General features: G+C 52.9%; 32 protein-coding genes, 3 tRNA genes and 1 pseudogene. 12 read left to right on the top strand and 24 right to left on the bottom strand.

The features are described from left to right. Window positions 1-339 precede the first annotated feature (339 nt). A complete protein-coding gene (locus ACPGUT_RS09785) occupies window positions 340-1,116 on the top strand; it encodes a class I SAM-dependent methyltransferase (protein WP_423990833.1) in 777 nt (258 codons plus the stop codon). On the opposite strand, the gene ACPGUT_RS09780 is transcribed toward ACPGUT_RS09785, so the two are convergent. The 5 genes from ACPGUT_RS09780 to ACPGUT_RS09760 all read right to left on the bottom strand — a co-directional run bounded on the left by ACPGUT_RS09780 (window position 1,113) and on the right by ACPGUT_RS09760 (window position 4,585). Beyond that, a complete protein-coding gene (locus ACPGUT_RS09780; RefSeq protein WP_423990831.1) occupies window positions 1,113-1,412 on the bottom strand; it encodes a hypothetical protein in 300 nt (99 codons plus the stop codon). The two genes, ACPGUT_RS09785 and ACPGUT_RS09780, sit on opposite strands and share 4 nt — an antisense overlap. Window positions 1,413-1,809: 397 nt before the next feature. Continuing rightward, on the bottom strand, window positions 1,810-2,313 hold the full coding sequence (gene nusB, locus ACPGUT_RS09775) for a transcription antitermination factor NusB (RefSeq protein WP_423990829.1): 504 nt from the start codon (window positions 2,311-2,313) through the stop codon (window positions 1,810-1,812). Next, on the bottom strand, window positions 2,310-2,864 hold the full coding sequence (locus tag ACPGUT_RS09770) for a 6,7-dimethyl-8-ribityllumazine synthase (RefSeq protein ID WP_423990827.1): 555 nt from the start codon (window positions 2,862-2,864) through the stop codon (window positions 2,310-2,312). The genes nusB and ACPGUT_RS09770 overlap by 4 nt, the downstream gene beginning before the upstream one ends. A gap of 2 nt (window positions 2,865-2,866) precedes the next feature. Then, window positions 2,867-3,985, bottom strand: coding sequence for a 3,4-dihydroxy-2-butanone-4-phosphate synthase (gene ribB, locus ACPGUT_RS09765; RefSeq protein ID WP_423990825.1), 1,119 nt, complete (start codon window positions 3,983-3,985; stop codon window positions 2,867-2,869). Between the two features lie 171 nt (window positions 3,986-4,156). Further along, window positions 4,157-4,585 (bottom strand): zf-TFIIB domain-containing protein, encoded by a 429-nt coding sequence (locus ACPGUT_RS09760; RefSeq protein WP_423990823.1) that lies wholly within the window; start codon window positions 4,583-4,585, stop codon window positions 4,157-4,159. A gap of 139 nt (window positions 4,586-4,724) precedes the next feature. On the opposite strand from ACPGUT_RS09760, the gene ACPGUT_RS09755 reads away from it, so the two are divergent. Beyond that, complete coding sequence (locus ACPGUT_RS09755) at window positions 4,725-5,111, top strand: hypothetical protein (protein ID WP_423990822.1); 387 nt, start codon at window positions 4,725-4,727, stop codon at window positions 5,109-5,111. Window positions 5,112-5,126: 15 nt separating this feature from the next. Here ACPGUT_RS09755 and ACPGUT_RS09750 read toward each other — a convergent pair whose 3' ends face one another. Further along, window positions 5,127-5,471 carry an antibiotic biosynthesis monooxygenase family protein gene (locus ACPGUT_RS09750; RefSeq protein WP_423990820.1) on the bottom strand — a complete coding sequence of 115 codons (345 nt, stop codon included), beginning with the start codon at window positions 5,469-5,471 and terminating at the stop codon, window positions 5,127-5,129. A gap of 157 nt (window positions 5,472-5,628) precedes the next feature. Beyond that, a complete protein-coding gene (locus ACPGUT_RS09745) occupies window positions 5,629-7,917 on the bottom strand; it encodes a glycosyl hydrolase family 28-related protein (protein ID WP_423990818.1) in 2,289 nt (762 codons plus the stop codon). 161 nt (window positions 7,918-8,078) lie between these two features. On the opposite strand from ACPGUT_RS09745, the gene ACPGUT_RS09740 reads away from it, so the two are divergent. Continuing rightward, window positions 8,079-8,717, top strand: coding sequence for a 2-hydroxychromene-2-carboxylate isomerase (locus ACPGUT_RS09740; RefSeq protein ID WP_423990816.1), 639 nt, complete (start codon window positions 8,079-8,081; stop codon window positions 8,715-8,717). Window positions 8,718-8,770: 53 nt separating this feature from the next. Here the strand turns inward: ACPGUT_RS09740 and ACPGUT_RS09735 are convergent, their stop codons facing one another. Then, window positions 8,771-10,420, bottom strand: a complete 1,650-nt coding sequence (locus ACPGUT_RS09735; RefSeq protein WP_423990814.1) for a lysine--tRNA ligase — start codon at window positions 10,418-10,420, stop codon at window positions 8,771-8,773. A 429-nt stretch (window positions 10,421-10,849) separates the two neighbouring features. On the opposite strand from ACPGUT_RS09735, the gene ACPGUT_RS09730 reads away from it, so the two are divergent. Next, window positions 10,850-11,290, top strand: coding sequence for a tellurite resistance TerB family protein (locus tag ACPGUT_RS09730; protein ID WP_423990812.1), 441 nt, complete (start codon window positions 10,850-10,852; stop codon window positions 11,288-11,290). Between the two features lie 123 nt (window positions 11,291-11,413). Here ACPGUT_RS09730 and ACPGUT_RS09725 read toward each other — a convergent pair whose 3' ends face one another. Beyond that, window positions 11,414-11,602: a DUF6324 family protein gene (locus tag ACPGUT_RS09725; RefSeq protein ID WP_423990810.1), complete on the bottom strand. Its 189-nt coding sequence runs from the start codon at window positions 11,600-11,602 to the stop codon at window positions 11,414-11,416. Between the two features lie 155 nt (window positions 11,603-11,757). Here ACPGUT_RS09725 and ACPGUT_RS09720 point away from each other — a divergent pair. Both ACPGUT_RS09720 and ACPGUT_RS09715 read left to right on the top strand, forming a co-directional pair. After that, a tRNA-His gene (locus ACPGUT_RS09720) sits at window positions 11,758-11,834 on the top strand. 153 nt (window positions 11,835-11,987) lie between these two features. Next, window positions 11,988-12,074, top strand: a tRNA-Leu gene (locus ACPGUT_RS09715). Window positions 12,075-12,178: 104 nt separating this feature from the next. Here the strand turns inward: ACPGUT_RS09715 and ACPGUT_RS09710 are convergent. Both ACPGUT_RS09710 and ACPGUT_RS09705 read right to left on the bottom strand, forming a co-directional pair. Further along, window positions 12,179-12,448 (bottom strand): hypothetical protein, encoded by a 270-nt coding sequence (locus ACPGUT_RS09710; RefSeq protein WP_423990808.1) that lies wholly within the window; start codon window positions 12,446-12,448, stop codon window positions 12,179-12,181. Window positions 12,449-12,510: 62 nt separating this feature from the next. Beyond that, window positions 12,511-12,681, bottom strand: coding sequence for a hypothetical protein (locus ACPGUT_RS09705; protein WP_423990806.1), 171 nt, complete (start codon window positions 12,679-12,681; stop codon window positions 12,511-12,513). Window positions 12,682-13,383: 702 nt separating this feature from the next. Here ACPGUT_RS09705 and ACPGUT_RS09700 point away from each other — a divergent pair. The 3 genes from ACPGUT_RS09700 to ACPGUT_RS09690 are packed head-to-tail and all read left to right on the top strand — an operon-like array spanning window position 13,384 to window position 16,501. Next, window positions 13,384-14,718, top strand: coding sequence for a DUF4123 domain-containing protein (locus tag ACPGUT_RS09700; RefSeq protein ID WP_423990804.1), 1,335 nt, complete (start codon window positions 13,384-13,386; stop codon window positions 14,716-14,718). 3 nt (window positions 14,719-14,721) lie between these two features. Then, on the top strand, window positions 14,722-15,351 hold the full coding sequence (locus tag ACPGUT_RS09695; RefSeq protein WP_423990802.1) for a hypothetical protein: 630 nt from the start codon (window positions 14,722-14,724) through the stop codon (window positions 15,349-15,351). Between the two features lies 1 nt (window position 15,352). Further along, a complete protein-coding gene (locus ACPGUT_RS09690; RefSeq protein ID WP_423990800.1) occupies window positions 15,353-16,501 on the top strand; it encodes a T6SS phospholipase effector Tle1-like catalytic domain-containing protein in 1,149 nt (382 codons plus the stop codon). On the opposite strand, the gene ACPGUT_RS09685 is transcribed toward ACPGUT_RS09690, so the two are convergent. From ACPGUT_RS09685 to ACPGUT_RS09675, 3 genes and pseudogenes are all read right to left on the bottom strand, one after another. Next, window positions 16,491-16,943 carry a hypothetical protein gene (locus tag ACPGUT_RS09685; RefSeq protein ID WP_423990798.1) on the bottom strand — a complete coding sequence of 151 codons (453 nt, stop codon included), beginning with the start codon at window positions 16,941-16,943 and terminating at the stop codon, window positions 16,491-16,493. The two genes, ACPGUT_RS09690 and ACPGUT_RS09685, sit on opposite strands and share 11 nt — an antisense overlap. 208 nt (window positions 16,944-17,151) lie before the next feature. Then, window positions 17,152-18,282 (bottom strand): annotated as a pseudogene (locus ACPGUT_RS09680) (YfjI family protein). A gap of 157 nt (window positions 18,283-18,439) precedes the next feature. Further along, complete coding sequence (locus ACPGUT_RS09675) at window positions 18,440-20,923, bottom strand: ATP-dependent helicase (RefSeq protein ID WP_423990834.1); 2,484 nt, start codon at window positions 20,921-20,923, stop codon at window positions 18,440-18,442. Between the two features lie 223 nt (window positions 20,924-21,146). Here ACPGUT_RS09675 and ACPGUT_RS09670 point away from each other — a divergent pair, with 223 nt between their 5' ends. After that, window positions 21,147-24,587: a pyruvate carboxylase gene (locus tag ACPGUT_RS09670; RefSeq protein ID WP_423990796.1), complete on the top strand. Its 3,441-nt coding sequence runs from the start codon at window positions 21,147-21,149 to the stop codon at window positions 24,585-24,587. A 225-nt stretch (window positions 24,588-24,812) separates the two neighbouring features. Here the strand turns inward: ACPGUT_RS09670 and ACPGUT_RS09665 are convergent, their stop codons facing one another. The 5 genes from ACPGUT_RS09665 to ACPGUT_RS09645 form a co-directional block, all read right to left on the bottom strand. Continuing rightward, entirely contained in the window at window positions 24,813-26,219 is a 1,407-nt protein-coding gene (locus tag ACPGUT_RS09665; RefSeq protein WP_423990794.1) for a TRAP transporter large permease, read from the bottom strand. 3 nt (window positions 26,220-26,222) lie between these two features. Beyond that, window positions 26,223-26,858, bottom strand: a complete 636-nt coding sequence (locus ACPGUT_RS09660) for a TRAP transporter small permease subunit (protein ID WP_423990792.1) — start codon at window positions 26,856-26,858, stop codon at window positions 26,223-26,225. A gap of 58 nt (window positions 26,859-26,916) precedes the next feature. Then, window positions 26,917-27,924, bottom strand: a complete 1,008-nt coding sequence (locus ACPGUT_RS09655; RefSeq protein ID WP_423990790.1) for a C4-dicarboxylate TRAP transporter substrate-binding protein — start codon at window positions 27,922-27,924, stop codon at window positions 26,917-26,919. 449 nt (window positions 27,925-28,373) lie between these two features. Next, window positions 28,374-30,404, bottom strand: a complete 2,031-nt coding sequence (locus tag ACPGUT_RS09650) for an AsmA family protein (protein WP_423990788.1) — start codon at window positions 30,402-30,404, stop codon at window positions 28,374-28,376. A gap of 97 nt (window positions 30,405-30,501) precedes the next feature. Beyond that, a complete protein-coding gene (locus ACPGUT_RS09645; RefSeq protein WP_423990786.1) occupies window positions 30,502-32,505 on the bottom strand; it encodes a hydantoinase/oxoprolinase N-terminal domain-containing protein in 2,004 nt (667 codons plus the stop codon). 921 nt (window positions 32,506-33,426) lie between these two features. Between ACPGUT_RS09645 and ACPGUT_RS09640 the strand changes: the two genes are divergently transcribed. After that, a tRNA-Cys gene (locus ACPGUT_RS09640) sits at window positions 33,427-33,500 on the top strand. A 226-nt stretch (window positions 33,501-33,726) separates the two neighbouring features. Here the strand turns inward: ACPGUT_RS09640 and ACPGUT_RS09635 are convergent. The 5 genes from ACPGUT_RS09635 to ACPGUT_RS09615 all read right to left on the bottom strand — a co-directional run bounded on the left by ACPGUT_RS09635 (window position 33,727) and on the right by ACPGUT_RS09615 (window position 41,426). After that, on the bottom strand, window positions 33,727-36,864 hold the full coding sequence (locus tag ACPGUT_RS09635) for a type I restriction endonuclease subunit R (RefSeq protein WP_423990784.1): 3,138 nt from the start codon (window positions 36,862-36,864) through the stop codon (window positions 33,727-33,729). 128 nt (window positions 36,865-36,992) lie between these two features. Continuing rightward, a complete protein-coding gene (locus tag ACPGUT_RS09630; protein ID WP_423990782.1) occupies window positions 36,993-37,475 on the bottom strand; it encodes a hypothetical protein in 483 nt (160 codons plus the stop codon). Further along, window positions 37,462-38,187 (bottom strand): DUF3800 domain-containing protein, encoded by a 726-nt coding sequence (locus ACPGUT_RS09625; RefSeq protein ID WP_423990780.1) that lies wholly within the window; start codon window positions 38,185-38,187, stop codon window positions 37,462-37,464. The genes ACPGUT_RS09630 and ACPGUT_RS09625 overlap by 14 nt, the downstream gene beginning before the upstream one ends. A gap of 49 nt (window positions 38,188-38,236) precedes the next feature. After that, entirely contained in the window at window positions 38,237-40,180 is a 1,944-nt protein-coding gene (locus ACPGUT_RS09620) for a restriction endonuclease subunit S (RefSeq protein WP_423990778.1), read from the bottom strand. Beyond that, window positions 40,173-41,426 carry an SAM-dependent methyltransferase gene (locus ACPGUT_RS09615; protein ID WP_423990776.1) on the bottom strand — a complete coding sequence of 418 codons (1,254 nt, stop codon included), beginning with the start codon at window positions 41,424-41,426 and terminating at the stop codon, window positions 40,173-40,175. The genes ACPGUT_RS09620 and ACPGUT_RS09615 overlap by 8 nt, the downstream gene beginning before the upstream one ends. A 130-nt stretch (window positions 41,427-41,556) precedes the next feature. Between ACPGUT_RS09615 and ACPGUT_RS09610 the strand changes: the two genes are divergently transcribed. Then, window positions 41,557-41,956: transposase (locus ACPGUT_RS09610; protein ID WP_423990774.1), on the top strand; the 400-nt coding region annotated here is incomplete at its 3' end.

Raw genomic sequence — 41,956 nt, 5'->3', positions numbered from 1 at the left:
GTTTTCCGGTTTTCCGGTTTTCCGGTTTTCCGGTTTTCCGGTTTTCCGGTGAAAAATGAATTGCATTCAAATTCCGTCAACCCTTGTTACCCCACACCTCACACCCTATATTGATCCACGGCGGGTTCTGCCCTTCTCGTTGATGGGTTCAATTCCAGTGGCCTTAAGCATTTTCGAGGGAGCTGGCTCTGTGCGGACCCTGGTCCACTTACCTGGCGCCCACCTGTACATACAGGTCCTCGGGAATTAAAACACCCAAACGGCTGCGTTTGCGGGCCCGCCACTTTCTCTTGCTTTCGTGTACTGACACAGTCAACCTGCCCGCAGGGAGGATTTATCATGGCAGGCACGGGCATTCAGTATCCAGATCATTTCATAACACGGTTGCAGGCGGTCTGGGGGCGTGGGTTTCTATCGCCAGGAGGGGCGGAAGAGGTGCTGCGCATTGTCGAGGGATTAGATCTTAGTGGAAAAGATCTGCTGGATATCGGCTTTGGCACCGGAGGACCTGCTGCGGTTTTGGCGGGGGTTGGGGCACAAGTGATCGGCACCGATATTGAAGCACAGCTTTTGCCACATGCAGAAGCAACACGACAAGCGTCTGATCACGCAGATCAAATCACTTTGGTTCTGACCAATCCAGGCCCCCTGCCATTCAATGATGCGTCTTTTGACGTGGTGTTTTCCAAAGACAGCCTAATCCATGTGCCAGATAAAGGCGCAATGTTTACCGAAATTTTGCGCGTTCTGAAACCTGGTGGCACCTTTGCCGCCAGTGACTGGTTGATGGGCGAAGGTGACAGTCCTGCACAGGTGATGGCTGACTTTAATGCCCGTGGATATCTAGATTTCCGCATGGCAACCGCCAGGCAGACTGCGGATCTTTTGCGCGATTGCGGATTTCAGTCGATACAGACCCAGGATCGGAACGCTTGGTATGCCGATCTAGCAGCGCAGGAAGTGAAGAAAGTAGAAGACGAACTTTACGATGATCTGGTTACCGAAATCGGTGAAGAAATTATGCAGGAGTGGCTGCAAATCCGCCGCCATCTGGCGGAGGCCGCACGTCTTGGCGGGTTATGCCCGACACATCTGCGGGCGAAAAAACCGGCTTAGTGTTTCGCAACAACTCTCACAGGCGCCGGGTCACGGAAAAGGCGTTGTCTCTTGCCGCCCGACGGAGGCACATCCGCATCCCCCAGACGCATGATCGCAATTGCGGCCTGGACCCCGGCAAACACGATGCCGTTGAAAACAAACAGCATTGTCACCGCAATAATGCCCATGTCTGAGCTTGAAATCAGATGCCACAGGTTCGCCACGTTAAACCACAGAAGCGCTGCAACGAAGGCCGCTGACAGCGCGAAACCAACCAACACGTTAAAAATATAAAGGCGGATCAGAGGGGGCATTTCACTCTCCTATTATTCGAATATTATGACAGCGCTACACTAGGAAACCATCAGGCAGATAGTCGCAGCGTTTGCCAGATTGCCGCTCCAGTCCAGTCCGGTTGACACTGTTGGTGCCCCCAGAAACCTTTCTGTTCAAAGTGGCGACGTCGCTTATACGGAGAAAGTGGTGACGGGTGAAGATCCCGGTGAGACAGCTAGGTGATTGGCAAAGAAGCCGAAAGGGCATCAAGAGTGACAGATGGAAGCCTAGGCTGCTGAATGAAGGGGGCCAGCCCCCATCCCTGCGGGATTCCCCCGGAGTATTTGTGGCAAGATGAAGCCTGTGACGTCAATTTTAAGCTGACAATTAAGCAAAACGAAAACAGCGCCCGAAAAGCGCTGTTTTTAATTGGCTTTAGAAGGCTTCTGGTTTGACTTCGCGGGCCATATGATCAAGCACCGCATTGACAAATTTGGGTTCGCGACCATCCGGATGGAAGGCTTTTGCAACGTCTACAAATTCGGTGATCACAACCTTTGGCGGGGCTTTACCGAACACAAGTTCCGCTGCAGCCGCACGAAACAACGCACGCAATGTTGTGTCGATCCGACCCAATGGCCATTTTTCCACCAGTGCGCGGTCAGTCAACTGGTCGACCTGCGCCTGGTTATCAACCGCATCCGCGATCAATTTGCGAAACAGACCTGTGTCACCTTCCGCCATATCATATTCACCGAAATCTTCACCAAAACGGTGTTCTTCAAATTCACGGCGTACAGATTCAACGTTCTGGTCAGACACTTCCATCTGATACAATGCTTGCACCGCGAAAAAACGCGAAGCAGAACGCATTTTGCGCAGCTGATTTCCTGATGGCTCAGGTTTCTTTTCCGGGGTTTCAGAAGGCGTATCGGTCATGCTTTTGCGGGTCCATTGTCTGTGCTGCCAGACGCAACGCGGAATTCTTCCGAGGCTGGTTTAAAACCGATGCCTTTGGTCTGAGCGCCCCATTTGCGCGAAAGCGCGATCAAATGCAAGGCCGCAGCGGCAGCGCCACCGCCTTTATTTTGATCATTGGGGTCAGCACGCACTTCAGCTTGGGGCCTATTTTCCACGGTCAGGATGCCATTGCCAATGCAAGCGCCCTGAAGCCCCAGCATCTGAATAGCCCGAGATGAGTCATTACAGACGGTTTCGTAATGTGTGGTTTCGCCGCGTACAACACAGCCCAGCGCCACATAGCCATCGAAATTCGCCTGACGTTCTGCGATCGAAATAGCCGTAGGAATTTCCAGCGCGCCGGGCACTTCGATCAGCTCATACGTGCCACCAGACGCTTCTATTTCTGCGACGGCACCAGCAACCATATTATCTGCAATGTCTTTGTAATAAGGCGAAACCACGATCAGGAGTTTCACCGGTTTGTCGAACTCTGCGCGGGGCATGATGTAATGGGATGGGCCAGCCATGATTAAGCCTCCTCAGAGATTGGGCGGGTACCTGTGATTTCCAGATCATAGGCATCCAGGCCCAGATAGGTTGTGTCAGGTGAATTTGTCAGCAGTTCCAACCTGTGCAGACCCAGTTTAGACATGATCTGTGCACCGATACCAGTTTGTTTGATCGTACGCGGGGCATCATCATCTTCACCAAGCATCAACTTCGGGCGTGGCTCACGGAAGAGAACCACAAGACCACGGCCTTCCTGTGCAATAATTTCCATCGCGGCGCCAAGCTTGTCAGAACCCCCAGTTCCAATAGCCAGGACATCTTCCACAGGGTTGATCGCATGGGCGCGGGTCAGAACCGGGGCGTCTGTGGTGATGTCCCCTTTGATCAGGGCGACATGTTCGGTGCCCGTCAGCTGATCCGTGAAAATACGCATCTGCCATTCGCCACCATGTTCAGAGGTAACGGTACGGCTGTCGGTTTCATCAACAAGGTTATCATGACGTTGACGCCAAGCAATCAGATCCGAAATCGTGCCGATTTTCAGGTTGTGTTTTGCAGCATAGGGCACGAGATCAGGCATACGCGCCATCGTACCGTCTTCATTCATGATCTCGCAGATCACACCAGATGGGTTGAGCCCCGCCAGACGCGAGACATCTACAGCCGCTTCTGTGTGGCCAGCCCGCACCAAAACCCCGCCATTGCGCGCACGCAGCGGGAACACATGGCCCGGGGTCGCAATATCGGCAGAAGTCATTTCCGGGTTGATCGCCGCCGCCACAGTCAGAGCCCGATCCGCTGCGGAAATCCCGGTGGATACGCCTTCGCGGGCCTCAATTGACACGGTGAAGGCGGTTTCATGACGTGAGGAATTGTTGACAGCCATCATAGGCAACGCCAGCGTATCAACGCGGTCTTCGGTCATTGGCAGGCAGATCAACCCCCGCCCATGGGTGGCCATGAAATTGATCGCTGCCGCATCAGCAAATTCAGAGGCAATCACCAAGTCGCCTTCGTTTTCACGATCCTCATGGTCGACAAGGATAAACATACGGCCCTGACGGGCGTCTTCGATGATCTCGGAAATCGGGCTAATCGCGGCAGCGATTTCAGCCTCACTCAGGGAGGATGTGGTCATGGCAGCTTCTTTCGTGATGCGCCGCCGGACAGAGGCAGCGCGCGGGACGCCTTCGGATACACCTAATGGGAGCAAAGGGAAAGGGGATATGCAGCCGCAGAAGAGGCTGACAACCCTCGGCGCCGTAACGAAACGACGCAGTTTTCGAGAGGATCAGCCGATTACACCAAGTCAGAAATCAAAAATGTCCTCAAGGAAATCCGCAACCCGGTTTTTCTTTTTTTTCCGATAACCTTTATGCTTTTTCCCGCGCTTCCCATCGTCCCGATCACTGCGTCGGTCATACCTGCCATCATCACAACGATCATCATCCCTGTCGCGATAGTCATCATCTTCCCGGGTTGTTTTCTTGACCTCCCGGCGATCTGTTTCATCGCGCACGGCTTTCTCAGGTGTTGCAGACTTCACCGGTGGCGTTGGCACAATCGGATCCGGGTTTTGCAATTCCGGAACGGGCCCGGCTTCGAACGCGGCGCGATCAATGACTTTATCCAGCTCACCCCGGTCCAGCCAAACACCACGACATTGCGGGCAATAATCAATCTCCACCCCTTGACGTTCCGTGATGACCAGAAGGGCCCCATCCACTGGACATTGCATGTTTTTTCTCTCCGTTTTGATCAGACAAATTTGTGGGCTGGGCGAGCGATTTTCAAGTCGAGGCCGGATAAAACCAGCCTGTTATTGCATAACAACCCACCAGAAAGCACAGTCTAGGCACCACGAATGAGGCCCATTGATGAACAACCTGAAACCCGCTTCAACCTGCATATTTTTCGCGCTGATGGCAGGATGCGCGACGCCCTATGAACAATGCGTCAGCTTCGCACACCGCGATTTGTACCAAACCCAGAAAGACATTCAGTTTCTGGAAAGCAATATTCGCCGCGGCTATGCAGTCCACTCCCAGTCTGTGCCATACACTGTGGCAAAAGAGTGCCTGAATGAAAATGAGGAACCCTTTCGCTGCGACGAAGTCAATTACCACACAATAGAAACCCCTGTGGCGATTGATATATCTGCGGAGCAACGCAAACTGGATCGCGCCCGTGCAGATCTACCCGCTCTCAGGGCTGAAGTGGCCCGTGAAGTCAGAGGGTGTCAGCGACAATATCCGGCGGGGTAATCATCAGAGAAATGTTCAGAACACAGCCCCAACATCATACATGACCGGTTCAAATCCTTTGAACAGCTCCGCCATAGCGCGGTTGCGTTTTCGCATTTCCGGGGTCCGCAGCATGGCCTGGAAATCTTCGCGTTTTTGCCATTGGCTATAGTTCGCGATACGGGTCTGGGCGTCGTTCACGTGCAGGCCAGCCCCAATAAAGCCCGGTTGTTTTGAAATAAACTGCCCATAGGCATCTTCGAGGGATTCAAATAAATCCTGACATGTGGCTGGCGAACATTCAAATGTCGTAATGACAGTCTGCACATCCTGACTTCCGGTGGTGTTGATGGTTACGCTGGCTTGTGTTGTTGCTGACATAGGCACCTCCTCTGTTCCATAACAGTGGCACAGCGCCCGCTGGGGTTCAACATTTCCTTCGGACAGCCCATATAGCAAAGGACACCCGAAGGCGCCCTTTGTGTCTGCTCCCCGCCGAGACATGCGACCAGATAGTCGCATGCCAGACCTTCGTGATTTAGTTAGGATTGTCCATCCGTGCGGTAACATGGATATCCCCGCGACAGGGTTGTGCCCAGGTGATCTGTACCTGGTCTTTGTCCGACCCTTTTTCCGGTGTTGCATAGGGCATATCTGTGGCCTGACCACTGCCTGCGTTGATCGCACCTTCTGATGTGACTGCCGTTACCGTGCGCGCCCGGCCCGAGAAGGGCAGATGCGGCGCAAAATCGACGGACCAGACCGAACTGTCCGATGCCTGTGTGTGCTTGACGATTGCAGGGTTATGCGTTTTTTTCACCACAGCAGTATAAGTATTGCCTTCCCACCGGATATTGCGCATGCGGCTGTAATCAAGCCCCGCATAACTGTCATCCACATTATCCGCCTGATCCACATCACCGTTCAGGCTTTTGAACACGTTGCCCGACACATTCAGCCCGTTGATGAAATGGCCGCTGCCATAGGGTTTGACAACAATCCAGTTGAACCAGTTTGCAGTGTCATTGGCAGTGAAAATATTCCCTGTAATCGACAGGCCACCGAATGAACTTTCAGATCCAAAATTTGGTTCACTGTCGTATTCGTTGCTCCACTCGATGAAACTGTTGTCCACATAATTGCCAACAAAGGTGGATTTGCAGTTGCTCGAAGCGACGATAACCCCGGGCAATCGCAGACTGTCGGAAAAGTCATCCCCTTGGAACCAGTGATTGCCGATGAACAAATGCCCTGCGCCACTGACAATCCCGAAATGCGCAAACCGGGTGGATCGGTTGTCACGGATCTTATTGTCATTGGCGTTGGAATTAAACGCAATGGACGATCGCGTATGGGCTGGCAGGTTGCCTTCGGCAGAAAAGAACTGACAGCGGTCAATCAGCATGCCTTGGCAGCCGCGCCCAGGCGACGTCAGCCCTTTGTCTTTTGGTTGCGTAAAGAAACAGTCACGCACATGGAAAACAATACCACCAGTTGCCAGCATCACCCCATTCGCCCGACCAGACAACAGGAATTCCACATCAGACAAAACCATGCGGCTAAGATTGGTGAAACCACTGAAATCCAGCGCATATTTATGACGGGTGAATGTGTAACTCTGTGTGCCTTGGGCATCAAACAGGGGTTGTGACAATGTTACCTCCTGCGAGGGGACGTTCACATCACGCACGTAAACTTCACGTCCAACGCCATTACCCGTCACACGCGCACCAATCGGGATCGCGGCAACATTTGCAACATTGGTCAGGCGCATGTTGTCCGGGTTGGAATAAGTCGCAACCGATGTCACAACGTCATCATCCCAATCCGTTGACGCGACACAATCCAACATGCCATTGCGAATAACGCGTCTGGATTTATAGGTGGTTTTATTTCCGACGGCAGCCTGCACATCGATAGGTTCTGTCAAAGTAATCTGTCGCCCGCCAAGATCCAAAGATTCATGGTCAGAGAAATTAAACAGAACTGCAAGTGCACGCTTGAATGCTTCCAGCTCATCTCCGAAGGCATCAATATACGCGGGGAGATCGTAATCTTTGGTCAGGGTCAGGCGCTTATCTGCGGGCATGACAACTGTACCCGTAAACTGGGTTCTGTTTTCAAAAGTCACGTGATCCGATAGAAAGTAGCTGCCCTCGGGGATAATCACCTTGCGTCCGTTCGCAGCAGCATCAGCCGCCTCAAAAGCCGCCATATTATCGGTGGTGCCATCCCCAATTGCACCGTAATCCACAACATCCACACTATCCAAAAGCTTGCCTGTAAAGACATTGCTGACGTCATCAATCTGAATGTCATCAATGCGGATAATCGCGCCGTTGGGCCCTGTGATATCTAGACCAAAATGACCATACAATGGTTCACGCCCCCAGGGCATGTCTACCCCGCCCCGCGTGCCAGTGCCGATAATCGCGCTGACTTCAAAGATGTCACCATGTCCGGTGATCGTTACAGAATTGCCGATCTCGGTCAGGCCCGCCACATGGACACCACCGGTTTTACCCGCCCAGCCAGCGATCCGAACAGATGGCAACGCACCACTGACCACTTTCACGCGTGTTTTCACCTGAATGTAACAACCCGGCAAAATTGGGGTTTCCCCCATATATCTGATCTTTTGAGTGCCCGTCAGTTTCAGCACCTCCAGACAGCCCCCAAAATCTGCATCCGCCGGTACAAAGGCCGCGGTCGGGCTTGTGTCATATGTGTCCGATCCCGGTGTTCCGTCGCCGGAAGACCAGACATCCAGCCCCCCCTGAAACTGCGGTGGCATCAGGACCAGCCCGTCTGTAATTACTTTGTTCATCGCAAACCCCTTTCGCATTGCGTGAAGGGTCGCGATCCCGGAAATGCTCCGAAGGTCCGCGCCCCTGACGCGAAAAGAGGTACCAACAAGCACTTAATGCGCCCTGAGACCACCGCGCGCAGCCCCTTGCCCTGAACAGGAACACATGCAAACCTTACACTATGGCCATTTCTAAAAATCCCCCCGCAATCGAATATTTCTACTCTATCCATTCGGCTTTTGCCTGGATCGGCGCACGCCGCCTAGAGGAAATTGCACAGATTTCAGGCCGTAAAATTATCCATAAACCTTTTGATTTTATTCCCGTTATCACAGCAGCCAATGGCGGCACCTATCTGAACATCTCGGACGCGCGTATGAAATATTTCTTCGGTCGTGAAATTGATCGCTGGGCCGAATATCGGGATCAGCCCTGTATTCACACGCGCCCCCAATGGCATGATGAGCCCCAAGCGTTGGCCTCTGGTATGGTTCTGGCAGCGCAAGCGCAGGGGCTGAATGTTGATGGGCTATCGCGTGAAATTCTGGGCATGCACTGGCGGGACGATGGCAATATCAACGGGCACGATGACCTAGCCCAGGCCTGTAAAGCTGCCAACCTAGACCCAGAACCGCTGTTTGACGCAGCCCTTAGCCCGGAAATTCAGACGCAATTCACAGCCTGTACGGACGAAGCAATACATCGTTCTGTTTTTGGATCACCCACATATGTGGTGGATGGGGATATGTTTTACGGACAGGATCACCTGGAAATGGTAGAGTGGGCTTTGCAGCACCCATTCCGCCCCTCACCCCAATAAAAAAGGACGCATCTGAATTTCAGACGCGCCCTTCAAATTTGATTTTTCTCTGATTACTCAGACAGCAGTTTGCCATCCAGGCCATCACGGATCAGCTGGATGCTTTCCTCAACACCGTACAAGGCCATAAAGCCACCAAAACGTGGGCCCTGGCTTGCGCCCAGCAGCACTTCGTACAACGTTTTGAACCAGTCACGTAACGGATCAAATCCATGGTTCTTGCCAATAGCAAAAACGATCGACTGCAGGAACTCATCACTGGAAAAATCCACCTCAGGCAGCGGATCGTCATTGCCCATGTCAGCGTTTTTCTTTGCAATCATAGCAAGCGCAGCCTCGCCATCGCCCAACGCCTTAATCAGATCTTCCAGTGCTGCTCGCTCCTGATCAGATGGGGCGCGGAACACACGTTCCGGCTTTACGAAATCATTGTAATAACGGACGGCAAAGCCAGCAGCCTGATCCAGGTCCGGGTGGGTTTTTGCAGACGCCTCAGGCGCATAACGCTGGATAAAGCCCCAAAGCTGGTCTTTTTCTTCTGCGCCAGCCACCGCTGCAAGGTTTAGCAGCATAGCAAAGGGTACAACCATATTGGACTGCGGCACATCACCATTATGGATATGCCAAACCGGATTGTTCATCTGCGCTTTTAGATCTTGCGTATGGAAGGCGCGCAGTTGCTGATGATATTCATCTACCGCTTTAGGGATCACATCAAAATGCATCCGTTTCGCGGTTTTTGGCTTGAGATACATAAAATATGACAGGCTTTGCGCGCTGGCATAGGTCAGCCATTCATCAATGGAAATTCCGTTGCCAGAGGTCTTGGAGATCTTCTGACCATTCGCATCCAGGAACAATTCATAGGTGAAGTGATCCGGTGCGCGATGGCCCAATGTGCGACAAATGCTGTCATAGATCGGCGTGTTGGTGCTGTGATCCTTGCCATACATCTCAAAATCAACGCCCAAAGCCGCCCAACGCGCGCCAAAGTCTGGTTTCCATTGCAGCTTCACGTTGCCGCCGGTCACAGGCAGGGTCCATTCTTTGCCGTCTTCATCGTCAAAGGTGATCGTATAAGTTTCTGCACAGACCTTTTTCATCGGCACATACATCACGCGACCGGTTTCCGGGTGGAGCGGCAGGAAAATAGAATAGGTCTGACGGCGTTCTTCACGTAGGGACTTCAACATCACTGCCATCACATCGTCATATTTATCAACGGCGCGCTTGAGAACTTCGTCGAACTGACCGGATTTATAGAACTCTTTGGCGGAATAGAACTCATACTCAAAGCCAAAGGTATCAAGGAAACGACACAGCATCGCGTTGTTATGATCGCCAAAGCTGTCATGCGTGCCAAATGGATCCGGCACAGACGTCAACGGGCGCTGCAAATATTCTTCCAAAGCTTCCGGGTTTGGCACGTTGGATGGCACTTTGCGCATCCCGTCCAAATCATCCGAAAAACAGATCAGCTTTGTTGGGATGTCAGAAATCACCTCAAAAGCGTTCTTGATCATAGTGGTACGGGCAACTTCACCGAAGGTTCCGATGTGCGGCAAGCCGGATGGGCCATAGCCGGTTTCGAACAACGCATAGCCCTTTTCCGGCGCACCCTTGGCAAAGCGTTTAAGCACCCGGCGGGCTTCTTCAAAGGGCCAGGCTTTGCTTTGCATCGCGGTGTCGCGCAGTTCAGACATCTTGTTCTCCATCCGGCCCTGTCTATCAGGGCACATCATCAAGCGGTGACCCAGTGCCACCCGCTTGGCCTCTCTATGTTGCAACTGCAGCGTAAGTCAAGAAACAGCACTTATTGCGCCGTGTTTTTGCGAACCTTTTCCACGATCCAACCTAAAGCTTTCTGTACGTCCTCTCCCGCAGCCAGACCGTCTCGTGCGGCAGAGAAATACCCCCATGCAGATAATTAGCCCTGCCCCCCGTTGAGGTTGCAGCACACCGGTTTCAAGGAAGCCATCCAGAACCCGGCCCCAGCAAACACATACGCCCTGCCATGATGGATTAAGCGACGCCTGTGTTTCCGTTCTTAATACACGGCGCAGCAGTTGAACCTCTGGCGCTGTATCTCTATGCTGAGCCTCAGGCACATGACAGTTATATAAGGACGCCCGATGTCTGAGCAGATCCCACACTCCTTTACCGCCCAGGACGCACTTGTTGCGATCATGTTTGCCGAGAGCGCCTCGGACGAAAACATCGGCACCCCCGAACTTCTGACTATTGAACGTATCGTCAACCACCTGCCGATCTTCGCCAACTACGATGCAGACCGCCTGCGCACAGTCAGCCAGACCGTGCTGGATTTATTTTCAGAAGAAGATGGGCTGGATGCACTTTTCGGATTGGTCAAAGACGCGCTGCCCGAAGCCCTGTTTGAAACGGCTTACGCACTGGCCTGTGATGTTGCCGCATCTGATGGTCGCCTCAAAGAAGGCGAATTGCGCATGCTGGCTGAAATTCGCTACGAGCTGAACATTGATCGCTTGCACGGCGCAGCCATTGAACGCGGCGCACGTGCCCGTCATATGGTTGTTGCGACAGATATGGACTAAGCGATCAGGTATTCTGGTCGCACCACAGCGCCCAGCTGTATCGTCGAAGTCCAACCTGACACAAATTTCCGGGCCTTATTCACCGCGGGCCCGGACTATATTTTTCGACGAACCAGAAGAAACTTATTTCTGACCCTGTTCGATCGCCGCAGCCGCAGCCAGAATTTCTTCTGCGATCTCGCGGGCTTCTTCCGGTTCAAAATCCATAGGCAACTCAATTCCGTCACCTTCAATATAGATGCGGACCATGCCTTCAGACGTCGGACCAATCTGTAGGTTCGCTGAAATATCGCTTGGACTGTTGATACCCATCTGAAAGTCTCTCCTGTATGACGTTGCAAGTGAGGTAGCGATCTCCCCCCCAAATAGCAAGTCAACGCCACAGCAAAAAAAGGTTTGGAAAAGAGAGATTTTTCCGATTTCCGCCCCTTGCAATCCCTTTCCCTCTCAGCTAAATCACCCCCAGTGCCGCCTTAGCTCAGTTGGTTAGAGCGCCTGATTGTGGATCAGGAGGTCCTTGGTTCGAGACCAAGAGGTGGTACCACTTCTTTCATCTAAAATTCCGTTGACATTGATATCAATCAAATCCTGATTTCTGTTTACACTTCGTCGAAAATCTCTTTTTTCGCGCGTTATCTGCTTGCCCCCAGTGAAAAAGAAATTATTGTCCCGATCAGGGCCAGTGGCTCCGTCCGGCGCGGGCGTGATGGAATGGTAGACATACCAGACTTAAAATCTGTTGGGCCTTGTGCCCGTGTGGGTTCGAGTCCCACCGCCCGCACCAATTTTCAGGAAAATACAACATAATTTCAGTAATTTACGCGATTTGCGCTCTTTTCAGCCCGACAATTAGTCCTACATAAAACCGTTGATACCCGGTAAGGACCGTTATAGGGGTGATTCCTCACCGCGCTGGGCGCTGGCCCGATCAATCACATGTAGTTCGCCACCTTCACCGATAAACACCGAAGCTAGTTCCTTGATTTCGTATTCAACACACCCGCGCCCATCCACATCGGGCAGGATTTCCCGGCAAGCCTCGATCCGTATCAGGTCGGTTTCTGTGGTGGGGCTTAGGATGTTCCCATTGTGGCCCTCACAAGCGAAAGCCTGCATTTGCCAGCCGTGGCAGCCAGCATCAGCGGCAAGCGCATTCATAGCCTGAATAAGCGCCTACATGGCTTGCCCTGCGCTCTGGGCGGTATTTGGTGAAATATCTTTCACAGTGTCACCTCCCTATAAGCCCCGGCAATCACTTCCCCGGTGGCAACGCACATAGCGCCAGAGATACCCACCACGGCAGATCGCAACTGTGACAAATGCGGGTCTTTGATTGGTATGTTGTTAAGCGCCTCGGACACCACGGCAAGCGCATTGGTATCCCATGGCATACTACATGGCGCGAAAACGGTATAAGTTACGCATTTTCGGTTACGCAGTGTTGTTCTTATGCTAGACTGTAGTTGCGGTTACTTTTGTTGAGGTTCTCAATCAAAGCCTCGAGTTTCTAATTGCAGAAAAAATTAAATGTTCGCTTGAATAACACTCAAGGCGCTGAGCGTAGGTGTTTCCGTCATGGCAATGCCTTGCCCCTGTGAGGGGCTAAGCATCTGCTGACCAATGACGACCTTTTCGGCCTCCATTATGACTACGGATAAATCGGGGCCAGCCTCGCGCACGATACTGTTCCATAAATTATATATTGCAGGGATTTCGCGCCTCGCGCGTCCGCGCGTACTGGTCCGAAAACTCCCTAGGCGCACTCTTGGACCATAACATTTGATAACAGACGGGAAGCTTGCATGGTTTCACCTATAGGTAAGGATTTTGGGCTGACTAGCCTGTCTGCAAGGCAACTTAAACCTTAACATTCAACAACATGCAGAGGCGACACGGGGGGGGTATGTGAAACTCTAAACGCACTGCATCAGGACCAGCGGGGGTAATGAATTTACTACACCGTCAATTTGAAGGTAAAAAGTTGCGCTCGATATTGCTTGCTTTCCCAACACTTGCAGAATCAGTGTGTTTCCTAAAACTATGCTCCGTATTGGCCCGGTATATTCCGGTGAATATTGTTTTGTGAGTGTTGTATGAGTGGATTTATTGCGTGGGTAGGCAAGTGCCACATATCCAACACTGCCGATATTTCTGACGACACCATGCCCGGCCAAGAATGTTACGCCGCCGTGTGGTCAGATACACGCGAGGGCTTTGAATCTGCATTGCGGGTGCATATTTCGGGATTGGGTCTACATCTCCTTTGGACTGAGGACGTCCACACAATCAACATCTGGCTATCGCAGTATGGGCATAACGCTGGCGTCATGAAGCTGGCAAAGGCCGTTCACGCGCAACATCGTGTTGAGTTAGGCCCATTTTCTTCTGTTGGGGGCGAGGGTGAAGGGCCATCGCCCGAAACCTATCTTCGTGTCACAAAGATTGAAAGCGTGGAACCACTAGACTTACAGTTTGGAGTACATCCCACAAGAACTGTACCGGACGCTCTTAAGGAACCACTATTCGGTCAACTCGAGCCAACAGCAGAAGAAATCGCGCAACATGGCGGTACTGGAAGCGTTCCATCCATGCGGACCTATGCCATTTTGGATGCGGCTAAAATGCCTTACCTGCTAACTGGCTTGATAGAGAGTTCAGGGCTTCGTTTTGAATCACTGTTTCAAGGTAGCGCTGCCGAAGAATTTAAAGAACATTGCCCGTATTTGGTGGAACTGTCGGAAGATAACAGTTTTACAAAAAGCCTGTTCACCGGGCCGGATGGTGTCAATGGGCTGTGGGAAAAAGAGCTTGGGATCTATGGGCGCTCAAGGGCTGAATTTGATGAATTACGCAAACACTTCCGCAAGTTCACCCGCATTCAGGACGCTCAAGGAAAATGGTATTATTTTAAGTTCTGGGATGCCACTTTGTTTCAGGGCATAGTTTGCGAACCAAATGGAAAGCCTCCCGGGTACCTCGCCTATCTTTTTGGCACATACATTGTTCATAGTGTTATTCTTACATCGAAATGCTATTCAGTCTCTGTTGCCTCCAATCCAGCGCTTCACGCATTGCCAGCGAGCGACATGCGGATGCTGCTCGATGCAAATTCCCTAAATACTATCTCTGCGGCTCAAAAGCGTAAAAACCAAATCGAAATTGCACGACAAGCCGTTGAGAAAATCGAAAAGTACACGTCCTATCAACCCGGAGAAGCCTCGGAAGTTGCACTGAGTTCCTGTAAGAGGTTCTCTGAAATGGGGTTTGATCGCCGGGACCATCTAACTATGTTGGTGTCTTGGGATTTGATTTTTGGGCCTGATTTTGAGACCCAATATGCTGATGGAATGGTTCACGCAATACTCAGCACAAAGCAGCCCGTTGAAACAATGTTTGATGAAATCAAATCGGTGATGATGAAAGCTTAATTTATGCGAAAAATACTTGTCTCTCTGTTCATTCTTGCACTCATTGTCACCGCAATAACGGGTTACAAATTCCGGCACTTTCTGAACAGGCCCAGTGCAATGGGGCTGCATATCGGAGGCCAAAGGCTTGAAGGTGTGGGGCCGTTTCCCTTTGTAACGAATGTCTGGCTGAATGGGTTTCCATTTTTGAAGGCAGACTTCCGTGGCCGCAACACCTCTATGTCAGCAGCCTATGAAAACAATTGGAACAATGACATGGAGTTGCGACTGGAATGGATGGAAGTGACCACTGGTAAGGCCTATTCTGATACTGTTCGGATATCCATTGATGACCTGTCTGCCTTCACGCCTGCGCGGGACCACGTCACCGTAACGGTCGAAATCGGGCGGAATGGAGAACTGATCGTGCGCACGCCTCAAGAGGTTCTTTTGCGGACACATAATTTGGAATCCACCCCAGAAATGCGCGTCCCAATCATCCTCTATCAGAATTGCGCCCCCATGCTCCCAAATCTCCCTGAAAACTTTACCGAATTTACGGATTATGACTGGGATAAATGGCACGGGCTAACATCAGAGCGCACTGAAGCTTATAGGGATATCTCGACAACATGCGCCGCAGGAGAAAACTGATATGGATGGAACATCACAGCCAACTGGCGCTGAAATCACCCAAGCCGCAGAAACTGATGATCGCCGTAGTATTAATACCACAATGGTTGCCTGCAAACGTATTCGCATGGGGGTGTTCTTTGATGGTACAGGAAACAATCGTTTTTTGGTCGGGACGCCCGGATTTGATGGGTGGCATACAAATATCGATTTCCTTGAACAAGCATACAAAGAAACTACTGAGGTCATGAATGGATGTAACGTCACACATGCACATGTGTATGTAATGGGCATTGGCACGGACAAAACGGGCACATATACGCGCGGGATGGCTCTGGGCCTTGGGAAAACGGGGGTGTATCAACGAACTCTGGAAGCAATTGAAGAGATTGAGGGGGTACTCAAGTCAACTTCGGACGGCGAGTTGCAGGCCGCAATTGAATTTGATGTTTTTGGGTTTTCCCGTGGTGCAGCCGCAGCGCGTTATTTCGCAAACCTCGTTAATAATGGTGAGGCATTTGGAAATCAGTTTGGACCCACAAAGGTGAAATTCCTTGGCATCTTTGATACGGTTGGCTCAACCGGAATTCCCGGAAACGAGGCTGAGGTTATTGATATTTCCACTTCCGCCGCCACGGCCGAGCATATCGTACATATTACCGCAGACAGTGAATTCCGTGAGAATTTCCCTCTGACACTCGCACGGGTTGGTCAGCGCATCCGCATGGTGGGTGCCCATTCAGATATAGGTGGGGGCTACGGACCAACAGATACGTCAGGGCATGTCGGTATCAATAATCCGGTGGTTGAGGCCTTGATTAAGCGTGATTGGCTATCTGATGACGAGCAGTTACAGCAAGCAAATTTCATAATGGACGAAATGATTACACCAGGCATGTATCGCTGGAAGGCTGAACCTGGACTGTCCTTTGTTGCGTTGGCAGTCATGCATAAGTTGGCGGTCGATAGCCCGACAGCCGTCCCTTTCAACTCGAACCCGCATGTATTTCCCGAAGACTTGCAACACTTGTATGATTCCATGTTATCCGGGGAACGGTTAGGTGGAAGATCTAATGGTGATATACGCCGAAAATACGCGCATTTTTCCATCAAGGATAGCCCAGGAATGCAAGCTGAAGGTGACGCGATGCGGGATGAATTCACGCTATAAATGCATTTACCTGATTCCATTTCTCAAATTCTCTGATTTGTGAATGCGTGTGTTGTGCTCCCCTATCCGGTCCCACCCCAGCTTTTAATCGGGGGCATTGGGACCATTTCGCTCTTACCATCAATGCACATCCGTTAGCCTTAACCGCCCCCCCCTTGCCTTGAATAACCCGCCCGCGTTCTATCAGCCGATCTATCAAGGCGTGGGTAACTGTGTCGCCGTTGGTCCACCTGCGGTTTCCTTTGGCCACCAGATTGCAGATTGCTTGTTCCCGATAACTGAGGCCCGCCAGATCGGGGGCTAGGATTGTTGACTGGGTTTTGATTGTTGGCGGTGTTGCTGGCCTAATTCCGACTGCCTGCGACTTGCTGGTTTCAGGTCGTGAGGTTGGCAATTCCTGCCCTGTAACTTCCTTATAAGCCGCCTGCACATCAAACCACATGAGTGCCACTCCCTGCTATTCCTGCTATTCCTGCTATTTTGCACTTAACCCATTGATAATAAAACTTAATAACAGAATGGCAGGAATAACAGCCCCCAACATTAACATGCCTCCCCCTTAATGATGCGAAACGCCAATTTTCGGGCGCTTCCCTTCACCACCTGACCGGGCGGCAATGTGGCAACCCATCCGTGCTTTTCAAGTTCCTTCAATACCTCAATCGCCATGGCTGTCTCTCTGAGTGACGCGGGACCATATCGCGAACATCGCCGGGGATTATTTCGGCATCCTTCCAACTGTCCACCAACCAACAGCGCAAAATTTCGGCCTGTTCTGATTTCTCACTGATTACGGCACCATCAGCCAGGCGGACCGCTTCCGACAGGTGGAATTGTGCAAGCGTGATTGCGTCGGTCATGACTTCGGCGTTCACGGTCACGGCACCGGGATGCGCCCACAATGTCAGCACAGCCGCGATGCGGGCGGCTTGTTCGGCGCTCTTGCTGGCGTAGGGGGTGACATTGCACAGATCGCCACCGGGGCGCTGTGCGGCTTCTGCGGCCACATAATATCGCTACAACAATGCTTTTGCTTCAGCGGAAAGCATCAAGCGGGTGGGCTCAAGCTGGTTTCGGGTGCCTTCCTTCAGTGGCATATCCACCGCCAAGAGGTCAGCCAGCTTTGCAGCGAACCGGGAAAGGGCGGCATCGCTGGCGAGATTGTATCCCTTGCGGGTGCGATACCCGATATTGCTGAGCGGCTCAGTAATCAGAAACCGCGCCAGAAACCCTTGGCCGCTCGCCACGGGGTCAGCCAGCAAGGGCCGCACGGCAATAATAGGCTGCGCCATCATGTGAGACGCCAAACGCCGCCCCCACAGTGTCGATGCACCATCACCCGCCCGCGTGCGATTGATCGGGCTGCCATCCCACAAGCCAGACAGGCCAGCGCAGGTTTTCAAGCGGTTGTCGCTGTTCATGGCGTGACCACCAAAGAAGGCCCCGCCTTCATCCGTAAACAGGCCCAGCGCGGGGTGGCCGTTCTCATACAGCTTTGCCAATCCCTCAAAAGTCGGGTCTGTTGCTGTGCGGTTTGGGGATAGCGGCATTTCGGGACAACGGGGCAGTGCATCCAAATCGGCGGCGGCTTCTATCGCTTTGGGGCCGTTCCCGCTGGCATTCCTGATTAAGCGGCTTTCCTTGGCTTCCCACATACGGATTGCAGCACTTGCCTTTGCCGCTTGTTCGGTGAAGTCCTGCGACTGCTGGCTTTCATGTTCACGCAATCCCGCCATAAGCAATTTATCACACCCGCTTTTTGCGCTCCCCTGAACGGGCAATGGTCAGGCAGAACAAAGAGGCCGGGGCATACACATGTGGCGAACCGCCCCGGAACTACTCGGAATTAGGCGGAAAAACGGTGCGGTACATTTCGCCCGCACCATTTTCTGTATTTCAGTGACCGGCTATGAAACAATCCAGCTTTAGTGCAAGCCTTCAGAACGGGACATCACTGGCGCGCTCGGCGGCAACGACGAAACCGGCTTTTACTTTTTTGGAACCAGCTTTGTCGAATTCCACATCCAGTGTGTCACCCGTTGCTTCCATAACAGTGCCATATCCGAACTTTGTCTGAAAAATACGGTCTCCGGGGCGGAACAGTTCTTGGGCATCACCATCCACCATAAGATTGCTGCGCTTACGCTTGGGCGTCACGGCGGTACGTGGACCAGATGATTGTCGCGCCTGCATGCGTTTAAAGCCAGGCGTGTCCCAGCCATCCGCATTCATCGCACGGTCCTGCATCGCACTGACGGTGCCGCTGTTGCCAAAATCGTCATTGTAATTGCTGGCGTAACCGGTAGCCCCACCCAGTGCCGGGGAAGACAGAACTTCGACATGCTCAGGCGGCATTTCGTCAATGAAACGTCCTGCAAGCTGGCTTTGCCATTGCCCATAAACACGACGATTTTGGGCAAAACTTATGTAACATAGCTCTTCCGCGCGCGTGATTCCGACATAGGCCAGACGGCGCTCTTCTTCGAGTCCCTTAACTCCGCTTTCATCCATGGATCTTTGGCTAGGGAACAGACCTTCTTCCCAACCGGGCAAAAAGACCACGGGAAATTCAAGGCCCTTTGCCCCGTGTAGGGTCATGATTGTCAGCTTTTCTTCCGACTCAGAGCTGTCATTTTCCATAATCAGCGAGACATGTTCTAAAAACCCCTGAAGGTTGTCGAAATTTTCAAGTGCTTTCACAAGTTCTTTCAGGTTTTCCAGACGCCCCGGGGCTTCGGGGGTTTTGTCTTTCTGCCACATGGCGGTGTAGCCGGATTCATCCATAATCATTTCAGCCAACTGTATATGGCTGATCTGTGGCGTAGTGTCAGGTTCTGAGAAATCCTCGAACAGATCATCATCCTGATCATCAATCTGCTGAGATACACGCCCGATGCGGGTCAGATCACGCCAGCGATCAAAACTTTCAACCAGTTTTGTGAGTTCGCCTTTGGCTTTGCCTTTAATTTCCCCGTCGCGCAGCAAAATACGCGTTGCATCCAGCAAAGGCACGCCATTTGCGCGGGCACAAATCTGGATATTCTGCAGCGCTTTGTCACCGACCCCCCGCTTGGGCACATTCACAATACGTTCAAACGCCAGGTCATCTTCGGGCTGGGTAACAACGCGGAAATAGGCCATGGCATCACGGATTTCCATACGCTCGTAAAAGCGTGGGCCGCCGATCACGCGGTAGGGCAAACCAATTGAAAGAAAACGATCTTCAAAGGCACGCATCTGATGTGACGCCCGCACAAGAATGGCCATGTCTTCTAAACTGCGCGGGGCCATACCACGGGTACCACGCTGAACAGATTCAATTTCTTCACCGATCCAGCGGGCTTCCTCGTCTCCATCCCAATGGCCAATCAGGCGTACTTTTTCTCCATCCTGGCGTTCGGTCCAAAGTTCCTTGCCCAGACGGTTTTCATTGCCTGCAATCACTGCGGACGCTGCCGCCAGAATATGCGGGGTTGAACGGTAATTCTGTTCCAGCCGCACCACATGGGCACCGGGAAAATCCTTTTCAAACTTCAGGATGTTGCCCACCTCGGCCCCGCGCCATCCATAGATCGACTGGTCATCATCCCCGACGCAACAGATATTCTTATGCCCCTGCGCCAACAGCCGCAGCCAAAGATATTGCGCAACGTTTGTATCCTGATATTCGTCCACCAAAACATAACGAAACCAGCGGTGATATTGCGCCAGCACATCATCGTGTTTCTGAAAAATCGTCACCATATGCATCAGCAGGTCGCCGAAGTCGCAGGCATTCAATTCGCGTAGACGGCGCTGATATTGTTCATACAGCGCCGGGCCCATACCATTAAATGCAGCGGCCTCACCTGTTGGCAGTGTTTCCGGCGTCCAAGCGCGATTTTTCCAGGCGTCAATGATATTCGCCAGTTCGCGTTCTGGCCAGCGTTTACGATCTATCCCTGCCGCTTCGATTAGCTGGCGCAGCAGGCGTTTGACATCGTCCATGTCAAGGATTGAAAAATTCGTTTTCAGCCCCACCAGTTCCGCATGACGGCGCAGCAATTTCACACAGATTGCGTGGAAAGTGCCCATCCAACGCATTGCATCGCCACCATGGCCCAGATACCCCCCAACGCGATCGCGCATCTCTCGCGCAGCCTTATTGGTAAAGGTCACGGCAAGAATTTCGTCAGGGCGTGCACAGCCTGTGTTAATCAGATGTGCAATACGCGCGGTCAGAGCCTTGGTTTTCCCCGTGCCTGCGCCCGCGAGCATCAAAACAGGACCATCCAAGCGCTCCACAGCTTCGCGCTGTGCCGGGTTCAATTCATCCAGATAGGGCATGGGGCGTGCTGCCATGGCCTGCTGACTTAAAGAAACAGGTGCGGCATCTGGCGCGGCGGCGGCCTCAAAGGCGTCGAATTCGTCGAAATCACTCATACGCCGGAACTTAGACATATATCTGCGTCTTGAAAAGAAGTGTTCGCAGATTGTTCCGCAAGAAAATGCACGGGTTCGCTTTTTTATGTCATCCTGTCGCAATGCGAGGCCAGATCACGAACAAAATGTTACAGAAACCTCACAAAGCGGGGTGAGTCTCTTGTGCTGCAGCGCAGCATTTGCAAAGCTTGCCCTGTCAGCAGATCTCAGGGAGACCAGCCTCATGCCCGAATTCAACAAAATTCTCATCGCCAATCGCGGCGAAATCGCCATCCGCATCATGCGGGCCGCCAATGAAATGGGCAAAAAGACCGTTGCCGTCTTTGCCGAGGAAGACAAGCTTGGCCTGCACCGTTTTAAAGCGGATGAAGCTTACCGCATCGGTGATGGTATGGGCCCAGTTGCCGCTTACCTGTCGATTGAAGAAATCATTCGTGTCGCCAAAATGTCTGGCGCGGATGCGATCCACCCCGGTTATGGCCTGCTGTCAGAGAACCCCGAGTTTGTTGATGCTTGTGAAGAAGCAGGCATCACATTCATCGGCCCCAAAGCCGCCACCATGCGCGCGCTGGGGGACAAAGCCAGCGCCCGTCGCGTCGCTGTTGAAGCCGGCGTGCCTGTCATTCCCGCGACTGAGGTTCTGGGCGATGATATGGATGCGATCCGCAAGGAAGCGGCAGAGGTTGGTTATCCCCTGATGCTGAAAGCCTCTTGGGGTGGTGGCGGACGCGGGATGCGCCCGATCTTCTCTGACGCTGAGGTTGAGGAAAAGGTACTGGAAGGCCGTCGCGAAGCGGAAGCGGCCTTTGGCAACGGTGAAGGTTACCTTGAAAAGATGATCCAGCGTGCGCGCCACGTTGAGGTTCAGATTCTCGGCGACAAACACGGCGGCATGTATCACCTGTTTGAACGCGATTGTTCCGTGCAGCGTCGCAACCAAAAAGTCGTTGAACGCGCCCCGGCCCCGTATTTGACCGAAGAACAGCGTCAGGAAATCTGCGCTTTGGGTCGCAAAATCTGTTCCCATGTGAACTACGAATGTGCGGGCACCGTCGAATTCCTGATGGATATGGATGACGGCAAGTTCTACTTCATTGAGGTCAACCCACGTGTTCAGGTCGAACACACCGTGACCGAAGAAGTCACCGGCATCGACATCGTACAATCCCAAATCCGCATTGCCGAAGGTGCGACCATTGCCGAGGCCACCGGCAAAGCCAGCCAAGATGACGTGCGCTTGAATGGTCACGCGCTTCAGACCCGGATCACCACAGAAGATCCACAAAACAACTTTATCCCCGATTATGGCCGCATCACCGCTTACCGTTCTGCGACAGGTATGGGTATCCGTCTTGACGGCGGCACGGCCTATGCAGGCGGTGTGATCACGCGTTACTATGACAGTTTGCTGACCAAAGTGACCGCCCATGCACAGACACCTGCCGCGGCGATTGCACGTATGGACCGCGCCCTGCGTGAATTCCGTATTCGCGGCGTGTCCACCAACATCGCCTTTGTGGAAAACCTGCTGAAACATCCGACCTTCTTGGACGACAGCTATACCACGAAATTCATTGATGAGACCCCAGGTCTGTTCAGCTTTAAGAAGCGTCGCGACCGCGGCACCAAGGTTCTGAACTACATCGCGGACATCACGGTGAATGGTCATCCCGAAACTGAGGGTCGCGCGGAACCAGATGCTGCGATTGCCGCGCCAAAAGCACCAATGTCGACGCTGGATATTCAGCCCGGCACCCGTAATTTGCTTGAAGAAAAAGGCCCACAAGCCGTTGCGGATTGGATGAAAGCCCAGCCACAATTGCTGCTGACCGATACCACCATGCGTGATGGGCATCAGTCCCTTTTGGCGACCCGGATGCGTTCGATTGATATGATCAAAGCAGCGCCGGCTTATGCCTCGCGTCTGCCGCAGCTGTTCTCTGTGGAATGTTGGGGTGGTGCGACCTTTGATGTGGCCTATCGTTTCTTGCAGGAATGCCCATGGCAGCGCCTGCGTGATCTGCGCGTTAAAATGCCAAACCTGATGACACAGATGCTTTTGCGGGCCTCAAACGGTGTGGGCTACACGAATTATCCTGACAATGTGGTGCAGGGTTTCGTCAAACAAGCCGCTGAAACCGGCGTTGATGTCTTCCGCGTGTTTGACAGTCTGAACTGGGTTGAAAACATGCGTGTCGCAATGGATGCCGTTGTTGAAAACAACAAGGTTTGCGAAGGCACGATCTGTTACACAGGCGACATTCTGGACCCAAACCGTTCCAAATATGACCTGCAATATTACGTCAATATGGCCAAGGAACTGGAAGCCGCTGGTGCCCATGTTCTTGGCCTGAAAGACATGGCGGGTCTGCTGAAACCGGCTGCTGCACGTGTGCTGGTTAAGGCCTTGAAAGAAGAGGTCGGCCTGCCGATCCACTTCCACACTCATGACACATCCGGCATTGCGGGCGCGACCATTTTGGCCGCGGCCGATGCGGGTGTTGATGCTGTGGATGCGGCGATGGATGCGTTTTCTGGCGGCACGTCTCAGCCGTGTTTGGGTTCCATCGTCGAAGGCCTGCGTCACACGGATCGCGACACGGGCATCGACATTGAGGTTGTGCGCGAAATCTCGACATATTGGGAACATGTGCGCGCGCAATATGTGGCGTTTGAAAGCGGCCTTGCCGCCCCTGCCTCTGAGGTTTACCTACACGAAATGCCCGGTGGCCAGTTCACCAACCTGAAGGCGCAGGCGCGCAGCCTTGGCCTGGAAGAGCGCTGGCCCGAGGTCGCAAACACCTATGCGGATGTGAACCAGATGTTCGGTGATATCGTGAAGGTGACGCCATCCTCCAAAGTAGTCGGCGATATGGCCTTGATGATGGTCAGCCAGAACTTGACCCGTGATGAAGTGGAAAGCGCCGACACGGATGTGGCCTTCCCTGACAGCGTCGTCGATATGATGCGCGGTAACCTTGGGCAGCCTCCAGGCGGGTTCCCAGAAGGCATCGTAAACAAAGTTCTGAAGGGTGAAGCAGCTTCAACAGCCCGTCCGGGCGCGGATATGGAACCGGTCGATCTGGAAGCCACCCGTCTTGAGCTTTGCGGCACGCTTGAGGGTTACAAATGTGACGGTGAGGATCTGATGGGGTATCTGATGTACCCGAAAGTCTTCCTTGATTACATGGGCCGTCACCGCACCTATGGCCCTGTCCGCACCCTGCCCACCCGCACCTTCTTCTATGGGATGGAACCCGGCGAGCAAATCTCAGCCGAGATTGATCCTGGGAAAGTTCTAGAGATCCTGCTACAGGCTGTGGGTGAGACCGATGAGAACGGCGAAGTGAAAGTGTTCTTTGAACTCAACGGTCAACCCCGCGTGATCCGTGTGCCAAACCGTATGGTGAAAGCAACCGCCGTGAGCCGTCCAAAAGCCGAAGAAGGCAACGCCAACCATATCGGTGCGCCAATGCCGGGTGTTGTGGCCTCTGTGGCCGTTGCGCAGGGGCAAGAGGTCAAAGAGGGTGACCTTCTGCTGACGATTGAAGCCATGAAAATGGAAACCGGCATTCACGCGGAACGCGACGCGGTTGTGAAGGCCCTGCATGTCGCTGCTGGTGGGCAGATTGATGCGAAAGATTTACTGGTAGAACTGGAGTAATCCGCAGTTCTTCTTCGTGGGGTAAACCCCACACTCATCACTGCGCGCGGGGGCCACAGGCCTCCGCGTTTGCATTCGAAAGGGTAGCGGCGGCGGCCTGACGTAGAATTTACGGCGCATAACCTGATACACAGTTTATAAAGCATCGGCCAATGTCGGGGCACATGCGATTTTCTGACCTCGAATGCGCGGCCTGCCCCAACAGGCAGACCTGAACTTTATAGATTAACCCAGCGCTTGCATGGGCAGCCACAGTACAATGACGGGGAAGGCCACCAACAGTGCGATGGTGATCGCATCTGCAATGAAAAACGGCGTCACACCTTTGAACACATCTTGAACGGACAGATCATCACGCACGCCGGCTACGACAAAGCAGTTCAGACCAATTGGCGGGGTAATCAGGCAGAACTCAGCCATTTTCACAACCAAAATCCCAAACCAGATTGCACACATCGGCCCGGACATGCCAAAGGTACTGTCTGCTGCGGATACAAATTCACCACCATTCAGCGCCATAACCGCAGGGTAAACCACAGGTAAGGTCAACAACAGCATGCCTATGGCATCCATAAACATGCCCAACACGGCATAGGCTAAAAGGATGAAAACCAATGTCAGCATTGGCGATTGTTCTAAGCCGGTGATCCAATCAGAAAACGCACCTGGAAGGTCCGCAAACCCAAGGAAACGCACATAGATCAACACCCCCCAGATGATGGTGAAAATCATCACAGACAGCTTTGCCGTTTCCAACAATGCGTCTTTCAGCTGTGGCCAGCGCATCCCGCGCCACAAAGCGATGCAAAATACCACAAATGCCCCAATCGCGCCGCCTTCTGTTGGCGTGCCCCAAGCATCGCCTCCGAAAGGGTTGTAAACGAATAGGATAATCGTTGCGACCACGAACAGAATGGGCAAAGCCGCTGGCAGACATTCAAAGCGTTCACGCCATGTAAACCCTTTTACAGGGGGGCCGAAATCCTTGATCACCATCGCCATGCCAATGATCAACAGGCCATATACGATCGCTGAAAAGATACCCGGCAAAAAGCCAGCCAAGAGCAATTTTCCAACGTCCTGTTCAACGATAATCGCGTAGATCACAAGGATCGCAGAGGGGGGGATCAAACTGGCCAAAGTCCCACCTGCGGCAACGACACCCGCTGCGAAACGTTTATCATAGCCAATTTTTAGCATTTCAGGGATGGCAATGCGGGCGAATACTGCGGCTGTCGCGACCGATGCCCCGGATACCGCCGCAAACCCTGCCGTTGCAAAGACGGTAGAGACAGCCAAGCCGCCAGGAACCCAAGCAATCCAACGTTTTGCCGCTTCAAATAAGGCCTGCGTCAACCCGGCGTAATAGGCGAGATAACCGATCAAAATAAAGGTCGGGATCAGAGAGAGAGCCTGTGTCGTCACTTTCGAATGAGGCACCTGACCTGCAGTTTTGGTAGCTACAGTCAATGCCCAGCCAAAATCATCAATGCCATAGTTTTTCTTCGCCCAGAAGATCCAAATCAAACCAATCATCCCAGCGAGGCCCGCAGCAAAGGCAACGCGCATTCCTAGGACGACCATCAGAAGCATTATACCTGAAACGATCAGGCCAATTGTAATAGGTTCCATATTTTATTCCCCGCCCAGGCTGCTGACGTGTTGCGCTTCTTCTTGTGCTTGCTCAGCCGCGCTTTGGATCATCGGCACCGCAACCGGTGACGGGTCATTCTTTACAAAGGCCCGGGTGTAACTGCATAGCTGTAAAACCAAACGCGCGCATAAAACCGAAAATGCCACAGGTGCCATCAATTTCGCAGGCCAAAGTGGGATGCCAATATCAATAGAACTGTCACGGCTCCACATTGGGGCGGCAAAATCAAAAGCACGGTCAAAATGCGCCCAGCTGCCCCAGACCAACAGGATCATCAGAATCAACATGGCAAAAACTGTGATCATCTCTGCCAACCAAAGCGCCCGGCCTTTCAGGGCTCCAATGACGATATCCATGCGAATATGGCCGCCATTGCGTTGTGTATAGCTGACACCCATGAACGCAATGAGGGGCAAGACCTGTTCAATCCAATCAACATAGCCAGGCAAAGGCTGGTTGATCGTGGACCTTCCAGTCACCGAAACCACAGCAAATATCATCAGTGAAAACACGGCAAAACCGCTGACCAGCGCCAAAACAGTTTCTAGTTTCAATAACTTCAGATCAAGGCGACTGATAAGAGTGTCATCCTCGCGCACCGCACTGCTGCCAGCCATAGTGCCCCCCTTTAAAAAGAAAGCCCCCCAGAATGAACCGGGGGGCATATTTTAGAGTTTAGCGTTGAGCGGCAAGTGTGATTTGTACAAGGTCGTAAAGTTCTTGTGCAGGAATGCCCTGGGCTGACATATCGTTGATCCATTGTTCACGGATCGGGTCAGCAGCAATCGCGCGGAACTGTGCAAGTTCATCGTCCGACAATGTTACGCGTTCAACGCCCTTTTCTTCAAGAATACCGTCCCAACGGGTCAAAAGCTCGCCATAGTTTTCAAGGTAGTGCGCGATAGCTTCGTCCACGGAACTGTCCAGCGCTTCACGTTCGCTGTCAGACAGCGCATCGTAAGCGTCAGTATTCACAACCACCGGGCAGTTCACGGTGCCGGGATTGAGGTTTTCTGTCCACCAGTCCGCAATATCAATGGTACGGAAAGCCAAATGGGCGTGCTGTGCAAAGGCAACGGTATCAACCACGCCGCTTTCCATCGCGTTATACGCCTCAGTTGCGGTCACAGAAGTCGGCACGCCGCCCACTGCCTCAAACGCTTTACCGATGCCGCCGGTAGCACGCACACGCATACCATCAAATTCGCCCAACTCGTCACGCGCATCGCCTGTGCCAACGATGTTATATTGCGGCATGGGCGACGTCATCAAAAGCTTAGCATTCCAACGCGCAAGATCTGCCTGCACCGCCGGATGTCCATAGACCGCATGGGACACAGCAACTTCTTCAGCCAGCGTATTCACGCCCAAGAAAGGCAGTTCCAACACGGTGATGGTTGGGTTCTTATCACGATGATATCCAGCACAAAATTGCGCCATTTCGAAAGCACCAATAGAAATACCATCAAGATTTTCACGGTTCTTCGAAAGCCCGCCATAGCTGATGTTCATCGTGAACTCGCCGTTGGTTTTCTCAGAAACAAGCTCTGCCAGACGTTCCACATGTTCAGTGAAAGCGCGACGCTTTCCCCAAACAGACACGTTCCATTCCGTTGCAGCAGCCTCGGAAGCGAATGCCACAGCCAGCGCAGCTACAGCAGTTTTGCTAAGAATAGTCTTCATAATATTCTCCCTGAATATGGTGACGTGTTTTATTGTCACTCGTTTTCGCAGACACCCTAGCCCCAGGAAATGCCTTTGGCTATGGAGAATATTTGGAGCTTGTAACCATCCGCCAAGCACGGAAGTCGTCAGATATGACTTGCATTGCTGTGATCGCTTAGAACGTCCGCGTTTTTGACCTTCGCCTCTGTTTTCAGACAGTCGGGTGCCTTCCCCCTGTCCATAAAAGAAACACCAAATGGGACAGCATCGACGGAAGTATACGGACGACTATAAGGCGGCAGCGGTTGAGCGGATTTATGATATCTGGCGCGACGCAGAGCAGCGTAGTGAAAGAGCTTAGGATTGATCGGCCCCCAATGATAATAGAGGTGAATCACGGCCAAGCCTAAGCTGCAAGATAATAATGGGTCCTGAGCCTAGCTCTTCCTGCGTACAAAACACGTTTTTTAATTCCCGCCAAGCAACCCGCGCAGGGCGTCTTTTGCTTCATTTTCAAGGCCACGGCGGATGGTGTCACCAACGCTTTCACCTTCTTGCTGCGTCACGCCCAGTTCTTCTTCCAGCTTCTCAGCAGCCCGCGCTTCCAGTTCTGCGCGTTCCTGTTCAAGGCGGGCTTCTGCTGCGGCACGCTCTTCTTCCAGACGAGCCTCAAGCGCAGCTTTTTCTTCAGCCAGGTTCTGGTCAATCAAAGCCTGCAGATCGGGACGGAACTTTGGATCAGACCAGGTCCCTTCAATGATCACAGGCACTGTGATCCCCTGACTTTCGTCACCGGACAAAAACGCCGCTGGGGTCACCCGGTAATCAATTGTCTGCGCACCAATGCCGATTGTTCCAGCCCCATCCGCACGAATGCGGCTTGCTACAAATGCCAGATCGTCATTGCGCAGAACGCCACCATTGATGGTGAAGCTTGCCCCGGCAGAGTCAAAGATCGTCTTCTGGCCTTCGCCTTCAAACGACAGATCCAAATTGCGCAACATGCCCGCAAGATCCAGACCACGCAGTTCACCTTGACCAATGGCAAAACGTCCCTCTCCGGACAGGCTGTTCATAATGTCATGCATATTGTTGCCAACACCCAGAAACCGCATGCTGAAATCTGCATTCCCGATCAGGCGTTCATATCCGGCGAGATCTGACAAAGCGGGCTGCAGCGCCATCTGGGCAAAATTCAGGTTGCCACCAATGGACAGCCCACTGCGGTTGTTCATCACAAAATTGCCGGACACTGAACCCTGATAGGCTGCAATCTGATCGATTGTGAATTCAATCCGGGAATTGTCCAGCGTTGCCGATGTGCGAGTTGCCCCCAGTTTCAGCGTGCCCAGATCGATACTGTCCGCCGAGAAGCTTACCCGTGCGTTGGCCAGCGACAGGAAAGACGCATCAATCACGTCACGCGGCCAGCCACTGCCACCCGATGCACCATTGGCAGGGGTTCCACCTTCTTTGGAAGATGCTGCAAGGCTAGAAAAATCAAGAGCCCCCGCAGTCAGGCGGGCCTGCAGATCCGGGCGACTGCCCGCAAGTGCCACATCAACATCACCCCGCAGTACATTTTGATCTAGGGTCAGGGTTGCACCGCGCAGGTGTACAGATTGTTCAGGCGTCAGGGTGAAGTTACCATTCACTGCAATCGCCTGACCAAAGCCACGCGGAACAGACACAGGTGACTGACCCGCCGTTTTATAGACAGACGCCATGTCATCCAGATCCGCGTTCAGCGTGCCTTCCAATGCGAGGGGCATCCAACCCCCGCGCCCGTTAAACCCCGCAGTGGATCCACCAATCGACAGATCAGCCGCCAGACCGGATACAGCGCCATTCAAAAATGGCCCAAATTCAGAAATAGTCGCATCCAGAACCTGGTTCACACCATTCATGGACATTTCAAGGTGTACTGTGCCTTCGCCTTCAAACGCAGGCAGTTTCAGTTCCATATTCACGTTGCTCAGGGCAACATCTGTGCCGCTCTGATGGTCTAGCCAACGCACGGCCCCATCAGACACGATCCCTTTTCCAACGGTGAACGCCGGGATCGCACCACTGCTGCCACCCGAAGATGAAGACGCCGTTTCAGATGTAGTAACGCCTTCGAACGCCCAGTTCGGTGTCCCGTCGGACCGCACCTCTAGCAGAACTTCCGGTGCTATCGCTTCGATCCGGCGGATATCGATATTCCCGCTAAGAAGCGACAGGGCATTCACCCCCACCAGCAATTCATCCGCCGCAAGCATCGGTCCATTGTCAGACCAAGGGGCGTTTGCGATCTCTACCCGTCCGGTGCGCACACCCAGAACCGGCCAGATCGTTGTGCTGACATCTGATGAAATCTCAATCGGGCGGCCAGTGGCGGCCTCAAATTGTTCTTTTGCGATTTGCGCGATCTTCTCGCCAGGGATCATCAAAAGCCCCACCACAGCGATGACAACAACCACAACCAAAAACATGAAAAACCGGATGATCCAGCGCATAAGCCCGCCCCTTACTTTACTATTTATCTGAATCTATGCATCACAGGCGGCAGGGACAAGAGGCGGATCAGCACCAGGCAATCCGCCGCCCGTTATGTTAAACGGCGATCCGGGGACGGCCTGACGCCTCAACCGTGATTTCTGCCTCGATGAACACGTCATTGCCTTCGATTTCCGCGGTGCGGATATCACGCATTGCATTCACTCGGATACCTTCGGCGCCAGACGTTTCAGCCGCCTGTTGCGCTGTACCGCGCAGGGTGTCTTCCAGATGCGACAATGCCTTATCCACATCTGCGAAATCCTGTGGCGCCCCCCCAAGATGTACGCGGAAACAGCCGCTTGATGGGCAAGTTACCGTACCGCTGTGACGGATCGTAACCCGCCCCACCACAGCCCCAATCGCATTGGCCACACCGGCATGTTCTGGGACTTCCATTTCACACCCAAGAAGCTTGCCCACTTGCGGATAGTACGTTTGCGCCGAGGCCCCAAGGCCCACCACCGGCAAGTTCAGACCCGTCTCCACACGTACAAGCCCACGATGCCCGGCCAGTCCTTTTTGCATCAACGTATGGCGGGCAAGTTCCGCCGGTGCCTGCTCGAATCTGTCGCCTTCTTCTGCAAACGCCGCTTCGAGAAGCGCAATCCCCGTCTGGTGCGTCAGCTGATCCACGATCATCTGCGCCAGATCTGTTGCACTGCCTGCCAGAACTTGACCGCCCCCAGCTACCTGCTTGCGGAACAGATCCAGGGCCATTTCTGCGGCCACCTGATCCCAGGCCGTATTCAGCCCCAGAACATGGCTGGCATCTGACGGCGTTACGCCGGACACCTGCACCAGACCACGCCCAACCAGACGTGCAAGAACAGAATGTTCAATCCGGTTTTTCAGCGTCAGATCCAGCGGTTTTACACCTTCTCCGATACGATCCAATAGGGCTGTTTCCCGCGCAGCAAGCCCGGATCGAGCAGGCCCATCAACAGCTTTCAGGAACCGGCCATGCAGCACATCTGACACATCAGAACGCAGTTGCCGAACCAAGGTTTCATGTACGATTTTGGGCGCTTCCGTTGCAATCAGAGACACCGGAACGATACGTTTGGGACCAAGTTCCAACCCACTTTGCAAACCACGGGTTACAAAATGTACTTCGCTGTCACCACCAAGGCCGGTCGTGCGCATGGCTACAGCTTCGACCATCGTGCGAAACGGCCCCACCTGCGCACCGTTCGGGTCAATCGCCGGCCGCCCGTCACGTAACAACGCCACATCCGTCGTCGTGCCCCCGATGTCACTGACCAACGCATCTGTTTGCCCGGTCATCCAGCGCGCACCAACGATACTTGCAGCAGGACCCGAGAGGATGGTCTCGATTGGACGTTCCAGTGCCATTTCCGCAGAAATCAACGCACCGTCACCACGCACAACCATCAAAGGTGCATGCACGCCCAGCTCTCCCAAACGGGTCTGAGCACGCGTGATCAAGCGATTGATAATCCCCACAAGGCGTGCGTTCAAAACAGCAGTAATCGCCCGCTTTGGGCCATTCAGTTTTGCACTTAAATGATGTGATGCGCTGATCGCTTTGCCCGTCACTTCTCGAATAATCTCAGACACACGCTGTTCATGTTCTGGATTGCGTGTCGCGAATTGTGCAGCAACAGCAAACCCCGACACATCTTTACCTATGCCTGCAAGCCAGCTGCGCAACCCTGTCTCATCCAGAGGCTTTGCCTGCCCGCCAGTATGATCGTGACCGCCCTCAAGAAACAACACAGGATCCCCGGCCATAGCATCGGACAAACCGTGACGTTCCAAATCCTTCGCACCAAACCCTACAAGCACCAGGGCAACACGTTCCCCCTGCCCTTCGATCAGCGCATTCGTCGCAAGCGTTGTAGACAGGGACGCAAGGGTAATTTCAGACCGCGCGACATCCGCTGTGTCTAAAACCTCTGCCACCGCAAGACCAATGCCCTCCGCAAGATCATGACGTGTTGTCAAAGATTTAGCCGAGGCCACCACAGTCTTTTCATCCCGCACCAAAACCGCATCAGTATAAGTGCCGCCGGTATCCACCCCAAGAGATAAAGTCATGTCTGTCCTCCAGTGAATAGCCGTACATAAGTGTTCCAAACTGATCATTAGTGCATGATCCATCTCTGGTCCATCAGTATGATCCAGCTTTCTTGACGCTCTGATCACAGACATGATCTGGTCTCAGATCTCATACAGACAAGCTTTCGCAGACTGCCAGTCAAGAGAAGAAATTTAGTCTTGCAAGGAAACCCGGTCTTGTCTTGCTTATGTTCCCATCACTCAACTGATTTAGGCGGCCTTTCGTTCGAAAACCAAGGGGATTTTGCCACTTAGCGAGGAGTACCGTCGTCTTGGATTTGACCGGCCCCCCGAAACGTCCCTTACTTTAATGCAGAGCTCGCTCCTTCAGGCAGTGCGACCCAAAGTGTCCCCGTTCGAGGTTAGATTTTCCGCATGTTGATCACACCGACGGGTTGAATGCGTCCGGCAATCTCATCTGCGATGCTGAGACTTTGTTCCCAATTGCGCTGTGCCGTCGTTCTTCTTTTTCGTATCGACCGTTACCCAACCGTCAGAATGCGGATCTTGCGACCAGTATCGTTCAGGCATGCACCATGAGCGGCCCTACAACAAAAACACAACCCGATGAGCCCGGCCAATCTGTTAAGAAAACGTCTGCATCGCTCAAAACTGTTGGGAAATTTCGGCCAAGACTACTACATTCTCACACACAACAACGTCAGAGCTTACTGCCCTTGGCTGAAATGATGAAATCATCATGTCTGTGACGGGACGCATATGTTGGAAGATACAGCGGCGCTGTAAGGCAAAAAGTCAGAGCGCAAGTCGCACAAGGAAAGCGCGAAATTTAACAGAAGAACAGAACGATACAAAAGCAAAAAAGCCGTGAAAATGTCAAGAAAAGGCTATTGCACATCGTTCAGCTACGCCCTAAAAGAACGACACCACAAGGCGTTAGGCGAGTTGGCGGAGTGGTGACGCAGCGGATTGCAAATCCGTGTACACCGGTTCGATTCCGGTACTCGCCTCCAATAAAATCAATGACTTAAACTACAACCAAAAATCGCGCACTAGAAATTGGTGGCGATTTTGGTGGCGAAAAGATTCTTTCACTTTTCTGCGTAGAAACACGGGCCGCAAACGCCGACACCGTAATTTCGCAACACACAATCATGTATTGAAATCCCATGCGGCGCAGTCGAGCCTGACTTAAAAGTCGCCACTGGATCATTCCGGCATCCGTCACGCCGCTCTATATTATGACCAGCGCAAGAGTGCTTCCGCTTGGCTCAGGACTGTATTGATTGCCGCCGGTGCAAGATCAGGCGGATAACCGAATTTCTTCAAGATGCGGCGCACAAGAACCCGTAATTTTGCTCGGGCGCTTTCCTTCAAGTGCCAATCAACGGTGACGTTCTTTTGCAGTTGTTCAACAAGCTCATGGGCGATGACACGCAGCTCATCGTTACCCATTGCTTCGACTGCGCTATCGTTGAGTGCCAGAGCGTCATAAAATGCCAGCTCCTCGGCCGTCATGCCCAGATCATCTCCGCGTTGGGCAGATGCGCTCAGCTCTTTGGCCATGTCTATCAGTTCTTGAATCATTTCCAGACTTGTAATGGCGTTTGCATGATAGCGGGCGACAGCTGCTTCTAGGCGTTCTGAGAACGCCTTAGCCTCAACCACATTTTGTTTCTGCCGAGCCTTGATTTCCCCAGCTAGCAGTTTGCGCAGCGCCTCAAGCGCAAGGTTCTTCTGCTTCATCCCCTGAATTTCGCTCAGGAATTCATCAGAAAGAACCGAAATCTCAGGGCTTTTCACACCAGCTGCGGCCAAAACATCAATGATGCTGGCATCTGCGATGGCCTCAGACATGAGCTGCGCCACCGCAAATTCTTTTTTGCGCGCACTTAACCCTGACTTTGGCGAGGCCTTGGTCAACCCTGCTTTGACGGCTTGGAAGAAACCCACCTCTTCTTTCACCTCTTGCGCATAGTCACTGGCAGAGGCCAACGCGAATGCTTTCGCAAGCTGCGAAACCAGTTCCTGAAACCGGTTCAGCTCTTGCCGCTTCGCCTTTTCTTCCTCAGTGCCGTCCGCCGCTACTTTTTGTTTTTCCAGCACCCATTCCAATGCATCTGCAAGCGCAAGCAAACGTTGCTGTGGCGCGCCCAACACGCCTGCTGAATAGTCATGCCCGGAAAAAAACTCGCGTGATTGCTCAACAAATTCCTGAAGGGCGGCAACCGCTTCTTCCTCGCTGATGCCCGTTTGGTCACGATCTGTGGCGGTATAATTTTGCAGCGCATTTTTAAGGTTCTGGCCTATGCCGATATAATCGACCACTAACCCACCGGGCTTGTCCTTGAACACGCGGTTCACACGGGCGATGGCCTGCATCAACCCATGCCCTCGCATTGGTTTGTCGATATACATGGTGTGCATCGACGGCGCGTCAAAACCTGTAAGCCACATGTCCCGCACAAGGACCAGTTTCAGCGGATCCTTAGTGTCCCGCGCACGTTTGGCCAAAAGATCACGGCGGCTTTTATTCCCAATGTGCTGCTGCCATTCCACCGGATCAGAGGCCGAGCCGGTCATGACAATTTTGACCACACCTTCCGTGTCACTTTCAGAATGCCAGTCTGGGCGCAGCGCAATGATCTGATCGTATAGATCAACACAAATCTTCCGGCTCATGCAAACGACCATGCCTTTGCCATCCATGGCCTGAACACGATTCTCAAAATGAGACACAATGTCAGCGGCTACGGTCCCCAAGCGCAAGGGGGCACCAACAAGCCGTTCAACACTGCTCCAGTTGGCTTTGGCCTTTTCCTGTTCTGACAGGCTCTCATCATCAAACAGCGCATCCACGGCGGCATCAATCTCGGGCAGCTTGTCTTGCTCCAACTCAACCCGCGCCAGCCTGCTTTCATAGTAAATCGGAACCGTCGCCTTGTCCTCAACCGCGCGGCTGATGTCATAGATATCAACATATTCGCCAAATACCGCCGGAGTATTCACATCCGCTGCCTCAATCGGAGTGCCGGTAAACCCGGCAAAGGACGCATTGGGCAAAGCTTGGCGCACATAATGGGCATAGCCATAGCGTCTCTCGCCTGTGGCCCGATTAAGCTTGGCGTCAAAGCCATACTGGCTGCGGTGGGCTTCATCAGCCAGCACAATGACATTGCACCGATCCGACAGCATCGGGAAATGCTCTTCCCCCGGTTGAGGGGAAAACTTTTGTAAGGTTGAAAAAATCACACCGCCAGATTGGCGATCTAGCTTTTCGCGTAGGTCCGCACGGTCGTCGATCTGCTCAGGCGTCTGGCGGATCAAATCCTTGCACATGGCAAAGGTTGCAAACAATTGATCATCCAGATCATTGCGGTCAGTCAATACAACGACTGTAGGATTGCCCAACACTTCTGATCGCACGAGAAGCCCTGCGAAAAATGCCATCAAGAAACTTTTACCAGAGCCTTGAGTGTGCCAGATCACACCAACCTTGCGATCACCATCTTCGCTGACGGCATCAATAGCGCTGATTAAGGCTTTGCGCGCGCCGTGGAACTGATGATAACCGCCAACAATCTTGAATGGCCCATCGCCCTTATCACCAAATACCGTGAAATCCCGGATCAATTGCAGCATGTATTCCGGCTGAAATACACCGCGCAGCAGGGTTTCCATCTCTTTCGGGCCTTCGGGTGTGAAATCATCCTGCGCGCCTGTCACCGTGCGCCATGGCATGAAACGGTCCTCTCCGGCACTGAGCGAGCCAATGCGCGCCAACAGGCCGTCAGAGGTAATCAATACCGCATTGGTGCGAAACAGAGATGGGATCTGCTGTTTGTAGGTTTGCAGCTGATTGAATGCATCCGATATCGTCGCGTTTTCACTGGCGGCATTCTTCAATTCGATCACCGCAACGGGCAGACCGTTGATAAAGGCAACAACATCGGGGCGGCGATTATGCCCGCCTTCAACCACAGTGAATTGATTGGTGACGGTCAGATCATTGTTGGCTGGATTGGCAAAGTCGATCAAACGGACCTTGTCACCTTTGATCGATCCATCCGCGCGGCGATATTCAACATCAATGCCATCGACCAAAAGGCGGTGTATGCGCCGATTTTCTTCGATCAAAGAAGGCGTTTCAGAAACCTGCACCTGCTTGATCGCGGTGTCCAACGCCTCTTGTGGGACATCTGGATTCAGCCACTTTGCCGCATCCGCCAAAATATCACGCAACACAACTTCACCAAAAGATCCACGCGCCTTTTCTTTGCCATCCGGTGCAATCAGCTGCGGATCGGCATAGCGCCATCCCAGATCCTGAAGGATGTCCAGCGCGGCAAGTTCCACAAGATCCTCGGTAAAACTCATATCAAATCCCTACCATTGCGCACGCTGGCCGAACTTGACATTTGCCGCGACATGACACATTTTGAGGACAGCTCATCTGCCATGCGTAGAAGGAGTATTCGAGGCCGCTCCGGGAAACCGGCGCGGCTTCAGCCATTTTGGAGGGTTCCATTTGCAGTATCTCTTTCTCTTCTGAGCTTACGAATACGATGGTCGTGCTCAGTGCAATATGCTGTTTTCAATAAAAAATTCTGTGATCGAGCGGATAGAACAACCAAATATTCTTCTCGCAACCACAGCAAGGTGTTCGTTTCACGCTTCCGCTGGTTTTCCCAGACGTCTATTTCGGCGCAACTGTCCGCATTTTCGATAATCCACCGAATCCACGTTAGGCGTTCACACCGCCGTAAGTCCGGCAACCGGTCATCCTCGACACGCCCTTCAGAAATCAGATGCCAAAAACCTGCCCATTTGCGCTCATGCTCGGGGTTACGGCGGGCAGTGACCTTTGCCCCACGAAAGCGCAGATCATGTTGCAGGATGTCACTCTGGAAAACATCGTAGAGGCCGTCCTCATAACGAGGCCAGTCTCCATTAAAGTTATTGAACGAAATCAGATCAGGTAGAGCCATTTGCCCCGCCATTTGCTTCCCACCGGAACAGGTTAAACTTAGTCGCCCCAAAAGAGGACGAGCGGGTCAGAATATTGTCCCCGAGACGCAGCTTTAAATCCTCAATCAACTGCAGCTTCGCATCACTGCCCTGCAATCCGCGACTCTGATAAGCAACTGCACCGATCAGCAAATCGGCCAATTGCAAAACAGGGCTTTCATGCGAGCGGATCTGTTGAACGCGATGAATGGTCTGATGATCAAAGTCGTGAATGCTATTGCACAGCACCTCATGCATATGCCGCACCTTATCACTGCCGCGTGTATCCTTGATGTCCAAGTAGACGTTATAGGAGTGCGGGGCTGAAAACACATAGCGCAGCATAAGATAATACATCTTATAGTACCAGTCATCATGGGTCTGATCGTATTCATCATGGTTCAGGATGGACTTGTCAGGAACAAGAATGCCGCGAAACCGCAGGGATGTGTCATTCAGGAAAAATGCAATCAACTCCCGATAAAATGGCAGCGCGCCCTTTGACACCTTGGTCCATTTGATCTCGAACCCCGGCGCGACATTATGCCGGTCTTTGATGCCGCGAACAGCGTTTGAGATGCGCCGGATTTCAGACGCATCACAATAGACGCCTCCCAGCACCATCGCCCGTGCGCGATCATTTTCCAGATGGCAGCTTTCGTCGCAATAGATGTTGATCAAACGGGCCGTCAAATCAGGCTCCTTTCCACAATGGACGCAATATGTTTCTGAACCTGCATCTCTAGAAAATCTCCCCCAACTTTTTGACAGCGCGCCGGATCTCAATGTCCGTAAAGTGATTTTTCTCCAGCTTCGGCTTCCACTTAGGATCAGAGGCAATATCAGATTTGATATTCGCGACCGTCACTTCCAGCCCCTTCCGCTCCAACTCCTGCTTGGCAACATCAACGGTGGCAACACATTCCATCCATTCCATTGATTCACCTTTGAAATGCCGCGCCAGCCAGTCAACCGCATCGCCCAAATCGTATTTCGCAATCAACGGCTCAACTTCAGAATACTTACTCGCGGGTTGGTTCCCCGGAATACGGCTCCCCTGTGCGTTGATCTTTTTTGTTTCACGGATCCAGCTACGCTCACGTGCAGAACCTCTGATCTCATGGTTAAACGCCCGATCATATGGGCCTGCGGCCTCCCTTTGGAACCCGGATAGCGAGAGCGCCTGTTTGCGCTTCAAGAGGTAAACCCCTTTCATCACGCGCACATTGCCGACCAACAGATTATCCTTTTGCAGCGCCTTCACCGTAGCCGCGACAATCACGGCGTCACGCTCTTCTTTCTGTTCAGGTGAGAGGAATTGATTGCCCAGCAGGTCGGTCGCAAAATCCGGGGTGGGTTTGGCCACTTCAGAAAGCTGCACCACCTTCGCGTCTTTCAGGCGGATTTCCCCGGACATGAGTTTGGGCAGGAGGAGGTCGCGCATTTCGGCGAGGGTTTGGTTTTCTTGTCCGTTTGCTTTGATCTTCGCGAACAGTGGGGCGATGATCTCCTCAAATGCCGTGTAGCAAGGTTCACCAGCTCCGGCGAAGCTGAGGCTGGAGAAGGTGTTTCGGGTGATCGTCGAGAACACAGAACCATGCGCCATCGCTTTCAAGCGTTCGACAAGCTGCCCTGTTGCAAGGAAGATAAAGCGCTCTCCGACAGGTTTCTTAGGTCTCAGCGCGTAACATGACTGATTGAAAGTCATATCTCCTGGAGCCATCCCAATCTTGCCGACAGTGCCGCGCGCTGAGATGATTGTGGTTCCCTCGGGGACCATGCGAGCGGAACTATTCTCAAGACCGGCTGTCGTAATGCTCTTCTCCGTCGAATGCACATATACCGCGCCTTGCGTTGGAGCGTCGACGACGGAGAACCAAGGTATATCTCCGCCCCAGTATTCGGCGACCTTGGTTTTGGGCGTGCCTCCCCCGACGATCTCCACCAAAGCTTCGAATGGTTGCTCGTCCCATCCCTCAGGCAAACCATCATCGCCCAGTTTCGTGGGAAACAGCGGTGCGAGGGTGGCGGCTTTTTCGGGGGGGAAGGCTTGGCCCATGATGGTGGCAGGGTCGGTTGCGCCTTCCATTTGGCGGCGGGTGGGGCCGAAATCGACGAACCAATCCCGAAACAGCGCCCGCGCCATCTCTTCCAACGTCTCATTCATCCGCCGGTTCAGCTCGATTTTATCGTCGAGGGCGCTCAGCAAACTGCTGATTTGGTCTCTTATGGTAGCCTGCTGAGGAACCTTTACTGGGAATTTCCGCAACTCCCCAAGTGGAACATATTTTTGCGTTGTCCCTCTACACCTTGCATTCAACTCGGCTTTTGCTTCGGGCGATTGCAAATAATAGTAAAGCCAGCGACCCAATTCCTCACTCTTCGATTTAAAGAGCCCCATGTTTTTAATGGCATATTCTGGGTCACCTTTTTCAAGGTATACTTCACCAACGGTGCCAATCATCGAAATCAAAACGTCCCATTGATCGACCTTGCTTCTACGGTTCACTTCTTCAAAATCGCTTTCAGAAATCAAATAAGCATTAGCCAAGTCTAATCGGCAGCCGTTCAGATGTTTTGACGTAATCAACTTTCGCCCAGCTTTGCTTTCCTTGGGGCTAGCGTGTGTACCGTCTCTAACTGACGAACAAAACTCGGATGCTTCGACTTCAAGCCATTCAATCATTTTGGGTCACCCGCCCCAAAGCTTCCATAACAACTTGTTGCAGCTTTGATGTGTGGGTGAACTCTGCCTTTAGCTTTGCTTGTAACGTTGCAAACTTCTCTTCAAACGGTTCGCCATCATCAAAAGCGTCAGCTGCCCCTACATACCGCCCCGGCGTCAGCACGTGGTCGAACTTGCGGATGGTCTCCAGCCCCTCAGACCTACAGAACCCCGCCTCGTCGGCGTAGGCCTCCCAGCCTTTTGCCTCCAATGTCTCGGGCTTCGCGCGCCAGCGGCGGTAGGTACCTGAGATCTGCTCGATGTCCTCATCCGAGAACTCGCGCCGCACCCGGTCCACCATATGACCCATGTTGCGGGCATCGAGGAACAGCACCTCTCCGCGTCTGTCTCGCAGCCCGTTGGCGGATTTGTCCCGGCTCAAAATCCACAGGCAGACGGGAATTTGCGTAGAATAAAACAGCTGTCCCGGCAGGGCGACCATGCAATCAACGCGGTCTTGTTCGATCAGTTGTTTTCTGATCTCGCCCTCGCCGCTGGTTTGCGACGACATCGACCCATTGGCCAGCACCACCCCCGCGTGACCGCGTGGGGCAAGGTGGTGGATGATGTGCTGGATCCACGCAAAGTTGGCGTTGCCTTTGGGCGGCGTGCCGTATTGCCAGCGAACATCTTCCGTCATGCGATCCCCGCCCCAATCCGAGATATTGAACGGTGGGTTAGCAAGGATGTAATCGGCCTTGAGGTTCGGGTGGCTGTCTTTGTGAAAGCTGCCCGCGCTGTCCCAGCCAATGTCGGCATCAATGCCATGTACGGCAAGGTTCATTTTGGCCAAACGCCATGTGGTGTGGTTGATTTCCTGTCCATAAACGGCAATGTCATCCGGGCGTCCGCCGTGTTCTTCAATGAATTTCTCGGACTGAATGAACATACCGCCCGACCCACAGCATGGGTCATATACGCGGCCCTGATAGGGTTCGAGCATTTCAACAAGGGTCCGGACCACGGAACGCGGTGTGAAAAATTCACCGCCTCGCTTGCCCTCAGCGCTGGCGAAACCAGAGATGAAATATTCATAGACACGCCCCAAAAGATCACGCGCGCGATCATTGCTATCGTGCAGTTTGATGTTGGAAAACAGATCGACCAGCTCGCCCAACATGGTTTTATCCAGCGTCGGGCGCGCATAAGTCTTTGGCAGAACCCCTTTCAAGGTCTCATTGGTCGGAACGGCCTCAATGGCCTCCATCGCGTCGTCAATGATTTTACCGATGTTCTCAGAGCGAGCATTTTGCTGGATATGGGACCAACGGGGCGTTGTTGCATAGATGCGTTTGGTTCAGTAAGCAGGCGGCTTTGTAATCGATTGGATAGCGCTGATGCCGCATAAATTCAACGACGCGCGTCGGCACAAGTTCGAGAAGAAGCGGTACCGGGTTTCGAACTGGTCCGAATACAATGAGAGCCTGCGTCAGCGCGGTGATGTCACAGTTTGGTTGAGCCCCGAGGTAGAAGCCGCATGGCGCGCAGATCGCCGCAAGTCGCGGGGTGGCCAGCCGGTATACTCCGATCTGGCGATCACTGTTTGTCTGACGCTTGGCATGGTTTACAAGCAGCCCCTGCGCCAAACAGAAGGCTTTGTCCGCAGCCTCATCAAGATCATGGGACTGGATCTGGCTGTGCCCGATTACTCGACCTTTTCCCGCCGTGGAGCTGGGTTGGTTTTGCCGATGGACCCGCGGGCGCAGACGAATGGCCCGATCCATTTGGTGATAGACA

This window comes from Halocynthiibacter sp., from assembly GCF_049608145.1.
In the GTDB taxonomy this organism is placed as follows: domain Bacteria; phylum Pseudomonadota; class Alphaproteobacteria; order Rhodobacterales; family Rhodobacteraceae; genus Halocynthiibacter.
This window is presented reverse-complemented; position numbering and strand designations above follow the sequence as displayed.

Coding starts and splice junctions, on each gene's coding strand:
- ACPGUT_RS09785 (WP_423990833.1), top strand. CDS start 340: ATGGCAGGCACGGGCATTCAGTATCCAGATCATTTCATAACACGGTTG.
- ACPGUT_RS09780 (WP_423990831.1), bottom strand. CDS start 1,412: ATGCCCCCTCTGATCCGCCTTTATATTTTTAACGTGTTGGTTGGTTTC.
- nusB (WP_423990829.1), bottom strand. CDS start 2,313: ATGACCGATACGCCTTCTGAAACCCCGGAAAAGAAACCTGAGCCATCA.
- ACPGUT_RS09770 (WP_423990827.1), bottom strand. CDS start 2,864: ATGGCTGGCCCATCCCATTACATCATGCCCCGCGCAGAGTTCGACAAA.
- ribB (WP_423990825.1), bottom strand. CDS start 3,985: ATGACCACATCCTCCCTGAGTGAGGCTGAAATCGCTGCCGCGATTAGC.
- ACPGUT_RS09760 (WP_423990823.1), bottom strand. CDS start 4,585: ATGCAATGTCCAGTGGATGGGGCCCTTCTGGTCATCACGGAACGTCAA.
- ACPGUT_RS09755 (WP_423990822.1), top strand. CDS start 4,725: ATGAACAACCTGAAACCCGCTTCAACCTGCATATTTTTCGCGCTGATG.
- ACPGUT_RS09750 (WP_423990820.1), bottom strand. CDS start 5,471: ATGTCAGCAACAACACAAGCCAGCGTAACCATCAACACCACCGGAAGT.
- ACPGUT_RS09745 (WP_423990818.1), bottom strand. CDS start 7,917: ATGAACAAAGTAATTACAGACGGGCTGGTCCTGATGCCACCGCAGTTT.
- ACPGUT_RS09740 (WP_423990816.1), top strand. CDS start 8,079: ATGGCCATTTCTAAAAATCCCCCCGCAATCGAATATTTCTACTCTATC.
- ACPGUT_RS09735 (WP_423990814.1), bottom strand. CDS start 10,420: ATGTCTGAACTGCGCGACACCGCGATGCAAAGCAAAGCCTGGCCCTTT.
- ACPGUT_RS09730 (WP_423990812.1), top strand. CDS start 10,850: ATGTCTGAGCAGATCCCACACTCCTTTACCGCCCAGGACGCACTTGTT.
- ACPGUT_RS09725 (WP_423990810.1), bottom strand. CDS start 11,602: ATGGGTATCAACAGTCCAAGCGATATTTCAGCGAACCTACAGATTGGT.
- ACPGUT_RS09710 (WP_423990808.1), bottom strand. CDS start 12,448: ATGAATGCGCTTGCCGCTGATGCTGGCTGCCACGGCTGGCAAATGCAG.
- ACPGUT_RS09705 (WP_423990806.1), bottom strand. CDS start 12,681: ATGCCATGGGATACCAATGCGCTTGCCGTGGTGTCCGAGGCGCTTAAC.
- ACPGUT_RS09700 (WP_423990804.1), top strand. CDS start 13,384: ATGAGTGGATTTATTGCGTGGGTAGGCAAGTGCCACATATCCAACACT.
- ACPGUT_RS09695 (WP_423990802.1), top strand. CDS start 14,722: ATGCGAAAAATACTTGTCTCTCTGTTCATTCTTGCACTCATTGTCACC.
- ACPGUT_RS09690 (WP_423990800.1), top strand. CDS start 15,353: ATGGATGGAACATCACAGCCAACTGGCGCTGAAATCACCCAAGCCGCA.
- ACPGUT_RS09685 (WP_423990798.1), bottom strand. CDS start 16,943: ATGTGGTTTGATGTGCAGGCGGCTTATAAGGAAGTTACAGGGCAGGAA.
- ACPGUT_RS09675 (WP_423990834.1), bottom strand. CDS start 20,923: ATGAGTGATTTCGACGAATTCGACGCCTTTGAGGCCGCCGCCGCGCCA.
- ACPGUT_RS09670 (WP_423990796.1), top strand. CDS start 21,147: ATGCCCGAATTCAACAAAATTCTCATCGCCAATCGCGGCGAAATCGCC.
- ACPGUT_RS09665 (WP_423990794.1), bottom strand. CDS start 26,219: ATGGAACCTATTACAATTGGCCTGATCGTTTCAGGTATAATGCTTCTG.
- ACPGUT_RS09660 (WP_423990792.1), bottom strand. CDS start 26,858: ATGGCTGGCAGCAGTGCGGTGCGCGAGGATGACACTCTTATCAGTCGC.
- ACPGUT_RS09655 (WP_423990790.1), bottom strand. CDS start 27,924: ATGAAGACTATTCTTAGCAAAACTGCTGTAGCTGCGCTGGCTGTGGCA.
- ACPGUT_RS09650 (WP_423990788.1), bottom strand. CDS start 30,404: ATGCGCTGGATCATCCGGTTTTTCATGTTTTTGGTTGTGGTTGTTGTC.
- ACPGUT_RS09645 (WP_423990786.1), bottom strand. CDS start 32,505: ATGACTTTATCTCTTGGGGTGGATACCGGCGGCACTTATACTGATGCG.
- ACPGUT_RS09635 (WP_423990784.1), bottom strand. CDS start 36,864: ATGAGTTTTACCGAGGATCTTGTGGAACTTGCCGCGCTGGACATCCTT.
- ACPGUT_RS09630 (WP_423990782.1), bottom strand. CDS start 37,475: ATGGCTCTACCTGATCTGATTTCGTTCAATAACTTTAATGGAGACTGG.
- ACPGUT_RS09620 (WP_423990778.1), bottom strand. CDS start 40,180: ATGATTGAATGGCTTGAAGTCGAAGCATCCGAGTTTTGTTCGTCAGTT.
- ACPGUT_RS09615 (WP_423990776.1), bottom strand. CDS start 41,426: ATGGAGGCCATTGAGGCCGTTCCGACCAATGAGACCTTGAAAGGGGTT.